The sequence below is a fragment of the Pseudomonas urmiensis genome (assembly GCF_014268815.2).
Classification (GTDB): Bacteria; Pseudomonadota; Gammaproteobacteria; order Pseudomonadales; family Pseudomonadaceae; genus Aquipseudomonas; species Aquipseudomonas urmiensis.
This window is the reverse complement of the sequence record NZ_JABWRE020000001.1, coordinates 174,885-232,555: the sequence shown is the minus strand read 5'-3', so window position 1 is coordinate 232,555 and position 57,671 is coordinate 174,885. Positions and strand designations below refer to the sequence as shown.

Annotated in this window: 36 protein-coding genes and 4 pseudogenes (2 of these 40 cut by a window edge); 16 read left to right on the top strand and 24 right to left on the bottom strand. The window is 62.9% G+C overall.

Annotated features, from left to right (window positions below; translation table 11 throughout):
* The 10 genes from HU737_RS00980 to hmpA form a co-directional block, all read right to left on the bottom strand.
* Positions 1-13,590 carry the 5' portion of an autotransporter-associated beta strand repeat-containing protein gene (locus HU737_RS00980; RefSeq protein ID WP_367616005.1) on the bottom strand. 1,695 nt of this gene lie to the left of the window's left edge, so 13,590 of the gene's 15,285 nt are visible here — the first part of the coding sequence; the start codon lies at positions 13,588-13,590; its stop codon lies off the left edge, out of view.
* Between the two features lie 299 nt (positions 13,591-13,889).
* The gene (locus HU737_RS00975; protein WP_186554117.1) at positions 13,890-14,264 is read right to left on the bottom strand and encodes a YkgJ family cysteine cluster protein; all 375 of its coding nucleotides are present in this window, start codon (positions 14,262-14,264) and stop codon (positions 13,890-13,892) included.
* A gap of 232 nt (positions 14,265-14,496) precedes the next feature.
* Complete coding sequence (gene alaC, locus HU737_RS00970) at positions 14,497-15,705, bottom strand: alanine transaminase (protein ID WP_186554118.1); 1,209 nt, start codon at positions 15,703-15,705, stop codon at positions 14,497-14,499.
* 334 nt (positions 15,706-16,039) lie between these two features.
* Positions 16,040-16,927, bottom strand: a complete 888-nt coding sequence (cyoE, locus tag HU737_RS00965; RefSeq protein ID WP_186554119.1) for a heme o synthase — start codon at positions 16,925-16,927, stop codon at positions 16,040-16,042.
* A gap of 11 nt (positions 16,928-16,938) precedes the next feature.
* The gene (cyoD, locus tag HU737_RS00960) at positions 16,939-17,271 is read right to left on the bottom strand and encodes a cytochrome o ubiquinol oxidase subunit IV (protein ID WP_186554120.1); all 333 of its coding nucleotides are present in this window, start codon (positions 17,269-17,271) and stop codon (positions 16,939-16,941) included.
* Positions 17,271-17,894: a cytochrome o ubiquinol oxidase subunit III gene (gene cyoC, locus HU737_RS00955; protein ID WP_186554121.1), complete on the bottom strand. Its 624-nt coding sequence runs from the start codon at positions 17,892-17,894 to the stop codon at positions 17,271-17,273. The genes cyoD and cyoC overlap by 1 nt, the downstream gene beginning before the upstream one ends.
* A gap of 3 nt (positions 17,895-17,897) precedes the next feature.
* Complete coding sequence (gene cyoB, locus HU737_RS00950) at positions 17,898-19,916, bottom strand: cytochrome o ubiquinol oxidase subunit I (protein WP_186554122.1); 2,019 nt, start codon at positions 19,914-19,916, stop codon at positions 17,898-17,900.
* A 3-nt stretch (positions 19,917-19,919) separates the two neighbouring features.
* Positions 19,920-20,864, bottom strand: a complete 945-nt coding sequence (gene cyoA / locus HU737_RS00945) for a ubiquinol oxidase subunit II (RefSeq protein ID WP_186554123.1) — start codon at positions 20,862-20,864, stop codon at positions 19,920-19,922.
* Positions 20,865-21,421: 557 nt separating this feature from the next.
* The gene (locus HU737_RS00940; RefSeq protein WP_186554124.1) at positions 21,422-21,928 is read right to left on the bottom strand and encodes a disulfide bond formation protein B; all 507 of its coding nucleotides are present in this window, start codon (positions 21,926-21,928) and stop codon (positions 21,422-21,424) included.
* 339 nt (positions 21,929-22,267) lie between these two features.
* Positions 22,268-23,440, bottom strand: a complete 1,173-nt coding sequence (gene hmpA / locus HU737_RS00935) for an NO-inducible flavohemoprotein (RefSeq protein WP_186554125.1) — start codon at positions 23,438-23,440, stop codon at positions 22,268-22,270.
* 154 nt (positions 23,441-23,594) lie between these two features.
* On the opposite strand from hmpA, the gene norR reads away from it, so the two are divergent.
* From norR to HU737_RS00915, 4 genes are all read left to right on the top strand, one after another.
* A complete protein-coding gene (gene norR, locus HU737_RS00930) occupies positions 23,595-25,145 on the top strand; it encodes a nitric oxide reductase transcriptional regulator NorR (RefSeq protein ID WP_186554126.1) in 1,551 nt (516 codons plus the stop codon).
* 117 nt (positions 25,146-25,262) lie between these two features.
* Entirely contained in the window at positions 25,263-26,162 is a 900-nt protein-coding gene (locus HU737_RS00925; RefSeq protein ID WP_186554127.1) for a chemotaxis protein, read from the top strand.
* A 122-nt stretch (positions 26,163-26,284) separates the two neighbouring features.
* Positions 26,285-26,596: a hypothetical protein gene (locus tag HU737_RS00920; RefSeq protein WP_186554128.1), complete on the top strand. Its 312-nt coding sequence runs from the start codon at positions 26,285-26,287 to the stop codon at positions 26,594-26,596.
* A complete protein-coding gene (locus HU737_RS00915; RefSeq protein ID WP_186554129.1) occupies positions 26,593-27,327 on the top strand; it encodes a YkgJ family cysteine cluster protein in 735 nt (244 codons plus the stop codon). Before HU737_RS00920 ends, HU737_RS00915 begins: the two co-directional genes overlap by 4 nt.
* A gap of 116 nt (positions 27,328-27,443) precedes the next feature.
* On the opposite strand, the gene HU737_RS00910 is transcribed toward HU737_RS00915, so the two are convergent.
* Together HU737_RS00910 and HU737_RS26505 are read right to left on the bottom strand one after the other, a co-directional pair.
* Positions 27,444-28,565, bottom strand: a complete 1,122-nt coding sequence (locus tag HU737_RS00910; protein ID WP_437182251.1) for a methyl-accepting chemotaxis protein — start codon at positions 28,563-28,565, stop codon at positions 27,444-27,446.
* 180 nt (positions 28,566-28,745) lie between these two features.
* Positions 28,746-29,027 (bottom strand): annotated as a pseudogene (locus tag HU737_RS26505) (PAS domain-containing protein); the annotation flags it as partial.
* 220 nt (positions 29,028-29,247) lie between these two features.
* Here HU737_RS26505 and HU737_RS00905 point away from each other — a divergent pair.
* From HU737_RS00905 to HU737_RS00875, 7 genes are all read left to right on the top strand, one after another.
* The gene (locus tag HU737_RS00905) at positions 29,248-30,411 is read left to right on the top strand and encodes an efflux RND transporter periplasmic adaptor subunit (protein WP_186554131.1); all 1,164 of its coding nucleotides are present in this window, start codon (positions 29,248-29,250) and stop codon (positions 30,409-30,411) included.
* Positions 30,408-33,500, top strand: a complete 3,093-nt coding sequence (locus HU737_RS00900) for a multidrug efflux RND transporter permease subunit (protein WP_186554132.1) — start codon at positions 30,408-30,410, stop codon at positions 33,498-33,500. The genes HU737_RS00905 and HU737_RS00900 overlap by 4 nt, the downstream gene beginning before the upstream one ends.
* A 9-nt stretch (positions 33,501-33,509) precedes the next feature.
* Positions 33,510-34,184 (top strand): heavy metal response regulator transcription factor, encoded by a 675-nt coding sequence (locus HU737_RS00895; protein WP_186554133.1) that lies wholly within the window; start codon positions 33,510-33,512, stop codon positions 34,182-34,184.
* Positions 34,159-35,571, top strand: a complete 1,413-nt coding sequence (locus HU737_RS00890; protein WP_186554134.1) for a heavy metal sensor histidine kinase — start codon at positions 34,159-34,161, stop codon at positions 35,569-35,571. Before HU737_RS00895 ends, HU737_RS00890 begins: the two co-directional genes overlap by 26 nt.
* 130 nt (positions 35,572-35,701) lie before the next feature.
* A complete protein-coding gene (locus HU737_RS00885; RefSeq protein WP_186554135.1) occupies positions 35,702-35,926 on the top strand; it encodes a hypothetical protein in 225 nt (74 codons plus the stop codon).
* A gap of 205 nt (positions 35,927-36,131) precedes the next feature.
* Positions 36,132-37,460, top strand: coding sequence for an OprD family porin (locus HU737_RS00880; RefSeq protein ID WP_186554136.1), 1,329 nt, complete (start codon positions 36,132-36,134; stop codon positions 37,458-37,460).
* Between the two features lie 213 nt (positions 37,461-37,673).
* Positions 37,674-39,170 carry a sensor domain-containing diguanylate cyclase gene (locus HU737_RS00875; protein ID WP_186554299.1) on the top strand — a complete coding sequence of 499 codons (1,497 nt, stop codon included), beginning with the start codon at positions 37,674-37,676 and terminating at the stop codon, positions 39,168-39,170.
* Here the strand turns inward: HU737_RS00875 and HU737_RS00870 are convergent.
* On the bottom strand, positions 39,167-39,643 hold the full coding sequence (locus HU737_RS00870; RefSeq protein ID WP_186554137.1) for a ferritin-like domain-containing protein: 477 nt from the start codon (positions 39,641-39,643) through the stop codon (positions 39,167-39,169). The two genes, HU737_RS00875 and HU737_RS00870, sit on opposite strands and share 4 nt — an antisense overlap.
* A gap of 200 nt (positions 39,644-39,843) precedes the next feature.
* Here HU737_RS00870 and HU737_RS00865 point away from each other — a divergent pair, with 200 nt between their 5' ends.
* Positions 39,844-40,065, top strand: a complete 222-nt coding sequence (locus tag HU737_RS00865; RefSeq protein ID WP_186554138.1) for a DUF3820 family protein — start codon at positions 39,844-39,846, stop codon at positions 40,063-40,065.
* A 116-nt stretch (positions 40,066-40,181) separates the two neighbouring features.
* Here the strand turns inward: HU737_RS00865 and HU737_RS00860 are convergent, their stop codons facing one another.
* Genes HU737_RS00860 through ptsP form a run of 3 tightly spaced genes read right to left on the bottom strand, consistent with a single transcriptional unit; the run spans position 40,182 to position 45,720 of the window.
* Positions 40,182-41,924, bottom strand: a complete 1,743-nt coding sequence (locus tag HU737_RS00860) for a PTS fructose-like transporter subunit IIB (protein WP_186554139.1) — start codon at positions 41,922-41,924, stop codon at positions 40,182-40,184.
* Complete coding sequence (gene pfkB / locus HU737_RS00855; RefSeq protein ID WP_186554140.1) at positions 41,921-42,868, bottom strand: 1-phosphofructokinase; 948 nt, start codon at positions 42,866-42,868, stop codon at positions 41,921-41,923. Before pfkB ends, HU737_RS00860 begins: the two co-directional genes overlap by 4 nt.
* Complete coding sequence (ptsP, locus tag HU737_RS00850; RefSeq protein WP_186554141.1) at positions 42,868-45,720, bottom strand: phosphoenolpyruvate--protein phosphotransferase; 2,853 nt, start codon at positions 45,718-45,720, stop codon at positions 42,868-42,870. Before ptsP ends, pfkB begins: the two co-directional genes overlap by 1 nt.
* Positions 45,721-46,004: 284 nt before the next feature.
* Here ptsP and cra point away from each other — a divergent pair, with 284 nt between their 5' ends.
* Both cra and HU737_RS00840 read left to right on the top strand, forming a co-directional pair.
* Positions 46,005-47,000, top strand: a complete 996-nt coding sequence (cra, locus tag HU737_RS00845; RefSeq protein WP_186554142.1) for a catabolite repressor/activator — start codon at positions 46,005-46,007, stop codon at positions 46,998-47,000.
* A 2-nt stretch (positions 47,001-47,002) separates the two neighbouring features.
* Positions 47,003-47,779 (top strand): TatD family hydrolase, encoded by a 777-nt coding sequence (locus tag HU737_RS00840; RefSeq protein WP_186554143.1) that lies wholly within the window; start codon positions 47,003-47,005, stop codon positions 47,777-47,779.
* Between the two features lie 60 nt (positions 47,780-47,839).
* Here HU737_RS00840 and HU737_RS26500 read toward each other — a convergent pair whose 3' ends face one another.
* From HU737_RS26500 to HU737_RS00820, 5 genes and pseudogenes are all read right to left on the bottom strand, one after another.
* Complete coding sequence (locus tag HU737_RS26500; RefSeq protein WP_404690440.1) at positions 47,840-48,544, bottom strand: methyl-accepting chemotaxis protein; 705 nt, start codon at positions 48,542-48,544, stop codon at positions 47,840-47,842.
* 150 nt (positions 48,545-48,694) lie between these two features.
* A pseudogene (locus HU737_RS26495) lies at positions 48,695-48,901 on the bottom strand (HAMP domain-containing protein); the annotation flags it as partial.
* 1,122 nt (positions 48,902-50,023) lie between these two features.
* The gene (gene ampE / locus HU737_RS00830; protein ID WP_186554145.1) at positions 50,024-50,854 is read right to left on the bottom strand and encodes a regulatory signaling modulator protein AmpE; all 831 of its coding nucleotides are present in this window, start codon (positions 50,852-50,854) and stop codon (positions 50,024-50,026) included.
* Positions 50,851-51,417 carry a 1,6-anhydro-N-acetylmuramyl-L-alanine amidase AmpD gene (gene ampD / locus HU737_RS00825; RefSeq protein ID WP_186554146.1) on the bottom strand — a complete coding sequence of 189 codons (567 nt, stop codon included), beginning with the start codon at positions 51,415-51,417 and terminating at the stop codon, positions 50,851-50,853. Before ampD ends, ampE begins: the two co-directional genes overlap by 4 nt.
* A 93-nt stretch (positions 51,418-51,510) precedes the next feature.
* Positions 51,511-53,676: a DUF1631 domain-containing protein gene (locus tag HU737_RS00820; protein ID WP_186554147.1), complete on the bottom strand. Its 2,166-nt coding sequence runs from the start codon at positions 53,674-53,676 to the stop codon at positions 51,511-51,513.
* 224 nt (positions 53,677-53,900) lie between these two features.
* Between HU737_RS00820 and nadC the strand changes: the two genes are divergently transcribed.
* On the top strand, positions 53,901-54,749 hold the full coding sequence (nadC, locus tag HU737_RS00815) for a carboxylating nicotinate-nucleotide diphosphorylase (RefSeq protein ID WP_186554148.1): 849 nt from the start codon (positions 53,901-53,903) through the stop codon (positions 54,747-54,749).
* Positions 54,750-54,988: 239 nt separating this feature from the next.
* Here nadC and trxB read toward each other — a convergent pair whose 3' ends face one another.
* Entirely contained in the window at positions 54,989-55,951 is a 963-nt protein-coding gene (gene trxB / locus HU737_RS00810; RefSeq protein WP_033701267.1) for a thioredoxin-disulfide reductase, read from the bottom strand.
* Between the two features lie 328 nt (positions 55,952-56,279).
* Here trxB and cysZ point away from each other — a divergent pair, with 328 nt between their 5' ends.
* On the top strand, positions 56,280-57,008 hold the full coding sequence (gene cysZ / locus HU737_RS00805; RefSeq protein ID WP_186554149.1) for a sulfate transporter CysZ: 729 nt from the start codon (positions 56,280-56,282) through the stop codon (positions 57,006-57,008).
* A gap of 40 nt (positions 57,009-57,048) precedes the next feature.
* Here cysZ and HU737_RS26490 read toward each other — a convergent pair.
* Together HU737_RS26490 and HU737_RS26485 are read right to left on the bottom strand one after the other, a co-directional pair.
* A pseudogene (locus HU737_RS26490) lies at positions 57,049-57,465 on the bottom strand (methyl-accepting chemotaxis protein); the annotation flags it as partial.
* A 177-nt stretch (positions 57,466-57,642) separates the two neighbouring features.
* A pseudogene (locus HU737_RS26485) lies at positions 57,643-57,671 on the bottom strand (PAS domain-containing protein); its annotated part runs 604 nt beyond the window's last position; the annotation flags it as partial.

Genomic DNA, 57,671 nt, shown 5'->3' with positions numbered 1-57,671 from the left:
GACCAGGCTGGCGTTGTTGAGGATGTTGCCTTGCAAGCTGCTGGTGTTACCCACCAGGGTACCGCCGCTGACTGTGGTGCCACCGCTGTAGGTGTTGGCGCCCGCCAGCACCAGGGTGCCGGAATCGAGCTTCTCGATGCCGCCGCTACCGGTCAGTGCAGCGCTGATCAGGGTGGTGGCGCCAGCGTTGACCCGCACTGCGGCCAGGCTGCCATCGGCGCCGTTGACCGGGGTCAGGCTGCCACCTGTGCCAGGCACCACTTGGTAGCCGTCAGTGAGGAACTGCAGGCCAGTGAAGCCTTGGTTGCCGACCACCGTGACAGTGCCCGCCTGGCCACCGAACACGGCGAACTGATCGGCCCAGGTGTCGCTGCTGGTCCCGGCGGCGTTGGTCCAGTTAGTGCCGCTACCCCAGGTGCCGCTGCCACCGGTGATGGTGCCATCGGCGCTGGTCTTGCTGCCGTTCCAGAACAACAGCGAGCCATCGTCGCCGCCCACCACCAGGTTGATCTGGTTGGCGATCGCGGTCTGCAGGGTCAGGTCAGCCAGGGCCACGCTGCCGGGGATGGCGCCGAATACCAGGCCGTTGTTGGTCAGCGTGCCGCCATAGCTGAACAGTTGATAGACGCCGGTCCCAAAGCCACCGGCATCGGTGATGTTGAGGGTGCCGTCGAGGGTCAGGTTGCCCGCGACCTTGACCGCGGTGGTGGACGCCGTTGGTGCGCCAAGGTCAAGGTTCAAGGCGCTACCCGACGACAGCGCGAGGCTGCCGACCGACAGCGCGGTGCTGCCAGCGCCAGCGCTGAGCGAGGCGCCGTCTTGTACCTGCACCGCGCCCGCCAGGGTACCGCTGCCACCCAGGTTGGCGCCGCCTGCAACCACCACGTTGGCGCTGTCGAGGCGACCGTTGACCAAGAGGCTGCCGCTATTGACCTGGGTGTTGCCGGTCAGGCCGTTGGTGCCGGTCAGCAGCAGTTCGCCAGTGCCGTTCTTGGTCAGCGTACCGCTGCCGGTGAGGTTGCCGGTGTAGCTGCCATTGGCGTTCTGCTCGAAGGTCAGGGCAGCGTTGTTGAGGATCGCACCTTGCAGGCTGCTGCTGTTGCCGACCACGCTGCCGGCGTTGATCTGGGTGCCGCCGGTGTAGCTGTTGCTGCCGCCCAGGGTGAGCTGGCTGGCGCCATTCTTGATCAGGCCACCGGCGCCGCTGATCGCACCGTTGAGGGTCAGCGCGTTGCTGCCGGCGATGGCCAGAGCACCGTTGAGCACGCTGGTGTTGGCCAGGGTGACGGCCTTGTTGCTGTCCAGGGTGGTGCCTGCGGCGGCGGTCAGGGTGCCACTGCCCAGGGCGCTATCGTTACCCACCACCAAGGTGCCGCCATTAAGTGCGGTACCGCCGCTGTAGCCGTTGGCTGCGTTGAGCACCAGGGTGCCGTTGTCGAGCTTGGCCAGCTTGCCGGTGCCGTTGATGGCGACGTTGAGGGTGGCGCTGACGCCGTTGTCGACGCGCACGTTGGTCTGGCCGCTGCCCCCGTTGGCGGCGATCAGCTCGCCCGCGGTGCCAGCATCGAGCACATAGCCGTCGGTGACGAACTGCAGGCCGCTGATCGACTGGCTGCCATTGACGGTGACGGTGCCCGCTGCGCCCTGGAAGATGGCGAAGGTGTTGTTCCAAGTGCTATTGACGGTCGCGTTGGCGTCGGTCCAGTTAGTCGTGGTGCTGTCCCACGTTCCGCTGCCGCCGTCGATCTGGCCGTTGGCGACTGTCTGGCTACCGTCCCAGAACAACAGGTTGCTGCTACCACCGACCACCAGGTTGACCTCGTTGGCGACGCTGGTCTGCACGGTCACATCGCTCGCTGGAACCGGCGTAGTGCCAATGGTCAGGCCGTTGTTCTGCAGGGTTCCACCATAGTCGATGAGGCTGTAGACACCAGAGCCGAAGCCGCCCAGGTCAGTGATATCGAGGGTGCCGTCGAGGGTCAGGTTGCCAGCGACGTCGATCAGCGCCGCGCCGCCCAGTGGCGCGCCGAGGCCTGCATCGAGGATCGAGTTGGCCCCCATGTTCAACGCGCCGACGCTCAAGGTCGAGCCGCTGTTGACCGCCAGGCTGGCGCCATCCGCCAGGGCCACTGCGCCGCTCAGAGTACCGCTGCCGCCCAGGGTGGCGCCGTTGTTGACCGCCACGTTGGCGCTGGCCAGGCTGCCATCGACAGTCAGGGTGCCGCCGTTGACGTTGGTGACGCCAGTCAGGCTGCTGACGCCGTTGAGCGCCAGGGTGCCGGCGCTGATCTTGGCGAGGGTACCGGCACCGCTGATAGCCCCGTCGAAGACCCCGCCAGTCACGCTCAGGCTGTTGCCAGCGGCGATGTCGATCACACCGTTGCCGCCGATATCGCCCAGGGTGGTGTTGCCATCCAGGTTAAGGGTCGCGCCACTGCTGACGTTGAGCTCGCTCTGGGTACCGAGGGCGGTGGTGCCGAGGGTGCTGAGGCTGCCCGAGAGGATGTTGAGAATACCGCTGAAGGTGTTGTTGCCGCTCAGGGTCAGGTCGGCTAGGCCGTTTTTATTGAGCACGCCATTGCCGCCGAGCACCCCAGCAAGGTGCAGGTCGCTGCTGCCCAGCACGTCGACTGTCCCCGTAACGTTCAGCGCGTTGGCAATGGTGACCGGGCTATTGGTATCCAACGCGGCGCTGCCGGTGACGTTGAGGCTGCCGCTACCCAGGGCACTGTTGTTGCCCAGGACCAAGGTGCCATCCTGCAGCTCGGTACCGCCGCTGTAGGTGTTGGCGCCGAGCAGCGTCAGGCGGGCGGTGCCCGACTTGAGCAGGCTGCCGCTACCGGCGACGATGCCAGTGAGGGTCAGGTCATTGCTGCCGAGCACCTGCAGCTCACCGGCGAGGTTGACGTTGTTGCCGAGGATGACGGTCTGGCTGCTGTCCAGTTGCGTACCACCTGCGGCGTTCAGTGCGCCACTGCCCAGGGCAGTGTTGGACCCCAGCAGCAGTTGCCCGGCATTGAGCGCCGTGTCGCCCAGGTAGCTGTTGTTGCCGCCCAGACGCAGGGTGCTGGTGCCGAACTTGACCAAGCCTCCGTTGCCGCTGATGTCGCCATCCAGGGCAAGGTTGTTGCTGGCGCTGAGGTTCAGCGGGCCGGCCACGCTGATGTCGTTGGCCAGGGTCACGATCTTGTTGTTGTCCAGGGTGGTGCCGGCGTTTGCAGCCAGTGCTCCACTGCCCAGGGCTGTGTTGCTACCAACCACAATAGTGCCGCCACTCAAGGTGGTGCCGCCGCTGTAGCTGTTGTTGCCGTTGAGCACCAGGATGCCGCTGTCGAGCTTGTTCAGCGTGCCGCTGCCATTGAGTGGCAGGTCGAGGGTCGCGGTGACGCCAGGATCGACCCGCACTGAGGTGTCGCCGCTGCTGCCGTTGATCAGGTTGAGTGCGCCGCCAGTGCCGGCCAGCAGGCGATAGCCATTGTCGACGAATTGCATGCCGTTGACGGTCTGGCTGCCTTGCACGGTGACATCGCCAGCGGGTGCCTGGAACACCGCGAAGGTGCCACCCCAGGCGCTGTTGACGAGGCCGTTGATATCGGTCCAGTTGGTTCCGGCGCTGTTCCACACGCCGCTGCCACCATCGACCAGGCCGTTGGCAATGCTCTGGCTGCCGTCCCAGAACTGGATGACCAGGTTCGGTGAACTGACCAGCAGGTTGACCTGGTTGGCCAGGGCGGTTTGCAGGGTCAGATCGGCGCTGGTCACCCCACTGGGCAAGCTGCCGTAGACCAGGCCGTTGTCAGTGAGGCCACCGGCGTAGTCGAAGATCCGGTAGATACCATTGCCCATGCCTCCGATGTTGCTGACATTGAGGGTACCGTCGAGCGTCAGGTTGCCGCCGACATCGAACAATGCAGTGCCACCGGTGAGCGGCGAAGCCAGGCCAATGTCGATGATCGAGCTGCCGTTGAGCACCAGTGAACCCAGGCCCAGGGTGCTGCCACTCTGGCCGACCAGATGGCCGCCGTTGGCGATAGTCACAGGACCTGCGACAGTGCCTGAGCCGCTCAGGCTGGCCCCATTGGCGACGGTGAGCGCTGAACTGTTGAGGCTGCCATCGACTTGCAAGGTACCTGCGCTGACCTGAGTGCTGCCGCCCAGGTTGCTGGTACCGGTCAGGGTCAGGGTGCCAGTACCGAGTTTGTCCAGGTTGCCCGCGCCACTCAGGGCGCCGGCGAAGGTGCTGCTGGTGTTGTTGCTGCCCAGGCTCAGGGTACTGCCGATACCGATGTCGGCCACGCCCGAGCCGGTCAGGCTGCCGAGGCTGGCATCGCCATTGAGGTTCAGTTGGCCGGTCGCGCCGATGTTGAGATTGTCGACATTGGCCAGCACGCCACTGCCCAGGGTAGTCACCGATCCGGCCTGGATGTCCAGGTCACCGGTAAAGGTCTTGGTACCGACCAGGGTGACATCGTCAACCCCGGTCTTGACCAGGTTGCCGGTGCCGGCGATATCGCCGCTGAGGGTCAACGCACTGCCAGTCTCCAGGGTCAGCTCGGCGCCATTGCCCAGAGTTATGTCGTTGCCCAAGACCATGGTCGCGCTGTTGCTGAGGGTCGAATCGCCGGTGACGCTCAGATCGCCCGTGCCCAGGGAGCCGGAAGTGCCCAGGGTCAGGGTACCGGCTGCCAGTTGGGTACCACCTTGGTAACCGTTGTTGCCGTTCAGGGTCAGGTTGCCACTGCCTTGCTTGATCAGGCCACCGGTGCCGTTGACTACCCCGTTCAGGCTCAGGTCGTTGCTGCCATCGACGGTCAGGCCGGCATTGAGGGTAACGTTATTGCCCAGACTGACCGGAGCATTACTGCTCAGGGTCGAAGCGCCAGCCACTGTCAAACCGCCCAGGCCGAGTGCTGAATTATTGCCGACCACCAGCGCACCAGCGTTCAGCGTGGTGCCGCCCAGATAGTTATTGGCGCCATTGAGGGTCAGCGTCGAAGCACCGCTCTTGACCAGGCTGCCTGGGCCGTTGACCACGCCGTCGAGGGTCAGGTCGTTACTGCCCAGCACAGTCAGCGCGCCGGCCAGGTTTAGCGCATTGGCCAGGCTGACCGCGGCGCTGGAATCAAGGCTGGTGTTAGCTGCAGCGTTCAGGCTGCCAGTGCCCAGGGCGCTGTTGCTGCCGACCACCAAGGTGCCTGCATTCAGGGCGGTGCCGCCACTGTAGGTGTTGTTGCCATTGAGGGTGAGCGTCGCTGCACCGTTCTTGATCAGCCCATCGCTGCCAGCGATGACGCCGTTGAGGGTCAGGGCCTGATTACCCGCCAGGGTGAGGAAGCCGTCGGTAAGGTTGACTGCGTTGGCCAGGGTCAGGGCCTGGGTGCTGTCCAGGGTGGCGGCACCATCCACGGTCAGCGCGCCACTGCCCAATGCGTTATTGTTGCCTAGCAGCAGGCTGCCATTGCGCAGCGTGGTGCCGCCGCTGTAGTTGTTGTTGCCATTGAGCACCAGTTGCCCTGCACCTTGTTTGTTCAGAGCGCCAGCACCGCTGATGACGCCATCCAAGGTCAGCGCCTGGCTGTTATTGACAGTGAGGGTGGTCGCCGCGCCGAGGCCGATTGCATTGGCCAGTTGCAGCGGGCCGGTTGCCAGCAGCGAGCTATTGCCAGTGACCGAAAGGTTGCCTGTGCCGAGCGCGGCATTGTTGCCCAAGGTCAGGCTGCCAGCGGCCAGGGTGGTGGTGCCCTGGTAGGTGTTGCTCCCACTGAGGGTCAGGTTGCCAGTACCGGTCTTGTTCAAGCCGCCCGCACCGCTGATCACGCCGGACAGGGTCAGGTCGTTGCTGCTGATGAAGCTCAGATCACCACCGAGGGCGATCTGGTTGGCGACGCTCAGCGGGCCCAGCGTATCAAGATTGGCGTCGCCGCCGAGGGTCAGGCTGCCCGTGCCCAGGGCCTGATTGTTGCCCAGGGTCAGGGTCCCGGCATTGAGGGTGGTGCCGCCACTGAAGGTGTTGGCGCCCGCCAAGGTTAGTTCGCCAGCGCCGTTCTTGGTCAGGCTGCCAGCACCGCTGACCAGGCCGTTCAAGGCCAGGTCGTTGCTGCCAGCAACGTTGAGGTTGCCGAGCACGTTGACGGTGTTGCCGACGCTCACCGCCGTATTGCTATCGAGCGTTGTGCCATTGGCCGCATTGAGCTGGCCTAGGCCGAGCGCAGTATCACTGCCCAGCACCAAGCTCCCGGCGGTGAGGCTGGTATTGCCCAGGTAAATGTTGCTGCCGTTGAGCACCAAGGTACCTGCGCCGGCCTTGGTCAGACCGCCAACGCCGGCAAGGTTGCCATTGAGCGTCAGGTCCTGTGCGGCGGCGATATTCAGGCTGCCGGCAAGGTTGATCTGGTTGCCGAGGGTCACGGCCGCTGTACTGCTCAGTGTGGTTCCGCTACCAGTGTTGAGCGCCCCGCTACCCAGGGCTGAGTTGCTACCGACCACCAGGGTACCGGCGTTGAGTGCAGTGCTGCCCTGATAGCTGTTGTTACCGTTGAGCGTCAGGCTGCCCGCGCCGGTCTTGATCAGGCCACCGCTACCACCAATCACCCCGCCCAGGGTGATGTTGTTGCTCGCCTGGGTGGTCAGGTTGGCGTTCAGGGCAATGGCATTGGCCAAGTTCAGGGCGCTGCTGCCGGTCAGGGTCGCGGGGCCGGAAACGGTCAATGCGCCGCTGCCCATGGCATTGCTATTGCCCAGCGTCAGCGTGCCGGCGTTCAACGTGGTGCCGCCGGCGTAGGTATTGACGCCATTGAGGGTGAGGTTGGCGGCACCGTTCTTGACCAGGCTGCCTGCGCCACTGACAACCCCATTGAGTGTCAACGCGTTGCTACCGCCAATGCTCACGGCGCCGAGCAGGCTCACCGCATTGGCAAGATTTAGCGCCGTATTGCTATCGAGCGTGGTGCCTGCAGCCGCTGTGAGGGCGCCCGTACCGAGCGCGCTATTGCTGCCCAGCACCAGGGTGCCGCCACCCAGACGGGTGCCACCGGTATAAGTATTGGCGCCATTGAGCACCAAAGTGCCGGTGTCGAGCTTGCTCAGCAGGCCGCTACCGGTCAGCAAGGTATTCACTGTGGCCGTGACATTGGGGTCGACGCGAATCGTAGTCGCACCATTGCTGGCATTGGTCAAATTGAGCGAGCCAGTACCACTGAGCTGATAGCCATCGGTGACGAATTGCATGCCGGTGATGTCACGCGTACCGACCACATTGACAGTGCCTGCGCTGCCCTGGAACACCGCGAAGGTGTTGGCCCAGGATTGATTGATTACACCGTTGGCGTCGGTCCAGTTGGTGTTAGTGCCGTTCCAGGTGCCGGTGCCGCCATCAATGGTGCCGTTGGGGATGTTCTGGGCGCCGTCCCAGAACAGGACATCACCTGCCGCACCCACCAGCAGGTTGACCTGGCTGCCGATCGAGGTCTGCAAGGTCAGATCGCCAGGCTGGACACTGCCGGGCACGGTGCCGATGTTCAAGACGTTGTCGATCAATGCACCGCTGTAGTCGAACAGACGGTAGACACCCAGGCCAAAGCCGCCGATGTCGCTGACATTGAGGGTGCCATCCAGGGTCAGGTTGCCATTGACGTTGACCAGCGCAGTGTTGCCGGTGGAGGGTGAGGCCAGGCCAAAGTCGAGGATCGAGCCGCTGTTCAAAGTCAGCGCGCCGGTGTTGAGCGTAGCGCCGCTGTTGGCGATCAGGTGCCCGCCATTGCCGATGGTGACCGGGCCGGAGACGCTGCCACCGCCACCCAGAGCGGCGCCGGTATTGACCTGAACGCTGCCAGTACTGAGCGAGCCACTGACATCGAGGGTGCCGCCAGTGACCGTGGTGTTGCCGCCGATAACGTTGACGCCAGCCAGTTCGAGGCTGCCACTGCCCTCCTTGATCAGGTCGCCATTACCCGCCAAGGCACCATTGAACACACTGTCGAGGTTGTTGCCGCCAACGCTCAGGTCGCTGCCAGCACCGATGTTCACTGCGCCGTCGCCGGTCAGGCCACCGACGCTGGTGCTCGCGCCGAGATTGAGGCTGGCGCCAGCCCCCACGTTGACTGACGAGGCATTGCCCAAGGCCGCGCCACCAATCGTGGTAAGGCTGCCGCCAAGCAGGTCGACAGCGCCGCTGAAGCTGTTGTCGCCGCTCAGGGTCAGGTCGGCCAAGCCGGTCTTGATCAGCCCGCCATTCCCGCTGATGTCGCCACTGAGGGTCAGGTCATTGCTGCCCGCCACGCTGAGGTTGGCGTTCAGATCGATGTCATTGGCCAGGTTGGCCACTGAGCTGTTGTCCAGGCTGGCGGCGCCTGCCACGGTCAGGGTGCCGGTGCCCAAGGCATTGTTATTGCCGATCACCACGCCGCCAGCATTGAGGGTGGTGCCGCCGCTGTAGGTGTTGTTGCCGTCCAGCGTTAACGTCGTGTTGCCGTTCTTGATCAGTTGCCCTGCCCCGCTGACGATACCGCCGAGGGTCAGCTCGTCGCTGCCCACCAAGGTCAAGTCGGCATTGAGGTTGATGTCGTTGCCCAGGTTGATGGCGGCGCTGTTGTCCAGGCTGGCGGCAGCACCGACGGTGAGATCACCAGTGCCGATGGCACTGGCATTGCCCAGGACCAGTTCGCCGGCATTGAGCAAGGTGCCGCCAGCATAGGTGTTCAGGCCATCGAGGGTCAGCGAGCCGGTGCCGTTCTTGATCAGTTGGCCACTGCCGTCGATCACGCCGGTGAGGATCAGGTCGTTGCTGCCAACCAGCGTCAGCGCGTCGTTCAGGGTGATGGCATTGCCGACGCTGATATCGGCGCTGCTGTCGAGGCTGGCGGCGCCGCCGACGGTCAGTTTGCCGCTGCCCAGCGAGGTACCGGTACCTAGCACCAGTTCACCGGCGTTGAGCACGGTACCACCGGTATAGGTGTTCGGCCCGCCCAGGGTCAGGCTGGCGGCGCCATTCTTGATCAGGCTGCCGTTGCCACTGACCAGGCCAGCCAGGCCGAGGTCCGCGCCGCCGTCGATGGTCAAGGCTCCGCTCAGATTGACCGCGTTACCCAGATTGACCGCAGTGCTGGCATCCAGGCGGGTTCCGCCAGCGGCATTCAGCACACCAGTGCCCAGGGCGCTGTCGCTGCCAACTACGATGCGCCCGGCGACGAGGTTGGTGGCACCGGTATAGGTGTTGGCGCCGGTCAGGGTCAGGGTGGTGGCGCCGTTCTTGGTCAGGCCGCCCACGCCCGCGATGACGCCGGCCAAGGTCAGATCATTGCTGCCAGTGAGGTTGAGGTTGCCAGCCAGGTTCAGCGCATTGGCCAGGGTCAAGCCAGCCACAGAGCTGTCCAGGGTGGTGTTGGCGGCGGCGTTCAATGCGCCGCTGCCCAGCGCGCTGGCACTGCCGACGATCAAGCTGCCGGCGTTCAGGGTGGTGTCGCCGGAGTAGCTGTTGTTGCCGGTCAAGGTCAGGCTGGCGGCGCCGTTCTTGATCAAGCCGCCGGTACCGCTGAGGGTGCCGTTCAGGGTCAGGTTGCTGGTGCCAGCCACTGTCAGATCATCCCCGAGAGCGACGGCGTTGGAGAGCACCAAAGCGCCAGTGCTGGCCAGGGTCGACGCGCCACCGACCGTCAACGCACCGGTGCCCAGTGCGGCGGCATTGCCCAGGGTCAGCGTGCCGGCATTGAGCGTGAGGCCGCCAGTGAACGTGTTGGCGCCGGACAGGGTCAGGTTGGCTGCGCCGTTTTTGACCAGCGCGCCGCTGCCGCTGATGACTCCGCCCAGAGTGGTGGCATTGCTGCCCAGTACGCTCAGGGTGTTGGCACCCAGATTGACCGCATTGCCGAGGTTGACTGCGGTATTGGCATCCAGGCTGGCATTGCCGCCCAAGGTCAACGCCCCCATACCCAAGGCATTGTTGTTACCTACGGTGAGTGTGCCGGCATTGAGCGTCAGCCCGCCACTGAAAGTGTTGTTGCCGTTCAGGGTCAGGCCAGCTGCACCGCTTTTGAGCAGTGCGCCTGTGCCGCTGATCACCCCGCCGAGGGTAGTGGCGCTAGTGCCCAGCAGGTTGAGGGTATTGGCGCCCAGGTTGATCGCGTTGGCCAAGCTGACGGCAGTGCTGGCATCCAGGCTGGCATTGCCGCCCAGGGTCAGGGCACCGCCACCCAGGGCATTGTCGTTGCCCACGATCAACTTGCCAGCGTTGAGGGTCAGGCCACCGCTGAAGGTGTTGTTGCCGTTCAAGCTCAGGTCGCCCGCGCCATTCTTGACCAGCGCACCGGTGCCACTGATCACCCCGCCCAGGGTGGTAGCGCTGGTACCGAGCAAGTTGAGGGTGTTGGCGCCAAGGTTGATGGCGTTGGCCAGGCTGACCGCACTGCTGGCATCAAGGTTGGCGTTGGCACCGAGGGTCAATGCGCCGGTGCCCAATGCAGCGCTATTGCCGACGGTCAGTTGCCCGCCATTGAGCGTAGTGCCGCCTGCATAGGTATTGACTCCATTGAGGGTCAAGGTGGTGCTGCCATTTTTGCTCAGCCCGCCAGCGCCGGCGATCACCCCGGCCAAGGTTAGGTTGTTGCTACCGGTGAGGTTGAGAGTGCCCGTCAGGTTCAGCGCATTGCTCACGCTCAAGTTGGCGACGGTGGAATCCAGGGTGGTATTAGCCGCGGCATTCAGCGCGCCGCTGCCCAGCGCGCTTGCGCTGCCGACAATCAACGTGCCGGCATTGAGCGCAGTCGCGCCAGTTTGGCTGTTGTTACCGCTCAGGGTCAGGCTGGCGCTGCCATTCTTGACCAGGCCGCCAGTACCACTGAGGTTACCCGCCAGGGTCAGGTCGTTGGTGCCATTGACTGCGAGGTTGGCGCCAAGATTGACCGCGTTGTTGAGCGTCATGGCGGCATTGTTGGCCAGCGTGGCCGCGCCGCCCACAGTCAAGGCGCCAGTGCCTAGGGCCGCGGCACTGTTCAGGGTCAGGGTGCCGGCATTGAGCGTCAGGCCGCCGCTGAAGGTATTAGCGCCTGCCAAGGTCAAGTTGTCGCTGCCGTTCTTGATCAGGGCGCCCGTGCCGCTGATCACTCCGCTCAGCGTGGTGGCACTGGAGCCCAGCACGCTCAGGGCATTGGCGCCAAGGTTGATGGCGTTGCCAAGGTTGACCGTGGCGTTGGCGTCCAGGCTGGCGTTACCGCCGAGGGCCAACGCCCCCGTGCCAAGGGCCGTATTGTTACCCACGATCAGTTTGCCGGTGTTGAGCGTGGTGCCGCCACTGAAGGTATTGGCGCCGTTGAGAGTCAAGTCGGCCGCGCCGCTCTTGACCAGTGCTCCGGTACCGCTGATCACCCCACCCAGGGTGGTCGCGCTGGTGCCGAGCAGGCTCAGGGTGTTGGCCCCAAGGTTGACGGCGTTGGCCAGGCTGACGCCGGTATTGGCATCGAGGCTGGCGTTGCCGCCGAGGGTCAGCGCGCCACCGCCCAGGGCATTGTTATTGCCCACGGTCAGCTTGCCAGTGTTTAGGGTCAGACCGCCGCTGAAGGTGTTGGCGCCATTGAGGGTCAGGTCGGCTGCGCCGCTTTTGACCAGTGCGCCGGTGCCGCTGATCACGCCACTCAAAGTAGTGGCGTTGGTCCCCACCAGGCTTAGGGTATTGACACCGAGGTTGACCGCATTGGCCAAGCTGACCGCCGTGCTGGCGCCCAGGCTGGTGCTGGCGCCGAGGGTCAGTGCACCGGTACCCAAGGCCGTGTTGCTGCCTACGGTCAGGGCTCCGCCGTTGATGGTGGTGCCACCGCTGTAGGTATTGGCACCATTGAGGGTCAGACCGCTGGCGCCATTCTTGACCAGTGCGCCGCTGCCGCTGATCACCCCGCCAAGGGTCAGAGCGTTGCTACCGGGTAGCGTCAGGGTATTGCCGGCCAGGCCAATGGCGTTGCCCAGGGTCAGCGCGGTGCTGGTATCGAGGCTGGCATTGCCGCCCAGGGTGAGTGCCCCGCTGCCCAGCGCACTGGCATTGCCCAAGGTGAGCGTGCCGCTACTCAGAGTCGTGCCGCCAGAATAGGTATTGACCCCGTTGAGGGTCAGGCTGCCACTACCGCTTTTGACCAGCGAGCCTGTGCCGCTGAGAATGCCTCCCAAGGTCAGGGCGTTGCTTGAAGGCAGGCTAAGTGCCGCATTGAGCTGCACGGCATTGCTCAGCACCAGTGGCACGCTGCCTTGCAGACTAGCGGCGCCATTGACCGTCAATGAACCGCTGCCAAGGCCAGCTGCGCTGGTCAGGTTGAGGCCGCCAGCGCTAAGCACGGTGCCGCCGTTGTAGGTGTTGCTGCCCGCCAGGGTGAGCAGGCCGCTGCCGGACTTGGTCAGTGCGCCAGCGCCCGACAGCACGCCGCTCAAGCCCAGGTCGTTGCTACCACTGACGGTCAGGCCTCCTGCGTTGAGGGTCACGGCGTTGGCCAGGGTCAACCCGGCAATACTGCCCTGCAGCGTCCCGCCATTGCTGGTGATGCCGCCACTGCCCAGCGCGGCAGCGTTATCGAAACTTAGGATGCCGCCATTGAGCGTGGTTTGAGTAGTGCCATTGAGTACCTGGCCGACCAGGCTCCAAGTACCGCTGTCGACGATCAGGCGGTTGAAGTTGATGTAGTTGGAGGCATTGATCGTACCGCTACCGCCGGTGCCGCTGCCGCCACCGATGGCGTTCTGCAGTGCCAGGGTGTTGGTGCCGCCGGCACCGCCATCGATCTTGCCCGCCGCCGCGAATGCGAGGTTGGGGTTGCTGGTGACCAGCAAGGCAAGGCTGACACCCAGCCCCGCGCCGACACTCGAACCAGTGATGGCGTTGAAGCGGTTGCTGCTGTTGGCCCCCATCGACAGGCTGCCGGTGAGGGTCCCGGCGTTGGTGAAGGTGTTGCCCGTCGCCGAGGCCTCGAAGGCTGCCCGGCCCAGTATGGTGCCGGTGTTGGTGAAATTCACCGTGCTGCCGCCGGTCACGGCGATGACCGGAGTGTCCTCGCTCAGTATCGTCAGGCTGGCCAGCGGCGTGGAGCCGATACTGCCGGCGTTGGTGATGGTGGTGGTGCCCGTAGGACCGTTACGCGCGTCCAGCGCCATGCCGGTGAGGTTCAGCAGGCTCGCGCCCAGCAGGGCGCCGGTGCCCTTGATCACGCCGCTGGCGTTGTTATTGATGGTGAGGGTGCTGGAGGTGCCGGTGTTGCCGATCTGCACGGCGGAGGACTGGATGCTCAGCAGCCCCAGCAACGTCGGGTCGATGGTTCCGGAGTTGTTCAAGGTGTTGTTGTTGCCGGCCAGCGACAGGGACGTCCCGCCTATGCCGAGCAAGGTGCCCAAAGTGGCACCGGCGTTGACATTGACCGTAAGGCCACTGCCGCCGTTGGTATAGCTCGGTGCCAGTGGGTTGGCCGCGCCGTTGCAGGTGATTATCGACCCCGCCGCGCTGCAGGCGGCCAGCGCCTGTTCACTGCTCAAACCAAAGGCCATGCCCCCCACTGCCAGGCTGATAGCCAATGACAGCTGTGAAATACGTGCAGGCGAACGCTTGGCAACTCTTCTGTCCACGGATAGCTCCTTCGTGGATCAGGCCATTCAGTCCTTGAATGCGTGTGGCAAGTTGCGCTGCCGGGGGAACCAAAACACGCGACGAGTCGAATAGCCTGACCTTGGCGACTACTGATTTCCTTTGAGGGAATGTGTAGTCGCTGCCGGCGCGGCAATCGGAAATCACGCGGATAAAATGGTGTTAATACTTTGTGCCTCAAGCACGTGTTTCGCGGGGTACAGGCCAGAGGCCGTTGGATCCAACCGACGAACGGTGGCTCTACTGCGTTCGTCGATTGTGTGCTTTAACGTTCCAGCCGTCAGGCGACTTCAGCCCCCTCGTCAGGCCAATGCGGCTCGTTGGCTTCCAGCGGTGGCAGGCCATAAGCAGCGCGTGCGGCATCGCAACTAGGGTTGTGCACACCGTCGACCCAGGACGCTTCGAACTCTCGGCATGGGGTCGAGCGATTAGCGTAGAGGGTGCAGCCGACCTGCTTGCCAATCTCACCCTCGAGACCGATGCAGCGGCAGGGTTTGGCGTCGGTGCCAATCATCGCGACCCGGGTCGGGTTGATCTGCACCACCAGGTCATCGGGCACGACTCCGCCAGCAGACTGGCATTCGCCCCAGAAGAAGGACACACGGAAGTACCCGCAGCAAGCGCCGCAGTCAAGGCAAGGGTTGTATTCGGACATGATGACCAGGAGGGAAGGATTGTTGTTATCGGGGCTGGGCCCGCGGCGCCATTTGTAATCCAAGCAAAGGCGGCTGAGAAGAGGGGATGAGTAAAAAAACATTGCCGCTGATCGGGGCATCCAATGCATCGCGGGGCAAGCCCGCTCCCACGCAGATCAGCGTTGAATCCCAGACCAGTTCAGGGCTCAAGCTGGCGTTGAAGCGGGCTTGCCCCGCGATAGACGTAAAGCCTTACTTGTGGGTCAAGCCATCCGCCCGGAACATCTGGCGGATACCCCGAATGGCCTGGCGAATACGGTCCTGGTTCTCGATCAGGGCGAAGCGCACATGGTCATCGCCGTAGTCACCAAAGCCGATGCCCGGCGACACGCAGACCTTGGCTTCAGCCAGCAGCTTCTTGGCGAACTCGAGCGAGCCCAGGTGCGCATAAGCCTCGGGAATCTTCGCCCAGATGTACATCGAGGCCTTGGGGTTCTCGACCATCCAGCCCAGCTCGTGCAGCCCCTTGACCAGCAAGTTGCGCCGCTGCCGATACTGCTCGGCGATGTCGCGCACGCATTGCTGGTCGCCTTCCAGTGCGGCGATGGCTGCGACTTGCAGCGGGGTGAAGGTGCCGTAGTCGTGGTAGCTCTTGATCCGCCCCAAGGCACTGACCAGCTCAGGGTTGCCGACCATGAAGCCAATGCGCCAGCCTGCCATGTTGTAGCTTTTGGACAGGGTGAAGAACTCCACGGCAATGTCCTTGGCCCCCGGCACCTGCATGATCGAAGGCGCTTTCCAGCCGTCATAGACGATGTCGGCGTAGGCCAGGTCGTGCACAACCAGCACATCGTACTGTTTGGCCAAAGCGACCACGCGCTCGAAGAAATCCAACTCGACGCACTGGGCGGTCGGGTTGGACGGGAAGCCCAGGATCATCATCTTTGGCTTGGGGATCGACTCGCGGATCGCCCGCTCCAGCTCGTTGAAGAAATCCACCCCAGGCACCAGCGGCACCGAGCGGACCTGGGCCCCGGCGATCACTGCGCCGTAGATATGAATCGGGTAGCTGGGGTTGGGCACCAGTACCGTGTCGCCATGATCGAGGGTGGCGAGCATCAGGTGCGCCAGGCCCTCTTTGGAGCCGATGGTGACGATGGCTTCGCTTTCCGGGTCGATCTCGACCTCGTAGCGCTCCTGATACCAACGCGAAATCGCCCGACGCAGGCGCGGGATGCCACGGGAGGTGGAATAGCCGTGGGTGTCTTCGCGCTGGGCGACTTGCACCAGCTTCTCGACGATGTGCGGCGGCGTGGCGCCATCGGGGTTACCCATGCTCAGGTCGATGATGTCCTCGCCACGCCGGCGAGCAGCCATCTTCAGTTCGGCAGTGATGTTGAACACGTACGGGGGGAGACGATCGATGCGCGCGAAGCGGCGCGGCGAACCTTGGTCGGCCATGATTTCCTCGAGAGACGTTAGCGCCCGGAACCGTCCGAGCGACGCTGGCCGCTGCGGCGGCCTGATTCGGAAGATAATGCCGAAACACTATTAATGCAAAAGATAATTTCCTGTTTTTTATATATTTTTCAGGCATATTTTTTGAAAACTTTAGATCCATATTTGCAGTATCGGCCTCTTCGCGGGCAAGCCCGCTCCCACAGAATTCCCACAGCCTTTGAAGCTTGCACTGTACCTGTGGGAGCGGGCTTGCCCGCGAAGAGGCCGGTACAGGAAAAACAGGCAAAAAAAACCCCGGCACATGGCCGGGGTTTTTTCGTGTAGCAGGCGACTATCAGCGTGCGTAAGTCATCAGCACGTCAGCTGCGGTCTGGCTATCCACCGACATCATCACGCTCAAGGCGGTGACGGTGAGGATGGAGAAACCAAATACCTTGCGCGCCCATTTGCTGTCGTCTTCAGCCTTGTAACCACCCCAGGCCATGTACAACCAGTACAGACCCATGGCAGCCGCTACGGCCAGATAACCCAGACCGGCGTAACCGCCGAGGGTGAGCATCAGGGTCGCCAGGACAAAGGCCAGGACATACAGCACGATCTGCTTCTTCGCCGCCAGGACTCCGCGCGCCACCGGCAGAACCGGAATCTTGGCTGCCGCGTAATCGTTGAAGCGGAAGATCGCGATGGCAAAGCTATGCGGCATCTGCCACAGGCTGAACATCACCAGCAGGGTCACTGCAGCCAGGTCGAAGCTGTTGCTCACGGCGCAGTAGCCGATCACCGGAGGCATGGCACCCGACAGGCTGCCAACCAAGGTGCCGTGCACCGATTTGCGCTTCAGCCAGAGGCTGTAGAAACCGACGTAGACGATGAAGCCTACAGCTGCGCAGAACGCCGACAGCGGATTAGCCTGGACATACAGCAAGCTGAAGCCGGCCACCCCCAGGAGGGTGGCGTAGATCAGCGCGAGGGGCAGCGACATGGCGCCCTGAACCATGACGCGGTTCTTGGTACGTTCCATCTTCACGTCGATGTCGCGGTCGATGCAGTTGTTGAACACGCAACCGGACGCTACCACCAACGAAGTACCAACAACCACCGCCAGGAACAGGGCGAAGTCCACATGCCCCTTAGCGGCAAGGAAGAAACCGCCTGCCACGGAAAGCACGTTACCGAAAATGATCCCCGGTTTGGTGATTTGGATAAAGTGCTTCACGGACATGCAGTCTTACCTCACTTGGCCATCATTTCGAAGTGGATGCTGAACATGATCCACAGCGACAGGCCGACCAGCAGTGCAATTACCAGAACGGTGAACAGGAACGTCGAGACATTGGAACGCTGCTCTTTCGAGCGGTCCATGTGCAGGAAGTAAACCAGGTGCACCACTACCTGAATGACGGCCATGGCCACCACGATCAGGACAGTCAGGTTCTTCGGCAGGGTCGGATACATCACCAGGCCGAACGGAATCGCGGTCAGGATGATCGACAGTACGAAGCCGATCATGTACGACTTCACGCTGCCGTGGTTGCCTTCATGATGAGTGTCATGTGCATTAGCCATTACAGAACCCCCAGCAGGTAGACGACGGTGAACACGCAGATCCAGACCACGTCCAGGAAGTGCCAGAACAGGCTCAGGCAGCTCATGCGGGTCTTGGCGGTCGGCGTGATGCCGTGCTTGTTGATCTGATACATCATGATCGCCATCCAGATCAGACCGGCAGTCACGTGCAGACCGTGGGTACCGACCAGCGCGAAGAACGCCGACAGGAAGCCACTGCGCTGCGGGCCGTAGCCTTCAGCGATCAGGTGATGGAACTCATAGATTTCCATCGCGATAAACGCAGCACCGAACAGGAAGGTGATAGCCAACCAGCCCAGTACACCGGCTTTCTTGCCATCGAACATCTTCAGCATGGCGAAGCCGAAGGTGATCGAGGACAGCAGCAGGAACGCGGTTTCAACCAGCACGAAGTCGAGCTGGAAGATGTCGTGACCCGACGGGCCGCCGGCGAAACCGCCGGACAGCACCGCGTAGGTGGCGAAGAGCGACGCAAACAGGATGCAGTCGGTCATCAGGTACAGCCAGAAACCAAGTACGGTCATCTGGCCCGAGTCGTGGTGGTGATCGTCGTGCCCATGGTCATGACCATGAGCGTCACCGTGGATTACTTGACTGGACATTGATTACACCCGTTCAAACGATTCGACACGTGCGCCGGCAGGCAGAGCACCTGCTTGGGCCAGCGCTTTCATGCGCTCGCCTTCGATGCGCGCCACTTCTTCAGCCGGAACCATGTAGCCCTGGTCGTCACGTGCAGCGTGGCGAACGAAGACTGCGATGGTTGCTACCAGGCTCGCGCCTACCAGCCACCAGATGTGCCAGATGAAGGCGAAGCCGAAGACGGTCAGCAGCAGGCCCATGAACAAACCGGTAGAGGTGTTGCTCGGCATGTGGATCGCTTCGTACTTGGCCGCAGGCTTGTAGGCCACACCGGCTTCCTTGGCTTCGTGCCAGGCGTCCAGACCAACTTTCTCAGGCATGTGAGCGAAGTTGTAGAACGGAGGTGGCGAAGAAGTCGACCATTCCAGGGTACGGCCGCCCCATGGGTCGCCAGTGACGTCCATGTTCTGCTTGCGATCGCGAACCGATACGTAGATCTGGATCAGCTGGCAAGCGATACCGAACAGGATCAGCACGGCGCCGACGACGGCAACGTACAGGTAGGGTTCCCACAGCGGGTTGTCGGAGTGGTTCAGACGACGGGTCATGCCCATGAAGCCCAGGGCGTACAGCGGCATGAACGCAACGTAGAAGCCAGAGATCCAGAACCAGAAGGCAGCCTTGCCCCACTTCTCGTTCAGGGTGAAGCCGAAGGCTTTCGGGAACCAGAAGGAGAAGCCAGCGATGTAGCCGAAGACCGCACCACCGATGATCACGTTGTGGAAGTGGGCAATTACGAACAGGCTGTTGTGCAGAACGAAGTCAGCACCTGGAACAGCCAGCAGAACGCCAGTCATGCCACCGATCGAGAAGGTAACCATGAAGCCCAGGGTCCACATGATCGGCGCGGTGAAGCGCAGACGGCCCTGGTAGATCGTGAACAGCCAGTTGAACAACTTCACACCGGTCGGGATGGAGATCAGCATCGTCGCCAGGCCGAAGAAGGTGTTGACGCTCGCGCCGGCACCCATGGTGAAGAAGTGGTGCAGCCAAACGGCAAAGCCGAGGATGGCGATCGCGCCCGATGCATAGATCATCGAGTGGTGGCCAAACAGACGCTTGCCAGCGAAGGTCGAGGTAACTTCCGAGAACACGCCGAAGGCCGGCAGAATCAGAATGTAAACCTCAGGGTGACCCCACGCCCAGAACAGGTTGACGTACATCATCGGGTTCCCACCAAGCTCGTTGGTGAAAATGTGGAAGTCCAGATAACGGTCAACAGTCAGCAGAGCGAGTGCAGCGGTCAGGATCGGGAACGAAGCTACGATCAGCACGTTGGCCCAGGTGCAGGTCCAGGTGAAGATCGGCATGTCCATCAGCTTCATGCCTGGAGCGCGCATTTTCATCACGGTGACCAGGAAGTTAACGCCGGTCAGCGTTGTCCCCAGACCCGATAGCTGTAGCGCCCAGATGTAGTAGTCGACACCTACCCCAGGACTGTACTGAATACCCGCAAGCGGCGGATAGGCAACCCAGCCGGTCTTGGCGAACTCACCAACACCCAGGGAGATGTTGACCAGCAGCACGCCTGCCAGCAGCAGGTAGAAGCTCAGGGAGTTGAGGAACGGGAAGGCCACGTCACGTGCACCGATCTGCAGAGGAACCGCAAGGTTCATCAGACCAGTGAAGAACGGCATCGCCATGAAGATGATCATGATCACACCGTGAGCGGTGAAGATCTGGTCATAGTGTTCAGGCGGCAGGTAGCCTTCGGAGCCACCGGTGGCGGCAGCCAGCTGGGTCCGCATCATGATGGCGTCGGCAAAGCCACGCAGCAGCATGATCATGGCGACGATGATGTACATCACGCCGATTTTCTTGTGGTCGACCGTGGTCAGCCACTCGGTCCACAAGTAGGTCCACTTGCGGAAGTAGGTGATCAGACCTACTACAGCGATACCACCGAGCGCGATCATGGCAAGTGTCACCATGACTATCGGCTCGTGATACGGGATCGCCTCCAGACTTAATTTACCGAACATCTCTTACTCCTCTGCCCCGGCAGCTGGTTGCTTACTCGACTCCACACCCTGGGTTGTGGCCAGATCCTTGCTGCCTTCTTCTTCGTGGCTCGGACGACCGCGGTTCATACCTTCGTACTTGTCGACGATGATCTGGAACTGGTCAGCCGAAGCCTCGCTGTACAGCGCGACTGGGTTGTATTCGCTTGGTTTGGCCAAGGCTTCGTATTCGGCCTTGTCCAGCTTCTTCGGCGACTGCTTGACTTCAGCGACCCACTTCTCGAAGTCAGCTTGGGAGGTTGCAGTGGCCTTGAACTTCATACCGGTGAAACCGGCGCCGCTGTAGTTGGCGCTGATACCGTCGAACTCACCGTTCTCGTTAGCGATCAGGTGCAGTTTGGTGGTCATACCGGCCATGGCGTAGATCTGACCGCCCAGGCCTGGGATGAAGAAGGAGTTCATCACAGCGTCGGAGGTGACGCGGAAGTTGACCGGGGTGTTAGCTGGGAAGACGATCTTGTTGACCGTGGCAATGCCCTGCTCCGGGTAGATGAACAGCCATTTCCAGTCCAGCGCGACCACGTCGATCTGCACCGGCTTCACATCGGAATCCAGTGGACGGTACGGGTCCAGCTTGTGGGTGGACAGGTAGGTGAAGTAGCCCAGGGCGCAGATGATGATCACCGGGATGATCCAGATCGCCAGCTCGATCTTGGTCGAGTGCGACCAGTCGGGGGTGTAGGTGGCTGCCTTGTTGGAAGCACGGTACTTCCAGGCGAACGCCAGGGTCATGATGATGACCGGCACGACCACCAGCAGCATCAAGCCGGTAGCGATCAGGATAAGGTTCTTTTGCTCAATGCCGACCTGGCCCTTCGGGTCGAGCAGGGTCCAGTTGCACCCACTGAGTAAAAGCATGCCTAAAAAGGGCAATATGCCAAACAGTCTGGGGTAACGCTTTTTACTCATCTCACGACCTCTAGATCAGCTTGCTTCAATGCAATAGTGTTTTGTTCGCCAACACTTCGTCCTGCCAAGCGTTAGCAATTTGGGCTCGAATTCGCTCCTGCCTGGGGTCCGACTGCAGGACCTGGCGTTGAGCGGGCTTTACGGTGCTTTTGGTTTCGTAGGCAAACGGCCTGTACTTCAGACCAAGTCCATTTGGTGCGGGAAAACGCGGAGGGGTGTCCGCCCGGTATCGCCGTTGGGCGAAACTTGACGAAGTCAGCAAAAAGGAGCCGTGGCTTCCTTCAATCCTGCGACTTGCAAGCAGTGCCGAACGGAAATTGGGGGCGATTGTAGATAGGTCGCCCCCCCTTTACTATGACTTATTGAGCAACAGTCTTTTACAGAATGCGTAACAATCCTGCTCAAAAAATCAACTTCGCGACAGTTTGTCGCACCCCTCCCAGTAGGCCTGAAACCCGCATTCTGCAAGGCTTTATGTTTGATCTGGATCAACTGGGAGGCGAGATCAGGTGATTCTCTCGCGGTGCAACAGACTTGCGCGAATTCGGGACTTTGGTCTAAGCCCCGCGGCGGTTGCGATAGATGCCTAGCGGCACCAGGATGGCGGTCAGGATGAACGCCACCAGCGCCCATTGCGCCAGCGACAGACCCAGGATCGGCGGATACGGGGTGCTGCAGAAACCCTCGACCTGGAACGCCAGTGGCCAGACCTTGGCCAGGGGCAAGTCGTCGACGATCGGTTGCAGGGTATCGATGCCGCAACTGACCGCAGGGTTGGCGAGTATATACACATGGCGGCCAGCCGCAACGATTCCGCCGATGGCGCTGAGCATGACCAAGCCTTCGAACAGCGTCAGGCTGCGCTTGCCCGGCATGGCCGCTGCGATGAACGCGAACACCGCGATCAGCAGCAAGGCGTAGCGCTGCAGGATGCACAACGGGCATGGCGCCTCGCCGAGCACGATCTGCATGTAGAGCGCGCCTCCGATCAGGGCGAGACAGATCACCCCCAGCAGCACCAGGAAGCGCCGTTCACGATTGAGGCGCGATGTTTGTTCGTTCATTGCCGATTCCTTCGATGGAGAGTGGCAGCGCTGAGGCCGACCTGGGCGCCAGTCTACACGCTGAACATGACCTTGAATGTCGAAGGAGTGGCGTGACGGCACTATCCGCAGAGCTCTAGGACCAGACGGATCGACGTCAGTTCAACGTCGGCCATGCACAAATGGCGACGCGAATGCCGGACAGGCGCAAGCCCCTCGACACCCGCGAGTGAAGGATACAGTGATTAAAGCGCGATTAAGGATGAAACATCTGCAGCAGCCATCGCGGGGCAAGCCCGCTCCTACGCTATCGCGTGGGAGCGGGCTTGCCCCGCGATGATGCCGCACCTGCCTGGAGGATTACTCCAATGCAGCCGCCGGCCCAAAGAACTCGTAGCGGCTCTGCGCCTCTGGCACACCTAGCCCTTTGAGCTGACGCTTGATCGCCGCCATGAAGGCCTTAGGCCCCAGGAAGTAGGCATCGACGTCGCGTTCCTGCGGCAGCCACTGCGCCAACAGTTCCTCGTTCAACAAGCCCACCGCATCGGCATCACCGCCCTCCTCGGCATGGCAATAGAAACGCTTGAGCTGCGGATGGCGCGCAGCCAGGCCGTCGATCCAGTCACGGAATGCATGCACCGCGCCATTACGCGCACAGTGGATGAAGTGCACCGGACGCTCGGTAGCAAGCGCCGCTTGCAGCATCGCCAAGGTCGGAGTGATGCCCACCCCACCACTGATCAACACCAACGGCTTGTCGCTCTGCGCCAGGGTGAAGTCGCCTGCAGGCGGGAACAAGGCGATGGTATCGCCTACCATGAACCCGTCATGCAGGTAGTTGGACACCTTGCCACCGGCCTCACGCTTGACGCTGATGCGGTATTGCTCGCCATCGCACAAAGCCGAGAGGGAATAGTTGCGACGCTGCTCGGCACCGTCGATAAACAGTTGCAGGCCAATGTACTGACCCGGTTCGGCCTTGAGCACCGGCTTGCCATCGACCGGGGCGAAATAGAAGGAGACGATCTCACTGCTCTCTTGCTCGCGGCGCACCAGGCGGAACTCGCGCGTGCCGCGCCAGCCGCCTGCGGCTTCTTCTTTCTGTTTGTAGAGGTTTTCCTCGGCGCCGATCAGGATATCGGCCAACTGACCATAGGCCGCGGCCCAGGCATCGATCACCTCAGGGGTAGCGATGTCCTTGCCAAGCACTTCTTCGATGGCGCGCAGCAGGCAGCGCCCCACGATCGGGTAGTGTTCGGGCAGAATCTGCAGCGCCACGTGCTTGTTGATGATCTGCCCAACCAGCCCGCCGAGCTGCTCGAGCTGATCGATGTGGCGGGCGTACATCAATACACCGTTGGCCAGGGCGCGCGGCTGGTCGCCGCTGGCCTGGTGGGCCTGGTTGAACAGCGGGCGTACCTCGGGGTACTCGCTGAGCATCATCTTATAGAAGTGGGTGGTCAGCGCCTCACCACCGCTTTCCAGCAGAGGGACAGTGGCTTTGATGATTGCACGTTGTTCGGCATTGAGCATTGCGACAACTCCTGAGCCTGTGGCTTCGAATGGATGCCTTGGCTATTACAGCAATCGTGCCAACTCTAAAACCCAGCGTATTCGGGGCTTCGCGGGGCACAGTGTCAAAATGACAATGGCAGGCGTATAGTCATAACGACCAGAAGGAGTCTTTATGACCGCAAAACCGTTGCTCACTGCCCTCCTCCCCCTAGTCAGCGACCTGTCGCGCGACCTGCCCGACCAAGAGCGCTATCGCCGCCTATTGCAGGCCATGCGCGATTTGCTGCCGTGCGACGCCGCTGCCTTGCTGCGCCTGGATGGCGAGTGGTTGGTGCCGCTGGCGGTCGACGGCCTCGCCCCTGACACCTTGGGCAGGCGCTTTCGGGTCAGTGAGCACCCGCGCTTCAAGATCCTGCTCAGCCGCAGCGAGCCGACGCGCTTTGCCAGCGACAGCCAACTGCCTGATCCCTATGACGGCTTGGTCAATGCACCCGACGCCGACCTGGAAGTACACGATTGCATGGGCTGCCCGCTGATGGTCGATGAACAGCCCTGGGGCCTGCTGACCCTGGATGCCTTGACCCCCGGTCAGTTCCAGAGCCTGGAGCTGGATGCCCTGCAAGCGTTCGCCAGCCTGGCAGCGGCCACGGTCACCGTGGCCGAGCGCATCGAGCACCTGGCTCTGCGCGTGGAAGACGAACAGCAACGCGCCGAGGTCTACCGCCAGGCCAGCGGGCAGGACAAGGAGTTGATCGGCCAGAGCAAGGCGCACAAACGCTTGGTAGAAGAAATCCGCCTGGTAGGCGGCAGTGACCTGACCGTGTTGATTACCGGAGAGACGGGCGTCGGCAAGGAGCTGGTGGCCCAAGCCCTGCATCAGGCCAGCAGCCGCGCCGACAAGCCACTGATCAGCCTAAACTGCGCGGCCCTGCCCGACACCCTGGTCGAAAGCGAGCTGTTTGGCCATGTCCGCGGGGCGTTCACCGGTGCCCATGGCGAACGACGTGGCAAGTTCGAACTGGCCAATGGCGGTACGTTGTTTCTCGATGAGGTGGGCGAGTTGTCGCTGACGGTACAGGCCAAGCTGCTACGCGTGTTGCAAAGCGGCCAGCTACAGCGCTTGGGGTCGGATCGTGAGCACCAGGTCGATGTACGGCTGATCGCCGCGACCAACCGCGACCTGGCCGATGAGGTGCGCAACGGCCGCTATCGCGCCGATTTCTATCACCGCCTCAGCGTGTATCCGTTGCAGGTTCCACCGCTGCGCGAGCGCGGCCGTGATGTGCTGCTGATTGCGGGCTACTTCCTGGAGCAGAACCGTTCGCGCCTGGGCCTGAATAGTTTGCGTCTGAGTCATGAGGCCCAGGCGGCGCTGCTGGCTTATGACTGGCCGGGCAATGTGCGTGAATTGGAGCACCTGATCGGCCGCTCGGCCCTCAAGGCCCTCGGGCAGCACCCGCAGCGGCCACGGATTCTTACCTTGGAGGCAGCGGACCTGGATCTGCGTAGTGTGCTGCCGACCACTGCCGCGCCGGTTGAAAGCGCGCAAGTCTTGGCCAGCCTGCCCGAGGGTGGGCTGCGTGAAGCGCTGGATGATTATCAGCGGCAAGTGATCGAGGCGTGCCTGGCGCGCCACGAGGATAACTGGGCGGCAGCGGCGCGTGAGTTGGGGCTGGATCGGGCCAATTTGAGTCGGGTGGCCAAGCGCTTGGGGCTGCGCTGAATGGGGGTGGGGCTGCTTTGCAGCCCATCGCAGCAGACCGAAAAACCCCTAAAGCCAAGCCAGCACAGGCCGATAACCCGGCATCCTCTCTTTTCCTGACACACCCAAAGGTTGCCCATGGCCACGCAAAATGCCCGCGCGGACTCGTTGTCCCTGCTGCTGTTCACCCTGCGCAGCGGCAAGCTGATGGCTATCAACCTGCTCAAGGTCAGCGAAATCATCACCTGCCCGCCACTGACCAAGCTGCCGGAGTCCCACCCTCACGTAAAAGGCGTGGCGACCCTGCGCGGCAATTCGTTGTCGGTGATCGACCTGTCGCGCGCCATCGGCGAGCGGCCGCTGGCCGACCCGGACGGCGGCTGCCTGATCGTCACCGAGATCAGCCGCTCGCGCCAGGGCCTGCACGTGCAGGCGGTGAGCCGCATCGTGCATTGCCTGAGCACCGACATCAAACCGCCGCCCTACGGCTCGGGCAATCGCTCGTTCATCACCGGCGTGACCCGGGTCGACAACACCCTGGTGCAGGTGCTGGACATTGAAAAGGTCATCCATGCCATCGCCCCCCCTCAGCCCGAGCCGCATCCCGGCGAGCTGAGCGAGGAAGACGCCAGCCTGTTGGCCGCCGCCAATATCCTGGTCGTCGACGACAGCCAGGTAGCCCTGCAGCAATCGGTACACACCCTGCGCAACCTGGGGATCGAGTGCCACACCGCGCGCAGTGCCAAGGACGCGATCAATGTGCTGTTGGAGCTGCAAGGCACCGACCGCGAGATCAACATCATCGTTTCCGACATCGAGATGTCGGAGATGGACGGCTACGCCTTTACCCGCACCCTGCGCGAGACGCCTGACTTCCAGCACCTCTATATATTGCTGCACACCTCGCTGGACAGCGCCATGAGCAGCGAAAAGGCCAAGACCGCCGGCGCCAATGCGATCCTCACCAAGTTCTCCTCGCCGGACCTGACCGACTGCCTGGTGACCGCTGCGCGCACCGTGGTGTTCGCTGAGCACTGACAGTTATGCCAGTAGGCAAGCTGGGCCACCCTGATATATTCAGCGACAAACTCCCAGGCTTGATGCCTGGGGAGACTGGGGCATAATTCGCGCCCCTCGGATGTTTTATGCCGGTATCGCGTATGAAGTATTTCAGCTTTCTCCTGATCGCCTGCGCCCTGTCCACAGGTGTCGCCCAGGCCTCCAGCAGCCAGGCCTGGAACGAGTATCGCCAACAGATGCTCAAGGACTGCCTGTCTGCCAGCCAACTCAAGGACGCCCACGCCCGCGGCAAGCCAGCCGAGTTCGACGACCAGGTCGGTTTCAGCGCCCTGCTGATCGAAGGCGTCTATCCGCAAAAGCACATGCAGCAACGCACCGGCACTGAGCTGTGCCTGTACGATCGTCAACACAAGAAGGCGTTCGTCAGCGAGTGGAAGCCAGGCGCCAAGTGAACGACAGCATTCGTTTTTCCTGCACCGGTTGTGGCAAGTGCTGCACCGGCCATCATGTTCCGTTGACCTTGGCCGAGTCGCGCCAATGGGCGGCGGCTGGCGGCCAGGTAGTGGTATTGCTCGAGGCTTTCGTCACCGATGGCCCGGGCATGCCGGTCGAGCAGCGCGAGCATGTGCTGGGGCGTTCGCACCCGGTCAGCTGCGGCACTGGGCAATTGCGCGTGTCAGTGACCTTTGCTGCATTCAATCCCGGGCGCTGTCGCAACCTCGATGCGCAGGACCTGTGCACTATTTATGAGACGCGGCCTCTGGTCTGTCGCATCTACCCGGCAGAGATCAACCCGCACCTGCCGCTGCGCCCGGAAAACAAGGACTGCCCACCCGAAGCCTGGGACCAGGGGCCGGAATTGATCCATGGCCAGGTACTGGCGGATCCGCAGCTGGTCGCGCTGATTGCCGCGTCGCGCCAGGCGGATAGGGACGATATCGCGGCCAAGGTGGCGATTTGTCAGGCGTTGGGTATGACCACCAGCGCGCTGAAGGGCAATGGCTTTACCGCCTATTTGCCGGAAATGGCGGCTTTCGCTAATGCGCTGGAGCAGGTCATCAGCGATGATCGTGCGCCTTGGACTGTGCATGTAGCGGACTCAGAGCTCGCCAGTACCCTTGTGAGTCACGGCCTGCAAACCACCGCCGAGCCGCCTGTCTATTACGCCTTCATAGGTTTCTGAGGCCGTGCCGCCCTCATCGCGGGGCAAGCCCGCTCCCACGCAGTTGCTCCTGGATTCAACAACATGCGTGGGAGCGGGCTTGCCCCGCGATGAGGCCGGCACGGGCACAGCCAGGATCACTGACAGCGCCGCCAGAACTCATCGGCCAAGCGCCGCAGATCCTGCGCCAAATCCGCCACATCACTGGCCCGGGTATGACTGCGCTGGCCCACATCGACGGTCGCCTCACTGGCCTGGCGAATGCTGACGATGTTGCGGTTGATGCTCTCGCTGACCTGACTCTGCTGCTCTACCGCCGCCGCAATCTGCAAGCTCATCTCGTTGATCTGGTTGACCCGCACGCTGAGGCTATCCAGCGCGCCGCTGGCCAACTGCGCCTGGCTCACGCTGTGTCCTGCGTGGGCGCTGCTCTGCTGCATCACCTGCACGGCAGCACGCGCGCCTTCCTGCAGGGCGCCAATCATGCGTTGGATTTCATGGGTCGACTGCGCCGTGCGCTGGGCCAAGCCACGAACCTCGTCGGCAACCACGGCAAAGCCGCGCCCCTGATCGCCGGCGCGCGCCGCTTCGATCGCAGCGTTCAAGGCCAGCAGGTTGGTCTGCTCGGCAATCGCGCGAATGACATCCAGCACTCCGGAAATCTCGCTGCTGTGGCCCTCCAACTGCTGCACCACTTCACTGGCCTCTACCAACGAGCCTGCCAGATCCTGGATCGCGCAGCGATTGCGGTCGACCAACTGGTGGCCGGCCTGGGTCTCGTCCTCAGCCTGCTCAGCGGCCATCGAGGCCAACTGGGCGCTGCTGGCAACCTGAGCGACGCTGGCGCTCATCTGGTGGATCGCGGTGGCGACTTGGTCGGCTTCGTTCTGCTGATCCAGGCTGTTGGCGTGACTGGCCTGCAGGGCATTGACCAAGGCCCCGGAATGGCCAGCCAGACGCGCCGAGGTATCGCCGATACGCCCAACCACCGCGCCCAGCTGCGCCTTGAGCATACGCATGGCGAACTCGATCTGGCCGATGCCGTCGCGCCGTCCGGTATACAGCTGCTGGCTCAGCGGATTGTCGGCAATGCTCAGCGCCTGGCGGCGCAAGCGCTCGAACGGGCGCAACGCCAGCACAATCGCCAGACTGCTCAGGCCTGCGGCCAACAGCAACTCCAGCAGTGCAGCCTGCCAAGGCGTGCCCAGCCACCAATGCCCAGCGCCGAGTGCCACCACCAAGGCAGCCGCCACCGCCACGCATGCGCGCAGGCCCAGGCCAACCACCGGCAAGCGCTCGCGCCAACCTCTCCGCCCCGCGCGCAAGCGTGCATAACAACGCTCGGCGGCGGCGACCTGCGCTTCAGTTGGCCGGGTGCGCACCGACTGATACTCGACGGTATTGCCGCCGCTACTGATCGGCGAAACGAAGGCGCTGACCCAATAGTGATCGCCATTCTTGCAGCGATTCTTGACCAAACCCATCCATGAACTGCCGGCCTTCAACGCTCGCCACATCTGCTCGAACGCCTGCGGCGGCATGTCGGGGTGGCGCACCAGGTGATGCGCTTGGCCGAGCAATTCGTCGCGGGCAAAGCCACTGATGCGCACGAAATCGTCATTGGCATAGGTGATCAGGCTGTCCAGGTCGGTAGTGGACAGGATGTTGGCATCGCCGGGGTACTCCACTTGGCGACCGGTAACAGGCACATTGCACTTCATCGGCGGCTCTCGTTCTTGTCGGGAAGATCGGCAGGGCGTTCGACTCTATGGCCAACTAGCAGAGAAACATTGATCTGGGGCAGCATATTGGCAATTCGCCACTAACCTGCCGAAACTGTCAGCGCTGTCAGCTAGGCGTCACGCTGGCGACCCGATCCCGGCGCTATAAGCTTGAGTACAGACATCCGTTTTCTCACCCCCGGCTACGGTGCCCGACCCGATGCGACGTCCGTCCCGCTCTGTGTTTCTTGCCGCCTTGGCGCTCATTGCCCTGATTGGCGCAGGCGGCTGGCTGAGCCAACGCCAATCGGCGCCGGCCGTCCGTGCGCAAACGGCGATTCCAGTGCGGGTGGTCAGCGTCGCCCAGCAAGATGTGCCGCGCTATGCCAGCGCCATTGGCTCGGTGCTGTCATTGCACAGTGTCGAGATTCGGCCACAGGTCGAAGGCGTGCTGACCCAAGTGCTGGTCAAGGAAGGCCAGTGGGTCAAGCAGGGGGACCTGCTCGCCACCCTCGACGATCGGGCTATCCGCGCCAGCCTCGACCAGGCGCGTGCCCAGCTCGGCCAGAGCCAGGCGCAGCTGCAAGTGGCCGAGGTCGATCTTAAGCGCTACAAGCTACTGAGCAGCGACGATGGCGTCTCCAAGCAGACCCTCGACCAGCAACAGGCGCTGGTCAATCAGTTGCAAGCCACCGGTAAGGGCAACCTGGCGGCCATCGCCAATGCCCAGGTGCAGCTTTCTTATACACAGATCCGCTCCCCGGTAACCGGGCGAGTCGGCATACGCAATGTCGACCCCGGCAACCTGGTGCGCACCAGCGATACCCAAAGCCTGTTCAGCGTGACCCAGATCGACCCGATCGGCATCGAGTTCGCCCTGCCCCAGCAGATGCTGCCGACCCTGCAAAGCCTGCTCAAGGCGCCAACCGCAGCTGTGGTCCAGGCCTACCTGGATGCCAACGGCGAAAGCAAACTGCTCGCCGAGGGGCATCTGGCCCTGATCGACAACCAGATCTCGGCCACCACCGGCACGCTGCGGGTCAAGGCCGAATTCGACAACAAGGATGGGCTGCTCTGGCCCGGCCAACTGGTGACGATAAAGCTGCGCACCGCGGTCGACGAAAGCGCGCTGGTGGTACCGCCACCCGTGGTCCAGCGCGGCGTCGACGGCCATTTCGTCTACCGCCTGGACGGCGACAAGGTCACCAGTGTGCCGGTCAAGGTGCTGTTCCAGGACAGCACGCTGAACATCATTGCCGGGGTCAAAGCCGGTGATCGGCTGGTGCTCGATGGTCAGTCGCGGCTCAAGCCGGGGGCTCACGTCGAAGTGCTGAGCGACGCGCCCAACAGTACTGAGATGGCCGATCGCAGGGCGCAACCATGACTACCCGCAACGGTCTTTCCGCCTGGTGCATCGACCACCCAGTCGCCACCCTGCTGCTGACCTTCGCCCTGGTCCTGCTTGGCGCCATCGCTTTCCCACGCTTGCCCGTGGCGCCCTTGCCAGAGGCAGATTTCCCGACCATCCAGGTTACCGCGCAACTGCCCGGCGCCAGCCCGGAAACCATGGCCTCGTCGGTGGCCACGCCGTTGGAAGTACAGTTCAGCGCCATCCCCGGCATGACCCAGATGACCAGCAGCAGCGCGCTGGGCTCGACCAACCTGATCCTGCAATTCACCCTCGACAAGAACATCGACACCGCCGCCCAGGAAGTCCAGGCGGCGATCAACACCGCCACCGCGCGCCTGCCCCAGGACCTGCCCAACCCGCCAACCTGGCGCAAGGTCAACCCGGCCGACAGCCCGGTGCTGGTGCTCACCGTCAGCTCCGCGCAGATGCCCGGCAACGAGCTGAGCGACTACACCGAGACCTTGCTGGCGCGACAGTTGAGCCAGATCGACGGGGTCGGCTTGATCAACATCACCGGCCAACTGCGCCCGGCGATCCGCGTCCAGGCCCAGCCGGAGAAACTCGCCGCCATCGGCCTGACCCTGGCCGACCTGCGCCTGGCTATCCAGCAAACCAGCCTGAACCTGGCCAAGGGCGCGCTGTACGGCGAGCACAGCGTGTCGACCCTGGCCGCCAACGACCAGCTGTTTCATCCCGAGGACTACGCCAAGCTGATCGTCTCCTACCGCGACGGCGCGCCGGTACACCTGTCGGATGTGGCCAAGGTGATCCAGGGCGCGGAAAACGCCTACGTCAAATCCTGGTCTGGCGATCAGCCTGGGCTGAACCTGGTGGTGTTCCGCCAGCCTGGGGCGAACATCGTCGATACCGTCGACCGGGTGCTGGAGGCGCTACCGCGCTTGCAGGAAATGCTCCCGGCCTCGGTCGAGGTATCGGTGCTGCAAGACCGCACCCAGACCATCCGCGCCTCGCTGCATGAGGTGGAGCTGACCTTGATGATCGCGGTGATCCTGGTGATCGGCGTGATGGCGTTGTTCCTGCGCCAGTGGTCGGCGACCTTGGTGGTGTCGAGTGTGCTGGGCGTGTCGCTGATCGCCAGCTGCGCGCTGATGTATATCTTTGGTTTCAGCTTGAACAACCTGACCCTGGTGGCCATCGTCATCTCGGTGGGCTTCGTGGTCGACGATGCGATCGTGGTGGTGGAGAACATCCACCGCCACCTGGAGGCTGGCGACGACAGCCGCACCGCCGCAATAAAAGGCGCCGGCGAGATCGGCTTTACCGTGATATCGATCAGCTTCTCGCTGATCGCCGCATTTATCCCGCTGTTGTTCATGGGCGGTGTGGTTGGGCGGCTGTTCAAGGAGTTCGCCCTCACCGCGACCTCGACCATCCTGATTTCGGTGGTGGTGTCGCTGACCCTGGCGCCGACCCTGTGCGCGCTGTTCATGCGCCGGCCACCCAAGGAGCATCACGATGGCTTTGGCGAGCGCCTGGTGCGCTGGTACGAAAAAGGCCTGAACCGCGCCCTCGCCCATCAACGCCTGACCCTCGGCGTGTTCGGCCTGACCCTGGCGCTGGCGGTGGTCGGCTACGTGGCCATTCCCAAAGGCTTCTTCCCGCTGCAAGACACCGGTTTCATCCTCGGCACCAGCGAGGCAGCGGCCGACGTCTCTTATCCGGCGATGATCGAAAAGCATCAGGCGCTGGCCAAGATCATCGAGGCTGACCCTGCGGTGCGCGCCTTCTCCCACGCGGTGGGGGTCACCGGCAACAACCAGACCATCGCCAACGGCCGCTTTTGGATCGCCCTCAAGCCCCGTGGCGAGCGCGATGTGTCGGCCAGCGAGCTGATCGACCGGCTGCGCCCGCAACTGGCGAAAGTGCCTGGGGTGGTGCTGTACATGCGTGCCGGCCAGGATATCAACCTCAGCTCCGGGCCATCGCGTACCCAGTACCAGTACGTGCTCAAGAGCAATGACGGCGTCGCCCTGAACCTCTGGACCCAGCGCTTGACCGAGCGCCTACGCGAGATCCCGGCGTTTCGTGACCTGTCCAACGACCTGCAGTTGGACGCCAGCGTCACCCGCATCGAGATCGACCGCCAGGCCGCAGCGCGCTTCGGCCTGACCACCACCGATGTCGACCAGGCGCTGTATGACGCCTTCGGCCAGCGGCAGATCAGTGAATTCCAGACCGAGACCAACCAGTACAAGGTGATTCTCGAACTGGATGCCCGCCAGCGGGGCAAGGCCGAGAGCCTCAATTACTTCTACCTGCGCTCACCGCTGACCAACCAAATGGTGCCACTGTCGGCGCTCGCGCATGTCGCCGCGCCGAGCACCGGGCCACTGTCGATCGCCCATGACGGCCTGTTCCCGGCCGCCAACCTGTCGTTCAACCTGGCGCCCGGGGTAGCCCTGGGCGATGCGGTGCGCATCCTCGACCAAACCCAACGCGAACTGGGCATGCCCGACTCGATCGCCGGCAACTTCCAGGGCGCCGCCCAGGCCTTCCAGAGTTCGCTGTCGAGCCAGCCGTGGCTGATCCTCGCTGCGCTGGTGGCGGTGTACATCATTCTCGGCGTGCTCTACGAGAGCTTCGTCCACCCGCTGACCATCATCTCCACCCTGCCCTCGGCCGGCCTGGGGGCGTTGATCCTGCTGTGGGCGATGGGCCAGGACTTCAGCATCATGGGCCTGATCGGCGTGGTGCTGCTGATAGGCATCGTCAAGAAGAACGGCATCCTGTTGATCGACTTCGCCCTGGAGGCGCAGCGCAAGCAAGGCCTGACCCCGGAGCAGGCGATCCATCAAGCGTGCTTGACGCGTTTTCGGCCGATCATCATGACCACCCTGGCCGCCTTGCTCGGCGCAGTCCCGCTGATGTTCGGCTTTGGCACTGGCGCTGAACTGCGCCAGCCGCTGGGCATTGCGGTGGTCGGTGGGCTGGTGGTGAGCCAGGCGCTGACGCTGTTCACCACCCCGGTCATATACTTGGCCCTGGAGCGTCTGTTCCATCGCCGCCAGGCCGCCACCGCGGCCGCGCCGAACGCCAGTTGAGACAAGAGCATGCGTGTACTGATCATCGAAGACGAAGAGAAAACCGCCGACTACCTGCATCGCGGCTTGAGCGAACAGGGCTTTACCGTCGACCTGGCCCGTGACGGCATCGACGGCCTGCACCTGGCCCTGGAAGGCGACTACGCGGTGATCGTCCTCGACGTCATGCTGCCCGGCCTGGATGGTTACGGCGTGCTGCGCGCATTGCGTGCCCGCAAGCAGACGCCGGTGATCATGCTGACCGCCCGCGAGCGCGTCGAAGACCGCATCCACGGCCTGCGCGAAGGCGCCGACGACTACCTGGGCAAGCCGTTTTCGTTCCTTGAGCTGGTCGCGCGCCTGCAAGCACTGACGCGCCGCAGCAGCAACCATGAGCCCTTGCAGGTGCAAGTTGGCGACTTGTGGATCGACCTGATCAGTCGCAAGGCCAGCCGCGCCGGGCAGCGGCTGGAGCTGACCGCCAAGGAGTTCTCGCTGCTCAGCGTGCTGGCCCGCCGCCAGGGTGAAATCCTCTCCAAGACCGCCATCGCCGAGCTGGTCTGGGACATCAATTTCGACAGCGACGCCAATGTCGTCGAAGTGGCCATCAAACGCCTACGGGCCAAACTCGACGGGCCGTTCGACAACAAGCTGCTGCATACCATTCGAGGCATGGGCTATGTCCTGGAAAACCGTGCCGGCTAACTCCATCGCCCTGCGCCTGGCGGCGCTGTTTTTGCTGGTGGCGATGGGCGTGTTCCTGCTGATCGGCACTGCCCTGTACCGCCAGGTCGACCACAGCCTGGACATGCTCCCGGCGGCCGAGCTGGATGCGCGCTTCAGCGTGCTGGAGTCGACCCTCAATCGCTTCGGCACCCGCGAGCACTGGGTGAAGATTCACAACAAGCTCAACCTGCTGAGCGAAGAAGACCGGCGCATTCGCTTCTGGGTGGTGAGCAGCGATCCGGCCTACGAGTATGGCAAGCCGACCGAGCAGGTCCGCGCCTTCGCCGAGGGTGCGCAGGGCATGCGCGATCTGCGCCTGGCCGACAGCCCCTATCCGTACAAAGTGCTGGTCAGCGATCTGCCGGCCCTGGGTGAGCGGCCAGCCCTGCGCTTCATGATCGGCATCGATACCGAAACCTTCTGGCAGGCCCAGCACAGCCTGCTGGTGGCCATCGTGGGCCTGGCCGTACTCGGCGTGCTGCTGGCCGCGGTGCTCGGCTACTGGGTGGCGCGGATCGGCCTGCGACCGTTACTGGCGCTGTCCAATGAAGCGCAAGCCTTGGCCCCACCGCGCCTGGACGGACGCCTGCAAACCCACGACCTGGCACCTGAGCTGGCGCAATTCGCTGGCGCCTTCAACGCAGCGCTGGACCGGGTCAGCCTGGCCTACTCGCGCCTGGAGGCGTTCAACGCCGATGTCGCCCACGAACTGCGCTCGCCGCTGACCAACCTGATCGGCCAGACCCAGGTGGCACTGACCCGTGGACGCAGCGCCGAACACTACTTCGAGGTCCTGCAATCGAACCTTGAAGAGCTTGAACGACTGCGCAGCATCATCAACGACATGCTGTTTCTGGCCAGCGCCGACCAGGGCAGCAAGGCCACCGCGCTGACCCAGGCGTCACTGGCCGAAGAAGTCGCCACCACCCTCGACTACCTGGACTACATCCTCGAAGACGCCCAGGTGAAGGTCAGTGTCAGCGGCGATGCGCTGGCGCCGATCGAGAAAGCCCAACTGCGCCGGGCACTGATCAACCTGCTCAACAATGCCGTGCAGCACACCGCGCCCCAGCAAATCATCGCGGTGCACATCGAGGCGGGGCCAGAGCATGTCAGCATCGCTGTGAGCAACCCTGGCCCCGCCATTGCCGACGAGCACCTGGCGCTGTTGTTCGAACGCTTCTACCGGGTCGATGCTGCGCGCACCAATACCGGCAGTGGCAACCATGGTTTGGGCCTGGCAATCGTCAAAGCCATCGCCTTGATGCACGGCGGCAGTGTCTTCGTGCGCAGCGAAGCCGGCGCCAACACCTTCGGTATTCGTCTGCCGAGCGCTCAAGTCCGCGGGTTTGCGCCGCAGAACTGAGGAGTTCGCGACATATCCTTACCTTTTGCGCAATAGTGCTTATCCATCTTTGCGCTGTTTCCACGGCGTGATTGGTACTAACTTAGCCCCTGTCTTAATTATCACTTGCCCCGCAAGAAGGTTGTTCCAAATGTCCAACAGTATGGGTGTTGCCAGCGTATTCGTTCTGTCTTCCCTGTTGTTGTCGCCCCTGGCCATGGCTGAAGAATCGCCGGCCTTCGTCGCCCGAAACGCAGAACTTGCCGCGGTTCATCAAGAAGCTCGCCAGAGCTATGCCGCGCAACAGGAAGACGCTGCCAAAGACGCTCAGCAGACCGCTTCCAAAGTCGTCACCGACGACAACGCCGATAGCTGATCAATCCTGTTCCAACGCTCCTTTTTCCCTTGGCTAGTGCATGGCCGCCCAGCGCGCCAATATGTTAGCCTCTTAAAGCCGCTGCCAATCAGCGGCTTTTTTTATGTGTCGAATAATTCAGCCTGACTGTTACGTATATCAATAAGAAGACTTGCAATTGCGACAATAAAAACTGCCCACCGTCAGACCAAAGGAGCTCTTACCGGTGACTTCCGCGTTCCGTTTTACCCCGCTGTTCATTGCATTCACCGCAACGATGCCACTCATGGCACAGGCCGACGAACAAGCCAAGGCTGAAGGCTTTATCGAAGGCTCGTCGCTGAACCTGCATTTTCGCAACGCCTACTTCAATCGCAACAACCTCAACACCGGCGTGCGTGACAACCGCGAATGGGGCCAGGGCTTCGTCGCCCGCTTCGAGTCCGGTTACACCCCCGGCACTGTAGGCTTCGGCCTCGATGCCCACGCCATGCTGGGTTTGAAACTCGATGGCGGTGGCGGCCATGCTGGCACCAGCATCCTGCCCTCGCACTTCAAGAACGAAGACGAACTGGGCGCCGCGCCGCACTCTTTCTCCACCGCTGGGGCGGCGGTCAAGCTCAAGGCATTCGACACCGAGCTCAAGGCCGGTGACCTGTTCCTCACCAACCCGGTGATTGCCGGCGGTGAGACGCGCATGCTGCCGCAGACCTTCCGCGGCGTCAGCCTGACCAACACCAGTGTCGACGGCCTGCTGCTCGAAGGCGGCCAGGTGAGCTTCACCAAACCGTACAACCAGAGCGGCCATCGGCGTATCGACACCTACTACGGTGCTCTGCAGGACAACCGCGACAGCGATCACCTGAGCTGGGCGGGTGCATCGTGGAGCGGCACCGAGAACATCACCACCAACCTGTATGCCGCCGAGCTGAAGGACATCTGGAACCAGTACTACGTCGACTTCGACTACACCTACGTGGTCAATGACCTGGTCAGTCTCAACCCTGGTGTGCACTTCTATCACACCCAGGACACCGGCCAGGCGCTGCTGGGCGACATCGACAACAACACCTTCAGCCTGCACTTCACGGTCAATGCCGGTTACCACAGCATCACCGCCGCCTATCAGCGGGTCAATGGCGACACCCCGTTCGACTACATCAACCTGGGCGACAGCGTGTACCTGGACAACTCGCGGATGTACTCCGACTTCAACGCGCCGAACGAGCGTTCGTGGAAGCTGCAGTACGACTATGACTTCGCAGGTTTGGGCATTCCTGGCCTGAGCTCGTCGCTGTCGTATTCGCGCGGTGAGGCCGACCTGACCAAGGCTGACCAGAACCGCACCTACTACGACTACTACAACCCGGCCGGCAAGCACGCCACCCACTGGGAACGTGACCTGGACGTGAAGTATGTGTTCCAGGAAGGCAACCTGAAGGATCTGTCGGTGCTGCTGCGCTATGCCAGCCATCGGGCCAATCAGGCGTATGCGTCCGAGCAGGACAATGACGAGATTCGGCTGATCGTCGATTATCCGTTGAACGTATTCTGATCCTGTAATCGCGGGGCAAGCCCGCTCCCACGCTAGCCATTCTAGGGGCAGCGTGGGCGCGGGCTTGCCCGCGACGAAGAGAAGTTGCCCCTCATTCCGTCGGACAGCCAGATAAAATCTTGTCCGACAATATCCACTTGCCTAAACTACCGCCGCCGCTTAATGGCCCTACCCTCAAGGACATGAGGGGCTTATGCAGTTGCGAGTATGACGTTGCCCACCCGATCACCGCGCGCCGCCCTGTACAAGACCCACCCCGAACTGATCCTCAATCTGGGCAGTTGCCTCGCCGTGCTCGCCATTGTGGCCATCGTCAGCTATCTGCTGGCGCGCGAGCGAGACAGCGTCGAGCAATCGGCGATTCGCTCATCGAGCAACATCGTCCAGCTGATCGAGAGCGATATCCTGCGCAATGTCGAGCTCTACGATCAGTCGCTCCAAGGGCTGATCTGGGCGGTCGGGCGCAAGGAGCTGCCACAAGTCCCCGACCAATTGCGCCAACGCCTGCTGTTCAATGAAGCCTTCGTCGATCGTCGCCGCGGCGATGTACTGTGGCTCGACGCCCAAGGCAATGTGGTCGGTGACTCCACCAGCATGCTGCCGCGCAAGGCTAATTTCGCCGATACCGGGGTGTTTCAGGCGCATTTGAACAACGCCAATTTGGGCCTGCTGGTCGGCCCGCCTTTCAAGGCGAAGCTGGGCGACCTGGACTGGTGTATCAGCTTCAGTCGACGGATCAGTGGCCCGCAGGGTGAGTTTCTCGGACTGGCCGCAGGCGCCTTGCGCCTGTCCTACTTCAACGAGCTGTTCCAACGCTTGGACATTGGCAAGGACAGCAGCATCAACCTGTTCAACACCCAGGGGCAGTTATTGGCTCGCCAGCCATCCCGGCCGCAAGATCCTATGATCGGTGCCGATTACAGCAAGCGGGCCAACTTCCAACGTATTCTCAATGAGCGCAGCGGTAGCTTCAGCGCCAGGTCAGCCTTGTCTGACAAGCAACGCATGTACACCTTCGCCAGGGTTGCCGACCTGCCACTGATCGTGCTGGTCGCGCACGCCTCCGATGAAGTCTTCGAATCGTGGCGGCGCACGGCAATCGTGGTCAGCGTGGCCACCGGCGTGCTGTGCATAGGCATTCTCTGGCTGACCCTGCTGCTGGGCCGCGAGCTACGTCGCCGGCATGATGCCGAGCAAAGCCTGGCCACCCTGGCCGCGACTGACAGCCTCACCGGCTTGGCCAACCGCCGCCGTCTGGATCAGGTGTTGCGTCTGGAATGGGCACGGGCGCAGCGCAACCGCCGGCCACTGGCGATCCTGATGGTCGATATCGATCACTTCAAGGCATTCAACCAGCGCCACGGCCATGCCGGTGGCGATCATGCCTTGCGCGAAGTGGCCAAGACCATCGAACGCGCTATCCGCCGCCCGGCAGACCTGGCAGCGCGCTATGGGGGAGAGGAATTTCAGGTGGTGCTGCCGGAGACCGAACTGGCTGGCGCACTGATGCTGGCTGAACGGATTCGTGCCGACGTCCAAGCGCTGCCGCTATTTGGCGAGGACAGCCTGCCAATAACCGTCAGTATCGGCATCGGCCTGTACATCCCCGGCACCCAGCAAGACTTGTCAAGGCTGCTGGGTGCGGCGGACGAAGCCCTGTACCGGGCCAAGGCTGCTGGCCGTAACCGGGTAGCAGGGCCGCTCGATTAAGAGCGAGCGCGCGCGGCGTTACGCAGTGCTTTGACCTGGTCGTGGTTACGCTGCACACCCTGCAGCTGTTTCTCCACCAGGCTATAGGTCGGATCGCTGACGCTGCGGCCAAGCTTGACCAGCTTCTCACGGGCTTCCTTGTAGGCTTTGAGCGCATGGTCTTCGCCGCGCTCCACCTCATTGAGCACCGCTTCCTCATCCTTACCGGTCACCAGCGACTTGAGGTTGACCCAGCCCCGGTGCAGATCACCGCTGATGCTGGTCGAGGTTTCCGGATCGCCACCCAGGCGACGCACTTCGCTCTGCAGTTCGGCGGCAGCGCTGGAGCACTCACTGGCGCGCTGGACGAAGAATGACTTCAGCTCGGGGTTCTTCACGTCTTCGGCGGACGTTTTGAAGCCCTTCTCGCCATCCTTGCTGTATTCGATCAGGTCGTTGAGAACGTCGATCACGTCTTTGTTTGGATTGCTCATGACTCAAACTCCTTGGCAGATGGAAGTCCCTAGATACAGAGCAGCCTTCGTGCCAAGCCTTTAGTTTTCAATAAAGACAATAAAATCAGTTAGTTATGAAGTTGATAGGAAGGCATGCAATCGGCTTTCTGCATGATCTGCGCTTGGGCGCTCGTGCAGATTGCAGTATGGTCGGCGCTTTGCTATCGACAGGCGTGACGATGAAACCTGAATCGCTGCAACTGCTGGTCACCCGGACCATGCCCTTTGGCAAGTATCAGGGCCGACTGATTGCCGACCTGCCCGGCGACTACCTGGGCTGGTTTGCGCGCAAGGGTTTTCCGCCAGGGGAATTGGGCTCGCTATTGGCGCTGATGCATGAGATCGATCATAACGGCCTGGGTGAGTTGCTGGTGCCGTTGCGGCGCAAGCAAGGACGCTAACCTGCGCCTGTACTGACGCCATCGCGGGGCAAGCCCGCTCCCACGAGTCACCGCCAGCCGCAAGAGCAGCGCGGTATCTGTGGGAGCGGGCTTGCCCCGCGATGGCGCCAACACATTCAGCCCTTGACCGGCGCCACAGCCAATTCAACCTGCTCACTGCGCTTGATCAGCGCATACACCACCGCCGTCAACACGCTGCCAGCGACGATCGCCAGCAGGTACAACAGCGCATGGTTGATCGCATTGGGGATCAACAACACAAACAGCCCACCATGCGGCGCCATCAGCTTGCAGCCGAAATACATCGACAACGCCCCGGTCAGCGCACCACCGGCAATACTTGCCGGAATCACCCGCAGCGGGTCTTTGGCGGCAAACGGAATCGCCCCTTCGGAAATGAAGCACAGCCCCAGCGCCAACGCCGCCTTGCCCGCCTCGCGCTCACTCTGGGCGAACTTGCTGCGGGCGATCAAGCTGGCCAGGCCCAAGCCAATCGGCGGCACCATGCCCGCGGCCATGGTCGCCGCCATCGGCGCGTAGCTGTGGGTCGATAGCAAGCCGACCGAGAAGGCATACGCGGCCTTGTTGATCGGCCCGCCCAAGTCCACGCACATCATCCCGCCGAGCAGTAGCCCGAGCAGAATCGCGTTGGTCGTACCCATGGTGTCGAGGAACTGGGTCAGGGCAGCGAGCATGGCTGCCACCGGCTGGCCGACCACGTAGATCATCACCAGGCCCGTGAACAAGCTGGCCAACAGCGGGATGATCAGGATCGGCTTGAGCGCATCCAGGCTGCTGGGCAGGCGTACCCAACGGCTGATCGCCTTGGCGCTGTAGCCGGCCAGGAAACCGGCGACGATGCCGCCGATGAAGCCTGCGCCGAGCAGGGTCGCAAGCATGCCGCCGATCATCCCGGGGGCCAGGCCTGGGCGGTCAGCGATGGACCAGGCGATATAGCCGGCCAGCAGCGGCACCATCAACTTGAAGGCCGCTTCGCCACCGATCTGCATCAATGCCGCGGGCAAGGTGCCGGGCACTTCGTGGGCGTTGATCCCCCACACGTAGGACAGTGCGATCAACAAACCGCCTGCCACCACCATCGGCAACATGAATGACACACCGGTCAGCAGGTGCTTGTAGACGCCGGCCTTCTCGGCTTTTTTCGACGCCTCGCTGGCAGCATCGGCGGTGCTCTCGACCTTGCCTTCGAGCAAGGCCTTGTCGAGCGTCGCTTGCGCCTGCTTGAGGGCAATCCCAGTGCCGCAGCGATAGATCCGTTTGCCAGCAAAGCGGGCCGTCGGCACTTCGATATCTGCGGCCAGCAACACTACGTCTGCCTCGGCAATCGCCGCTACTGGCAGTGGATTGCGCGCACCGACCGAGCCCTGGGTTTCCACAGTGATCTGGTAGCCCAGTTGCTGCGCGGCCTTTTGCAACGCCTCGGCAGCCATGAAGGTATGGGCGACCCCGGTCGGACAGGCGGTCACCGCGACGATACGCGGCACACCAATGGACGCTGACGCCGCGACTGGCACGGGCGATGTCTGCGCCTGTACTTGAGCCTGGGCCGCAGCCTCATCAAGAAAACTTTCTCGGTCAGCCAGGGCCTGGGCGGGTGTGCTTTGGTACAGACGCTTGCCGGCAAAACGCGACAAGTCGACCGGACCCGTGCTGATCACCAGCACCCAGTCGGCTTCAGCGATCTGCGCTGCGCTCAAGCGCCGTTCAGGGTGCTCGGCATCCTCTACCTCGACGCTGGTGCTCCAACCCCGACGCTGGGCAGCAGCCGCCAGCAGGCGTGCGCTGAGCACGCTGGACACCTGGCCGTTTGGGCAGGCGGTGACAATGGCGATGTTCATCGGCAACCCTCTTGTTGTTCTGTCAGTTGCACGGCGGCTTCAAGGCGCGCCAGCTGCTCGCGATCAGCAATACCGAAGCCGACCTGGGTTACCGCTTGGGCGGCGATGGCGGTGGCGCGGCGCAAGGTCAGGGCGGGGGCCTCTGCCTGCAGCAAACCATGCACCATGCCAGCCACCAGCGAGTCACCCGCGCCAACCGTACTGGCCACGCGCACCTTAGGCGGCTGGGCGTGCAGGGCCAGGCCATGGGTGAACCAACTCACGCCCTGCTCGCCCTGGGACACCACCACATGCTCGACACCACTGGCCAACAGCCGCTCGGCAGCCGCTCGCTGTTCGGCTTGGGTGTGCACGGCAACGTCGAGCACTTCGCCCAACTCTTCGGTGTTGGGCTTGACCAGCCAAGGGCCGGCTTGAAGGCCAACCCGCAGGGCTTCGCCGCTGGTGTCCAGGGCCACTTTCAAACCTTGCGCTTTAAGCAGTACCAGCAACTCGTGCAGCCACTGCGGGTCGATCCCGCGCGGCAGGCTGCCGGCTACCACCACTGCATCATGGCCGGCCGCGACCTGTTCCAGACGCCGCAACAGGGCGGTGCGCGACGCTTCGTCGACCTGCGGCCCCTGACCATTGATATCGGTCACACGTCCATCGGCCTCGACCAGTTTGATGTTGCTGCGCGTCTCGCCCGCGACCCGCACGAAGCAGTCGGCAAAACCGCGCCAGTCGATCAGCGCTTCGAACGGCTGCAGGTTGTCCCGTCCTAGAAAGCCACCGACGGTAACCCTGTGGCCCAGGTCAGCCAGTACCTGGGCCACGTTCAGGCCCTTGCCGGCGGCGTGGCTGTGCTGGGTCTGGCTGCGATTGACATGCCCTGGGCGCAAGCTGTCGAGGCTGACGGTGATGTCCAGCGCGGGGTTGAGGGTCAGGGTGAGGATCTTGGCCATCAGTAACGCTCCACCAGCGCCCGCACGGCGGCGGCGCTGTCTTGTTGCAGGGCCTCGCACGCCAAGGCGCGGGCCGTCTGGTAATCGGCCTGGCGCACCAGTGCCTTGACTTCGGCGACGCTGCGACTGGCCACGCTCAGCTCATCGACCTCAAGGCCGAGCAACAGCGCCACCGCCTGCGGGTCAGCGGCCAACTCGCCACACACGCCCACCCACTTGCCCTCGGCATGGGCAGCGCGCACGGTCATGTCGATCAAGCGCAGCACCGCCGGGTGCAGGCCATCGGCCTGGGCCGAGAGGCTTGGATGACCGCGGTCGATGGCCAAGGTGTATTGGGTCAGGTCGTTGGTGCCGATGCTGAAGAAGTCCACCTCGCGCGCCAGCTGGGGCGCCAACAACGCCGCCGACGGCACCTCGACCATGATCCCCAGTTGCAGGTCGCTGACCGGGATCTCCTCCAGCAAGCGCTCGACCATCGCCCTGGCCTCGCGCCATTCATGGATCTGCCCAACCATCGGGAACATGATTCGCAGCGGCCGCCCCTCGGCCGAGCGCAGCAGCGCGCGCAGCTGGTCCTCCATCACCTGCGGCCGCTGCAGGGTGAGCCGCACCCCGCGCACGCCGAGGAAGGGGTTTTCTTCGGCCGCGATCGGCCAGTACGGCAGGGGTTTGTCGCCGCCCACATCCAGGGTACGCACTACCAAAGGGCGCCCACCCAGGCCATCAAGCACGCGTCGGTACTCAGCTTCCTGGGTCGCGACGTCGGGTGCCTGGGAGTGCGCCATGAAGATCAATTCGGTGCGCAACAGGCCGATGCCTTCGGCGCCCTGTTCGACCACCTTGTCGATGCCGCTGCTTTCACCGATGTTGGCAAACACTTCGATGGCATGGCCATCACGGGTGATCGCCGGTTCATGACGATTGGCCCAGGCAGCCTGCAGACGTTGCTCGCGCAGATCGCGTTCGGCCAAGGCGCGGTGCAGCTCATCGGCGGGCGGCGCGACAGTGACCCGGCCACGCAGGCCATCGAGCAGCAGTGGCGTACCGGCTTCGAGCAAGAGGATCGCCGCACCAGCACCAACCACCGCCGGGATACCCAACGCCCGCGCAACGATGGCGCTGTGGGCGGTGGCGCCACCGTGGGCGGTGACGATCCCTGCGACCCGGGCCGGGTCCAGGCGGGCCACGTCGGACGGGCCGACCTCGGCCATGACCAATACGTAGGGTTGCTCGGGTTCTGCGGTTTGTTGCACGCCGCACAATTGCGCCAGCACCCGTCGGCCAACGTCGCGCAGATCGGCCGCGCGCTCGGCGAGCAAGGCATCGTGCAAGGCCTCCTGCTGCCGTGCAGCGGCCTCGATCACCGCCATCCAGGCTGCTGCCGCGCTTTCGCCCTTGGCCAACCGCTGATCGACGTCATCGCTCAAGGCGGGGTCAGCGAGCATTTCCTGATGGGTGACGAAGATCTCGCCGATGGCCTTGTCGCTTCGCTGCACCAGGGTGTGCAAATCCGCGTTGACCGCCTCCAGCGCCTGGCGCAGTTTGCTGCGTTCCTGCGCCGGCGACTCACCGCGTAATGGGTAGTCGATTTCACGCTCGACGCAGACATGGGCCGGGCCGCAGGCGATCCCAGGTGCCGCTGCCACACCTTGAACCAGGCTGCCCGGCTGCGGCGCGACAAGGGCTCGTTCGTTTACCGCAGCGGCTGGCTGGGCAATTTCCGGCAACGGCTCAACCTCTTCGCCCAAGCCCTGCTCGATGGCCGCCAGCAGTGCCGGCAAGGCATCAGCGGCAATGCTCGGCTCAGCGATCAGTTCCAGCGTCTGCCCGCGCCGCGCACCGAGGCCGAGCAGCTTGCTCAGGCTCTTGACCGACACCGCGGGCTGGGCGCTGTCGAGCAGGCGGATGCGTACTTCACCGGCAAAACCTTTAGCCAACTGCGCCAGCACCTTGGCCGGGCGCGCGTGCAAACCATGCGGGTTGGCCAGCACGATGCGGGCGCTGGGCCAGTCGACTGGCGCCTCGCCGCCGAGCACTTCAAGCACCGCTCTGCTGCTGGTGGCCTGGTACAGCGTTTGCCCGCGGCCTTCGATCAACACCTCGCACAACCGCTCAAGCAATGCCTGATGGGCCGCGCCCAGGCTGGCCAGGCAGAACAGGCCATTGAGCGGTTGCTCGCGATAGCGCAGTGGCTGCTGCGGGGTAATGAAGGCCAGGCCGGGCTGACGCACCTGACGCTCGCTATGCAGCCACCACAAACCCTCGCCCAACGGCAGCGGCTCGGCCTGCTGCAGCACGGCGGCAAAGCCGCTATCGACGCAGCCGGCGCGTTGCAACAGGCGTGCGCCGCGCCAGGCCAGCTCATCGAAATCTTCGGCGGGCAGGTTCAGCCCAACCAATTGCGCATCCAGCGCCAGCTCCTGCGGCGCACCCTGCAACAACTTGAGCAGGGCGTCGGCGGAGCTGGCCCGGCGCAGCGCCTCGGCGAGGTCGGTTTCGCCCAGCGCGCGGGTCAGCAACTGAAGCAGGCGCAGGTGCTCATCGGAACGGGCGGCGATGGCAATCGCCAGGTAGACCACCTGCCCATCGCCCCAGTCGACGCCCTCGGGAAACTGCATCAGGCGCACACCGGTGGCGAACACCTGGTCGCGGGTCTGCGGCGTGCCATGGGGGATGGCGATGCCCTGGCCGAGGAAGGTCGAGCCTTGCGCCTCGCGCGCCTGCAAGCCCTCAAGGTATCCCTCGGCGACCAGGCCATCCTCGACCAGACAACGGGCCAGCAGGCGCAGCGCCTCGCCCTTGTCGGCAGCCGACTGGCCCATGGCTATCTGCTCTTTGGCGAGCTCGAGCATGACCTTCTCCTTTTGCAGCCCCGAAATGGGTACTGAGGTATTGTTGTGAAATTCACTCTATCAACCGGTTCACGGGTCAGGCGCAGGCGGCAACCACGGCAGTCAAATTGCCTGCTGAAACGATTAATCTGACCATGTGGCCACGTTACTCGATAATCTGCCGACTAAAAAGCCCCATCCTGTCGGACAATTGCGACAATGGTCGTCTGCGCGCGAGCCTGGCCATGGGGGAAACTATCCGGTCAAGCTCTACAGCCAGTCCCGGTAATAACAAGGAAAATTCGGTGAAACTCAGCGATATCGCCCGTCTGGCCGGTGTGTCAGTGACCACCGCCAGCTACGTCATCAATGGCAAGGCCGAACAGCAGCGCATCAGCAACAGCACGGTCGAGCGTGTGCGTGCGGTGGTCGAGGCCCATGGCTTCACGCCCAACCCCCAGGCCGCTGGCCTGCGCAGCCGGCACACACGCACCCTGGGCTTCATTCTCCCGGATCTGGAGAACCCCAGCTACGCCCGCATCGCCAAACAGCTCGAACAAGGCGCGCGCGCCCGTGGCTATCAACTGCTGATTGCCAGCAGCGACGACCAACCCGACAGCGAGCGGCAGTTGCAGCAGCTGTTCCGCGCCCGGCGTTGCGATGCGCTGTTCGTCGCCAGCTGCCTGCCGCCGGAAGATGACAGCTATCGCGAACTGCAAGACAAAGGCCTGCCCGTGATCGCCATCGACCGGCGCCTGGACCCAGCGCATTTCTGCTCGGTGATCAGCGACGACCGTGATGCCAGCCAGCAGTTGGCGCACAGCCTGCTCGCCACCCGCCCACGCAGCATCGCCCTGATCGGTGCACGCCCGGAATTGTCGGTCAGCCAGGCGCGCGCAGGCGGCTTCGACCAGGCGCTGGAGCAGTTCAATGGCGACGTGCGGCGCTACCAGGGCGAGGCGTTCAGCCGTGACTGTGGCCAGCGCCTGATGCAGCAGCTGATCAGTGACCTGGGCGGCCTGCCGGATGCCCTGGTGACCACCTCGTACGTGCTGCTGCAAGGGGTGTTCGACACCTTGCAAACGCGCCCGGCCGACTCGCGTCAACTGCAGTTGGGCACCTTTGGCGACAACCAGTTGCTGGACTTCCTGCCGCTGCCGGTCAACGCCATGGCCCAGCAACATGGCCTGATCGCCGCCACGGCCCTGGAACTGGCCCTGGCCGCGATCGAAGAAAAACGCTACGAACCCGGCGTACACGCGGTGGCGCGTACCTTCAAGCAACGTATCCAGCCGGCCTGAACATGCGCCTGATCGACACCCACACCCACCTGGACTTCGCCGACTTCGACGACGACCGCCAGCAACTGCTGGACAATGCCCAGGCCCGAGGGGTCGAGCGCATGGTGGTGCTGGGGGTGTATCAGGACAATCTGCAACGCGTTTGGGATCTGGCCTGTGCCGATCCCCGCGTGGTTGCCGCGCTCGGCCTGCATCCGGTGTACCTGGAGCAGCATCGGCCAGAGCACCTGCAGCAACTGCGCGACTGGCTCGAACGCCTGCGCGGTGATCCGCGGTTGTGCGCTGTTGGCGAGTTCGGCCTGGATTACTACCTGCCTGAACTGGACCAAGCGCGCCAGCAAGCGCTGTTCGAGGCCCAGCTGCAAATGGCCTGCGACTTCGCACTGCCCTCGCTGCTGCATGTGCGCCGCAGCCACGCGCAGGTGATCGCTACCCTCAAACGTTACAAGCCAGCGCGGGCCGGGATCATCCATGCGTTTGCGGGTAGCTATGAAGAGGCGCGCGAGTACATCAAGCTTGGCTTCAAGCTGGGGCTTGGCGGCGCCGCAACCTGGCCGCAGGCATTGCGCCTGCGTAAAACAGTGGCGCGCTTGCCGCTGGAGAGCGTGGTACTGGAAACCGATTCGCCGGATATGGCGCCCGCGATGTTTGCCGGGCAGCGCAACAGCCCAGAGCATTTGCCCCAGATTGCCCAAGTGCTGGCGGGGCTGATGGGGGTTGAGGTTGAGCGCTTGGCTGAGGTCAGTAGCCGCAATGCCTGTGAGTTGTTTGGTTGGTAATACTGGCCTCATCGCGGGGCAATCCCGCTCCCACGTTGCATCCGCGATGAGGCCTGCCGATCAAACCCTGAAGGCGCCGATCAAGCGCTTGAGCTCGGTCACCTGCCCGGACAACGCCCGGCTGGCATCCTCGGTCTGACAAGCCCCTTGCGTGGTGTCCTGGGCTGCGCGATTGATCGCCACGATGTTCTGGTCGATGTCATGCGCCACCGCAGTCTGCTGCTCGACCGCCGCCGCAATTTGCTGGTTCTGCTCGACGATCCCGCCCACCGCGGCGAGGATATTGCCCAGTGCCTGCTGCACTTGGCGGGCTTCGTCGACCGTGCCCGCGGCCATCTGATGGCTGCTGCCCATGGCCTTGACCGCCGCACCGACACCCTCCTGCAAGCGCTGGATCATCTGGGCGATTTCTTCGGTTGAGTCTTGGGTGCGCTTGGCCAAGGTGCGCACTTCATCGGCCACCACCGCAAAGCCCCTGCCCTGCTCGCCCGCTCGCGCCGCCTCGATGGCAGCGTTGAGCGCCAGCAGGTTGGTCTGCTCGGCAATGCTGCGAATCACAGCCAGCACGCCGCCAATCGCCTGGCTGTCGCCGGCCAGCTGATTGACCGTCACCACGCTTTGGTCGATCTCCCCGGCCAGGCGGGCGATGCTGTCTTGTTGGTGCTCGACCAGGCCACGGCCGGTGGCGCTTTCACGGTTGACCTGTTGTGCTCCCTCGGCAGCCAACGCCGCGCTGCGGGCGACTTCCAGGGCGGTGGCGCTCATTTGATTCATGGCCGTGGCGACCTGCTCGATCTGCTCGCGCTGGCCACTCACCGCCTGGTTGCTGCGCACCGACACCGCCAGTACCTGCCCGGCCTGCGCCTCGACTGTAGTGACGGTATGGCCGACCTGGCCAATCAGCTCGCGAATCCTGCGCACGGTCTCATTGAAGGCACTGCCCAGCTCACCCAGCTCATCGCGGCTGCGCGCCTGGTAGCTCACGGTCATGTCGCCGGCGGCGACTTTATCCATGGCCGCGCCCAACCCGCGCAGGGTCTGACGGGTAGATACGTAAAAGCCGCTGTAGAGGTAGATGATCAGTGCGAACACCGTGGCCAGGGCGGCGATCAGGGCGATCATGCGCTGGCGGTGTTCGGCCAGGCGCTCTTGCAATTGCACCTGTAGCTGGGCCAACACCGCATCATTGAGGCGATAGGTTTGGCCCATCAGCTCGCTGACCTCTTGATAGAACGCCGGCCACGGCGCATCCAGGGTTTCGGCCACCACCACCTGGTCTTCGAACAGTGTCGCCGCCTGCTTGACGGTCGCCTGACTCGCCAGGGCAGCAGCACTGAGCATGGCCTTGGCCTGGGAATCACTGGCCAGGGCATCGTCCAGGCGGATGGCATAGTCAGCGCCCAGCCGCTCCAGGCGTTGCAGCAAGTCTTCAAACCGCGCACTGCCTGCCGAGTCGATGAACCCTCGGCCTAACGCAACGGCGCCCATCGCTCGCCCCTCACCCAGGGTTTGCGTGACCTGGGCCGTCGCGGTGCCAAGCACTTCGGTCAACTGGCGCACCGAGGCCTGGCTGTCCTGGCTCAGGCCCGCCTGGGCAGCCACCAACTTGGCCAGGACCTGGGCTTGGCCCAACAGCTTGTCGAACAACGCCACCTTGTTCTGCAACGAAGATTCATCGCGCGCACGGGTAAACGCCTCACTCAGCTCCGCACGCTTGTCTTCCAACAGCGGATCACTGGACTGCAAGGCCTGCAACTGGGCCGCAAGCTTGTCCTCCAGTGCCTTAATGCGTTGCTCGACATCGCCGGCCTGCCCCGACTGGCCAAGCACAGCGTTAATTTGCAGAAGGTTGCCAAGGGTTTCCAGATCGGCTCGCAGCACCAGGCTACCGGCCAGTGGGCCAAGGCCTTGCAGTTCTACGTGGGTGGCGTGGTATTGGCGGTAGGCGTCGCGCACCAGATAGAAACTGGTGACCAGCATGGGCAGGAAGAACAAGATGCTGATCAGGCTGAACTTCAGGCCGAAGCTCAGCCGATTCATGAGTGCGATGGCCGGATAGAGCAAGCGCTGCACAGGTCACCTCCTTGGATTATTGTTGTTCTGCGGTGTGGCACGTGGCCATTAATAGCGCAGATCCAATCCAAGGTTTGTAACTTATGGTTAAGCGCCAGCTTAGCTGTTGGCCTCACCTTCGCTATCGTGAGGCAAGCCCGCTGCCACGCTAGCGAGCATCACCGGGCCTGATCAGACCAAGACCGTCCACAGCGCAAAACCCGCATACCACAGCACCGCCGAGCGCAGCAGCAGCTCCCACAGGCTATCCAGACGCGCCAGCCCGCGCTGACTGTCTTCTTGCTCTGGAATGTCATCCGCCACCCGGCCAACCCGAGCGATCAGGTGGCCGGCGCTGATCCGCCAGTTGAGCAGTTCGTGCAGCATCACGCGCATTACCGCCACGAAGTTACCCACCAGGGCGAAGCTTAGGGCCAAGACCCGCACTGGCAACCAGTCCATGACATGGCGCAGCTGTTCGGCCTTGGCCTTGAGCGGTGGTTGACCGCTATATTCGGCGCACAGCACCACTAACCGATAAGCCAGCGCCGCGCCTGGGCCGAGCAGGAAGTACCAGAAGATCACGGCAAAGAAGCTCTGGTAAGCCTGCCACAGCAGATAGCCTTGAACCCGGATCAGCAGGCTTTGCGGATCATCCGCCGCCAGCCCCAGGTCGCGTTCGGCTACATGCAGCGCGGCCTGGTCATCGCCACGTCGCCAGGCGTCGCGAAACGGCCCGAGCGCGGCCTTGGCATCGCCGCGGCCGAGGCTATAGATCAGTACCAACAGGTGTACCGGCAGCGCCAGCAGGCCATAGGCCACCGGCTCCAGCACGTACAGCAGCAACACCAGCAGCGCTACCGGCGCCAACACCAGGATCGCCAGGCTCCACCACGGGTGCACTTTGCCGCTGCGCTCCAGGCGCGCCAGCTCAGTGAGGAAGAAACCATCACGCTGCAACCGCTGACGCAGGGCAGAGAACTTCTCGACCCACAGCACCAGCACCAACACCAGAAAACTCATGGATTTACCTCGTTGTCCTGCAAATCGACGCGATAGCGATGCCAGTCAAAAGCTGGGCCGGGGTCGGTTTTGCGCCCCGGGGCGATCTCGTCGTGACCACGAATACGGGCTGGCCCGATGACCGGCCAGGCCCCGCGAATCTCTTGGGTGAGCTGTACCAGGGTGGCGTACTGGGCATCGGTGTAAGGCAACTCGTCGGTCCCCTCCAGTTCGATGCCAATCGAGAAATCGTTACACCCTTCACGGCCCTCGAAGCGCGATACCCCGGCATGCCAGGCACGGTCGAGCAGCGACACGAACTGAGTCACCGCGCCATCGCGCTCGACGAACAGGTGCGCCGATACCGTGAGCTGGCAGATGTCTTGAAAGTAGGGGTGCTCGGCAGGGTCTAGCTGGTTCTGGAAAAATTGCTGGACCTTGCCGGTGCCGAAACAGGCAGGCGGCAGGCTGATGTTGTGGATAACCAGCAGGGAGATCGCCTCGCCCTCAGGGCGGCTATTGAAGTTGGGCGAGGGGCAGTGGGTAACGCCGGAAAACCAGCCTGTCGCACGGTCCAATTGCATTGAGCAGATCCTGTAGATCACCAGGTATAGGGCACCCAGTATGCCCCCTGACAATCGCGCTTGCATGTAAATGATTGTGCTGCGGCCACGCCTTCAGCGCGCCTGCTGGCTGCGCAGATGGCTGAGCACCGCGTCCAACGCGCGCTCGAACAGCAGGCCATCATCGATCAGGCGCACTTCGCCTCGGCGCAGCGCCTGGGCCAGGCTGCTGCTGTTCCATTCGCGCACTTTCATGCCGGTACGATTGGCAAACACCAGGCGATCGCTGCTGTCGATCCGGGCAACCAGCTTGCAGCGCAGTGGCTCATCGTCATCGAGCACTTCAACCCAGTTGCCGACGCGAAGACGCTCAACCAGTTGCTTCTCTGCCTCTTGCTGCTCAGGCTGCAACACCCCAGCACAGGCCGACTCGTCGGCAATCGCCAAGACAATTTCATCCGCCACCAGTACGTGGTCGGCTGCCGGTGTTCGAGCCTCCTGCGATTCGGTACAGGCGTGCAGGTGCAATTGTTCCAGTTGCAGGAAAAACTCCCGCGCCGCCGCTGAGTCCAGGGCCACACTGGCCAAGCCTTCGCGCAGCGCCTTGAGCAGCCCCGGCACCTGCTGAAGCAATCGCTGACAGGCCTGCTCGCCCTGGTGCGGGGCGATGCTGGCGAGCAAATCATCCATGGTCTGCAGCCCGTCAAGCCAAGCGCTACCCGCTTCGCCCTGCTTGAGCCAGGCCAACAGCAAAACCTGGCTCCAGGACTGCACCAGCATCTGCACCACCACCTGCGGCAGCACGCGGCCGTGCAGGCGCACATTCAGTGCCTGCTGCACCTGCTGACGGGCCTGCAAGGTACGGGCACGGCCTTCTTCAGCATCGCGGGTGCGTTGCTCGAGCAGCTCGTTGCGACGCCGCTCATCCTGATTGAACGCGAGGAAATCCTCGAGCAGCTCGGCAAACAGCCGTGGATCCTCGTTGAAGTCATTGAGCAAGCGCTGGACGATCCGTTCGACCCGCAACTGCAGGCTGTCTCGTGGACCCTGTGGGTCAGCTTCCCAACCAATCGCAGCGGCGGCGATTTCATTGAGCAGGCGTCGGGCCGGATGATTGGCGCGGCTGAACAGGCCTTTGTCGAGCAGCGCCACCTTGAGCAGCGGTATGTGCAGGCGGCCAATCAGGGCGCGTAAATTGACCGGCAAATTGGCATCGGCCTGGATGAAATCGAACAGCAGACCGACCAGATTGATCAGGTCTTCATCGGCGCTGGAGATGCGCCGACGGCTGCCGCTGCGTACGCTGACCCGCAGCAGCAACTGCTCAAGCTGCTGGCCCAGATGGAAGTCATCCGGCTCACCGGTGGCCGGCACATAATTTTGCAGGTGCGACAGCAGGCGCAACAGATCGGCCGTGCTGATGGGCTGGGCGGCAGCCAGGCTTTGCAACCGCGGTGCGACGCGGCCTCGCACTGGCGCCAGGAGCGCTTGCAGCGAGGCGAAGTAGGCTTGGCCTGCGCTATCGGCATCAGTTTCGGCGCCAGCTGCCAGACAATCTGGGACACATCGGTCAGCCAGGCGTCGGTCTTCTGCGCGGCGACGCGGCGCAGCCTTGAGCTCCGGCAAGACACCGCCAGCGGCGAGCAGCTGATTGGCCTCGCCGTACAACAGGTCAAGGTCGCGCAGCACGTAGCGCTCGAACAGTTTGAGCAAGATCAGTTTGACCTTGGGGCCTACTCCCAGGCTGCGCCCGGCGTCGAGAAAGTACCCACACAAGGCTTCAGGCCCCAACGGATTACGCGGCTCATCCAGTGCCTGATCAAGTAACGCCTGAAAGCGCAGGCCCAGCTGGCCGAGGGCAAAGCCCTCGCGCGACAACACCCGGTCGAGCATGGTTTGAATAGCCGCAGCGCGCTCAAGCTGCAGCGTGTTGCGCAAGAACTCGCTAACGCCAAGATAGGGCAAAGGGTCGGCTTGGCCCATCTGGGCAAATGCCTGATAAAAACTGTCGAGGAATGCGCGTTCGATGCTCTTGCGCTTGAGGCGTAGATCGCGCATGGCTTCGAAATAAAGGTTCTGATCGCAACGTTCGACGGCCTTGTCGGCCATTTCGAACAGCGTATCGTCAGCATTGTCGAACAACGCCTGCAGACCCTGGCGCAGGTGCAGCGCGGCCTTGTCGCGCACCTGGAGTAACAGGATGGGAAGACAGGGCAAGGGCGCACGCACGCCTTTGTCGATGGCCGCCGCCAGGGGCACCACCTTGCCTTCTTTATGCATCCCATACTCCTTGCAGGAAAATCGTCAAAGTCATGACGCCAAATACTGGGCGCTATTATCGACAAAAAATCTTACAGCTACCAGCGCGCTCTACCCCCAGCCCGGTAAATGACCGCAATTTGCCCAGATTGCTCATCCGCCCTGACCAAAGGTCAGGCTGCGGACGGCTGTACACACCAGCCCCCTGCCCTATAATCGCCGGCATCTAGCTTGTGGAGCCGACCATGCCGAACCTACGCCTTGCCGACCTGACTGCCGAAATCGAAGCCAACGTGCGTCGCGCACTGCTCGAAGACATTGGCAGCGGCGACATTACCGCCCAGCTGATCCCGGCGGAGCGCCTGGCCAAGGCGACCATCATCACCCGCGAGGACTGCACGATCGCCGGCACCGCATGGGTCGATGCGGTATTTCGTCAGCTCGATCCGCGGGTGGCGGTGCATTGGCAGGTAGCCGATGGCGAGCAGGCCAAGGCCAATCAGCCCTTGTTCCATCTCGAAGGCCCGGCGCGCTCGCTGCTCAGCGGCGAACGGTCGGCGTTGAATTTTTTGCAGATGCTTTCGGGTGTCGCGACACGAGCGCGGTTTTTGGCGGGCTTGGTCGAGGGTACCCAGGTGCGCCTGCTCGATACCCGCAAGACCCTGCCTGGCCTGCGTCTGGCACAGAAGTACGCAGTGACCTGCGGCGGCTGCGATAACCACCGCATCGGCTTGTACGACGCCTTCCTGATCAAGGAAAACCATATCGCCGCCAGTGGTGGGGTGGCCGAGGCCGTGGCGGCGGCGCAGCGCATCGCCCCAGGCAAGCCGGTAGAGATCGAGGTGGAAAGCCTGGATGAGCTGCGTCAGGCGCTGGCGGCCGGTGCCGACATCGTCATGCTCGATGAGCTGAGCCTGGATGAAATGCGAGAAGCCGTGCGCATCAATGCCGGCAAGGCCAAGCTCGAGGCCAGCGGCGGGGTCAACGAGAGCACCCTGCGGGTGATTGCCGAGACGGGTGTGGACTACATCTCGATTGGCGCTATGACCAAAGATGTAAAGGCGGTGGACCTGTCGATGCGACTTAGCCTGTGAAATGCATCGCGGGGCAAGCCCGCTCCCACGCGTATACATGACCACGTGGGAGATTCTAGGGTTATGGGCAAGCCAAACTCATAGACCCGTCGATGCGCCTCAGCCTGTGAAATGCATCGCGGGGCAAGCCCGCTCCCACGCGTATACATGACCACGTGGGAGCGGGCTTGCCCCGCGATAGCGCCAGGCCGGCCGCCAATGGCTTTGGCTGACCAGCCCAGCGTTGTGCATCAGATGCCTTAGAACGAAGCGTTAGCCAGCCCGTCCAGGTAACGCTCGACATCCAGTGCCGCCATGCAGCCAGCGCCGGCCGAGGTAATTGCCTGGCGATAAACGTGGTCTGCCACGTCGCCCGCGGCGAACACACCTTCAACGTTGGTCGCGGTAGCGTTGCCTTCACGGCCGCCATTGACCACCAGGTAGCCGTCCTTGAGGGTCAGCTGGCCTTCGAACAGCGAGGTGTTCGGGGTGTGGCCGATGGCGATGAACACGCCGTCAACCTTGATCTCGTCGCTGCTGCCGTCGTTGTTCTTCAGACGCGCACCGGTAACGCCCATGTTGTCGCCGAGTACTTCGTCCAGGGTGGCGTTGAGCTTGAGCTCGATCTTGCCTTCGGCCACACGGGCGTTGAGCTTGTCGACCAGGATCTTCTCGGCGCGGAAGGTTTCGCGGCGGTGCACCAGGGTGACCTTGCTGGCGATGTTGGCCAGGTACAGGGCTTCTTCGACAGCGGTGTTACCACCACCCACCACAGCGACCGGCTTGTTGCGATAGAAGAAGCCATCGCAAGTAGCGCAGGCAGAAACGCCCTTGCCCATGAAGGTTTCTTCCGACGGCAGGCCCAGGTAGCGAGCGCTGGCACCGGTGGCGACGATCAGTGCGTCACAGGTGTAGGTGCCGCTGTCGCCTTGCAGGGTGAACGGCTTGTTGGCGAGGTCTACGGCGTTGATGTGATCGAAGACGATCTCGGTCTCGAAACGCTCGGCGTGCTCCTGCATGCGCTGCATCAGGGCTGGGCCCGTCAGGCCATGGGGGTCGCCCGGCCAGTTGTCGACTTCAGTGGTGGTGGTCAGCTGACCGCCAGCCTGCATGCCAGTGATCAGCAGCGGCTTGAGGTTGGCGCGTGCGGCATACACCGCGGCGCTGTAACCGGCAGGGCCGGAACCGAGGATGATCACGCGCGAATGACGTACTTCAGACATGTCGAACTCCTGTCGAGCGGGCCGCACGGGGTCGGCATCTATGTACCGGCGGCGGCAGCTGGAATAAAAAGGACCCACGCAGCACTTGGGGAAGGCTACAACGCGCAGGTCCGAAAACCGAAAGTTGAGCGCACTGTAGCGAGGTCGCAGAGATTAAGGAAATATCCTCCGACAATCCACCTTATAGAGAGGCTCTATCCAAGCAAAAAACCGATAGAAATTATCCACCTGCTTTTGTTACAGCCCGTTTCTCGGCGTCTGCCCGCCTTTCGTCGGCGCGGCAAACTCGGTAAGGTCAGCGCGTTTTTCTCTTTTGCGGAGCGTCTCGATGCAAGCCCCCGTCCTTTCCGGCCCCCAGTACCTGCGCGAAGGCCTGAAACTGGTCCTGAGCCCTAACCTGCGGCTGTTCGTGCTGCTGCCGCTGGCAATCAACCTGTTGCTGTTCGGCGCCTTGGTGTACTTCGCCGGACACCAATTCAGCCTGTGGGTCGATACGCTGATGCCGACCTTGCCGGACTGGCTGAGCTTTCTCACCTACATCCTCTGGCCGCTGTTCGTCGCCTTGCTGGTGTTGATGATTTTCTTCACCTTCACCTTGGTGGCCAACATCATCGCCGCACCGTTCAACGGTTTTCTCGCTGAGAAGGTCGAGGTGGTGGTGCGCGGTGAGGACACTTTCCCGGCCTTCAGCTGGGGTGAGCTGATGGCCATGGTGCCGCGTACCTTCGGTCGGGAAATGCGCAAACTGGGTTATTTCCTGCCCCGTGCGCTCGGTTTGTTCATCCTCTCGTTCATCCCGGTGGTGAACGTGATCGCCGCGCCGCTGTGGCTGATCTTCGGCGTATGGATGATGGCCATCCAGTACATCGACTACCCGGCCGACAACAACAAGATGAGCTGGCAGGACATGCTCGCCTGGCTGCGCCAAAAGCGCTGGCAGAGCATGGGCTTTGGTGGGATTACCTACCTGGCGTTGCTGATTCCTTTCGTCAACATCGTGATGATGCCCGCGGCGGTGGCCGGGGCCACCCTGTTCTGGGTGCGCGAGCGTAGCTGAAAAGCGTGGGGCTGCCTTGCGCAGCCCCTCGGCACCCGGATCAGTGGCTCAGTTGGCTGGAGAACTGGCCGACCACTTCCACCACCTTCTTCGCCCCATCCTGAATCTCGACGATCACATCCCCGGTCTCACCGGCCAAGCTCAGGCCTTGCTCGGCCTGGCGCTTGCTGGTGTCGATGATATCCACCGCGGCCTGGGCCAACTGCTCGTTCTGCTGCACCACCCGGGCGATCTCCTCGGTAGCGGTGCTGGTACGCGAGGCCAGTTGCCGTACTTCGTCGGCAACCACCGCAAACCCCCTGCCCTGCTCGCCGGCACGCGCAGCCTCGATGGCGGCGTTAAGCGCCAACAGGTTGGTCTGCCCAGCGATGTCGCTGATGGTCTTGATGATCGAGCCGATCACCCGTGACTGGGTGTCCAGCGCCTGGATGCCCTCGGCGGCCTCTTGCATCGAGGCTTCCAGCCCGCGCATCACGCTGACCGTCTGCGTGACCACATCGGTCGCCTTACGCGCACTGGCGTCGGTGCCCACGGAGGTGGTGTAGGCAATGTCTGCGGCCTGCGCTACCGCCAATTCCTGATTGACCTGATCGGTGATGACCGTGGCGAACTTGACCACCTTGTACAGCACATCGTGGGCATCGATGATCGGGTTATAGGACG

What these genes read in the sequence shown, in the direction of transcription:
- ptsP (WP_186554141.1), bottom strand. Translation starts at nt 45,720, where the DNA reads ATGCTCGAGCTCGCCAAAGAGCAGATAGCCATGGGCCAGTCGGCTGCC.
- trxB (WP_033701267.1), bottom strand. Translation starts at nt 55,951, where the DNA reads ATGTCTGAAGTACGTCATTCGCGCGTGATCATCCTCGGTTCCGGCCCT.
- alaC (WP_186554118.1), bottom strand. Translation starts at nt 15,705, where the DNA reads ATGGCCGACCAAGGTTCGCCGCGCCGCTTCGCGCGCATCGATCGTCTC.
- HU737_RS00925 (WP_186554127.1), top strand. Translation starts at nt 25,263, where the DNA reads ATGGCCACGCAAAATGCCCGCGCGGACTCGTTGTCCCTGCTGCTGTTC.
- norR (WP_186554126.1), top strand. Translation starts at nt 23,595, where the DNA reads ATGACCGCAAAACCGTTGCTCACTGCCCTCCTCCCCCTAGTCAGCGAC.
- HU737_RS00820 (WP_186554147.1), bottom strand. Translation starts at nt 53,676, where the DNA reads ATGCATAAAGAAGGCAAGGTGGTGCCCCTGGCGGCGGCCATCGACAAA.
- ampD (WP_186554146.1), bottom strand. Translation starts at nt 51,417, where the DNA reads ATGCAATTGGACCGTGCGACAGGCTGGTTTTCCGGCGTTACCCACTGC.
- hmpA (WP_186554125.1), bottom strand. Translation starts at nt 23,440, where the DNA reads ATGCTCAATGCCGAACAACGTGCAATCATCAAAGCCACTGTCCCTCTG.
- HU737_RS00865 (WP_186554138.1), top strand. Translation starts at nt 39,844, where the DNA reads ATGAAACCTGAATCGCTGCAACTGCTGGTCACCCGGACCATGCCCTTT.
- cysZ (WP_186554149.1), top strand. Translation starts at nt 56,280, where the DNA reads ATGCAAGCCCCCGTCCTTTCCGGCCCCCAGTACCTGCGCGAAGGCCTG.
- HU737_RS00860 (WP_186554139.1), bottom strand. Translation starts at nt 41,924, where the DNA reads ATGAACATCGCCATTGTCACCGCCTGCCCAAACGGCCAGGTGTCCAGC.
- HU737_RS00900 (WP_186554132.1), top strand. Translation starts at nt 30,408, where the DNA reads ATGACTACCCGCAACGGTCTTTCCGCCTGGTGCATCGACCACCCAGTC.
- nadC (WP_186554148.1), top strand. Translation starts at nt 53,901, where the DNA reads ATGCCGAACCTACGCCTTGCCGACCTGACTGCCGAAATCGAAGCCAAC.
- HU737_RS26500 (WP_404690440.1), bottom strand. Translation starts at nt 48,544, where the DNA reads ATGAGCGCCACCGCCCTGGAAGTCGCCCGCAGCGCGGCGTTGGCTGCC.
- HU737_RS00890 (WP_186554134.1), top strand. Translation starts at nt 34,159, where the DNA reads ATGTCCTGGAAAACCGTGCCGGCTAACTCCATCGCCCTGCGCCTGGCG.
- HU737_RS00975 (WP_186554117.1), bottom strand. Translation starts at nt 14,264, where the DNA reads ATGTCCGAATACAACCCTTGCCTTGACTGCGGCGCTTGCTGCGGGTAC.
- ampE (WP_186554145.1), bottom strand. Translation starts at nt 50,854, where the DNA reads ATGAGTTTTCTGGTGTTGGTGCTGGTGCTGTGGGTCGAGAAGTTCTCT.
- HU737_RS00840 (WP_186554143.1), top strand. Translation starts at nt 47,003, where the DNA reads ATGCGCCTGATCGACACCCACACCCACCTGGACTTCGCCGACTTCGAC.
- cyoB (WP_186554122.1), bottom strand. Translation starts at nt 19,916, where the DNA reads ATGTTCGGTAAATTAAGTCTGGAGGCGATCCCGTATCACGAGCCGATA.
- HU737_RS00905 (WP_186554131.1), top strand. Translation starts at nt 29,248, where the DNA reads ATGCGACGTCCGTCCCGCTCTGTGTTTCTTGCCGCCTTGGCGCTCATT.
- HU737_RS00885 (WP_186554135.1), top strand. Translation starts at nt 35,702, where the DNA reads ATGTCCAACAGTATGGGTGTTGCCAGCGTATTCGTTCTGTCTTCCCTG.
- cyoD (WP_186554120.1), bottom strand. Translation starts at nt 17,271, where the DNA reads ATGGCTAATGCACATGACACTCATCATGAAGGCAACCACGGCAGCGTG.
- HU737_RS00920 (WP_186554128.1), top strand. Translation starts at nt 26,285, where the DNA reads ATGAAGTATTTCAGCTTTCTCCTGATCGCCTGCGCCCTGTCCACAGGT.
- cyoE (WP_186554119.1), bottom strand. Translation starts at nt 16,927, where the DNA reads ATGTCCGTGAAGCACTTTATCCAAATCACCAAACCGGGGATCATTTTC.
- pfkB (WP_186554140.1), bottom strand. Translation starts at nt 42,868, where the DNA reads ATGGCCAAGATCCTCACCCTGACCCTCAACCCCGCGCTGGACATCACC.
- HU737_RS00870 (WP_186554137.1), bottom strand. Translation starts at nt 39,643, where the DNA reads ATGAGCAATCCAAACAAAGACGTGATCGACGTTCTCAACGACCTGATC.
- cyoC (WP_186554121.1), bottom strand. Translation starts at nt 17,894, where the DNA reads ATGTCCAGTCAAGTAATCCACGGTGACGCTCATGGTCATGACCATGGG.
- cyoA (WP_186554123.1), bottom strand. Translation starts at nt 20,864, where the DNA reads ATGAGTAAAAAGCGTTACCCCAGACTGTTTGGCATATTGCCCTTTTTA.
- HU737_RS00895 (WP_186554133.1), top strand. Translation starts at nt 33,510, where the DNA reads ATGCGTGTACTGATCATCGAAGACGAAGAGAAAACCGCCGACTACCTG.
- HU737_RS00940 (WP_186554124.1), bottom strand. Translation starts at nt 21,928, where the DNA reads ATGAACGAACAAACATCGCGCCTCAATCGTGAACGGCGCTTCCTGGTG.